The organism is Enterococcus sp. CSURQ0835, assembly GCF_902706605.1.
Taxonomy (GTDB): Bacteria; Bacillota; Bacilli; order Lactobacillales; family Enterococcaceae; genus Enterococcus_A.
Window position 1 is genome coordinate 230,686 of record NZ_CACSLH010000001.1, and the last position, 40,725, is coordinate 271,410.

The following is a 40,725-nucleotide window of genomic DNA, read 5'->3' on the forward strand; positions in this document are numbered from 1 at the left end:
TCTCGCCAACCAACTTTGACCAACCCATTTTGTTCGGTCAGACTAGCGGTAAAATTATGCGCACCGGTTTTGGCATTTGGATTATACGCGCGATAAATCGGTACTCGCGGTTCGGTCGTAGCAGAATAAAAACTAGCGCCTTCACCTTTCCAACCAAGTGCAACCAAATTATCGTATTCGCCTTTATTTTCAGTGTAATGATGGTCACCTGCGTTTGGATTATATAAACGATACACTTGATCCCCTTGAGTGGGCGTGTACCAGCCGATCCCTTCTGCCGTCCATCCAGCTGTGACCAAATTATTTTTTTCAGTGACAGCTAACGTGTAAAAATGTTCGCCACTATTCGGATTGTACAGCCGATATAATTCTTTCGTAGCAGCCGCAGCCGTCTGACTCGTGGCGACGATGATACCTAACCCAACTAACGCACTCACACTCAATACAATTTTTTTCATCAAACTATCCTCCCAAATTTGAAACCTAGATTAGGAGTATAACATATTTTATATAACCGAAGTGATGTTTTTGAAATAAACTCGCTACTAGAAATTTTAAAAGCTAAACTCACTAGCAAATATAAAAAAAGTAATCGTTACTTTACTTAAGCACGATTACTTTTTACTGCTTTACTACTTATCCGAGCTAACTTAATAGTAATTCATTTTTCAATGTATAATTCAATTGTGCTGGGATTCTCCCTGTCAAATTCAGCCGCACCTTATAGTGGGATTCCGCGTTTTTATAAAATTGATACTCAAGTTTAATCGCCACATCTGCATCTAAGATCGTTCGCACAAAAGTAGAATAAAAAGCAGGGATATACCCAATTTTTTTATTTTGTGTTTGATCAAATACAAAAACTGCATCTTGATCATAGAGATTTTTTTCTTCTTTGACTAACATGAGTTGCGCATTTTCCAATGTAGCAGTTTCATTGTTGTAATGTCGCCAGCCACGTAAAAAACAATCAATCTCAAAACGATTTTCTTTTTCATAAATTGGTTCCACAAACTCGTATGCATCTCCGTACAACCGCCCACCAGTAATTGCTAACAAATCAAAATTACCCTGCTTTTTCTCTTGATCAAAGATCTCAAACAAAAAGTGATAATCTTTACGTCTTCGATTTGGTAAACGTCGATTAAAAGCACTAAATAGTTTAGTCGCATGATACGTTTTTGTTAAATCAGGAAAAGCCGGGTGCCCCGCATAACCTGCAGCAATTGCAGCTTGCAAACTTTTTTCTTGTCCATGCTCATAAGCAAAAGAAAAAGTTTGATCTTGATGCTGAAACAACGTTCCTACATGGTACCAACAACGAGTCTTTCGATCTTGCCAAAGTAAATACAATTTTTTTTCCATTCTAATTCACCTCGAAATCGTTGATTAGCTGTTCAATTTTTTGGGTGCGATAAATAATTAGCTTTACGATTAGTTTACTCCTAAGCTCACTAACACCAACTCGCTGCACTAATAATTCGGATATTACTTCAGAATTTTTATGTTGGAATTTTTTAAACGTATGAACAAACAACTGCTGATCATTTGCTAAAAGCGCTTGGAGAATTGATATAAACTTAGGTTTTTTCTTTTCATAAAAAAATAATGATCTAGCTCTATTTGTGTATGCTTGAAATTTATTGTTATCACGTAAAAAATCAAGTAATTGTTCATCTTTATAACCTGAGAAAAGTGAAGAACCGTTATCATAGAGCGGAGAAAAATATTTCTCATTTGTTTTTTGATTTGTTAGGATTCCCCAGTTTTGCACATGACGATCTTGATTGGCAATCAAATAATCAAAAAGACACATTTCAAAAAAGTTTTCTTTTACACCTAATTGCTTAACAATTTCCAGTGATTTCATTAATGTGTATTCAGTTAAATCATATTCATCAAAATCGTCTCCAAAATAATCCACGATTTCTTGGAACTCCAAGTATGTTTGTTCCCCTTCAGGAATAAATGATTTGGAGATCGTTCCTAATACTCCAGCTCGTTCAGCAAAAACAGTCTCTGGGATTTTCAAATTAAATATTTCTGTCCCTAAACAATAAGAAGCGACTTCTCCAATTCTTTCTCCTTCACTCTGTGGCTTTTTAAATAAATATTTCTCTTTATTTGAAGGATTAATCAACCAAATTTTTTCTCTAGCACCGGAAGGATTTTCTGCTGCGACTTCCCAATCAGTTACATCTATCGTTTTCACACAGCACCTACTTATTTTTATTAAGTTTATCACCTTTAACCATTGAAAACTATTGATTTTTACTCAAGATACATAAAGAGTCAAGATCTCTATTAGATCTTGACTCTTGGAATAACCCGTACGGGATTTGAACCCGTGTTTCCGCGCTGAGAACGCGGCGTCTTAACCCCTTGACTAACGGGTTGTTTTGGTGAAACGTTTGAACCAACAAAAGTCATTATACTCTTTTGATTTGATTTGACAAGCAAAAGCACTCAAAAAGATTTTACTTGCAAACCAAATATGCGTTTATTTTATTCATTATGTTGATTATAACTGTTAGCGGTGTATAATGTAACGTAGACCAATAGTAAAATTTCCAGGAGGAATTATGAACTTATCAGAACGGCAAGAAAAGATCATCGCGATCGTAAAAGACGGACAGCCGTTGAGCGGCGAAAAGATTGCCGATCAGTTAGGCATCTCACATGCAACGTTGCGGACTGACTTGTCTTTTTTAACGATGGCAGGGATCTTAGAAGCAAGTCCCAAAGTCGGCTACACCTATACCGGCGTGGGGATCGAGCAATTTTTATTTGATAAAGTGTTTTCCGTCAAAGTAGAAGACATCATGGTGCCGCCTTTGTTGACGCCACAAGATACGTCAATCCACGACGCAATCACCAATATGTTTATGTATGATGTCGGTTCGATCTATGTGACCGACCAAGATCAACAACTAGTCGGTCTGCTTTCGCGAAAAGATTTATTGCGAGCAGCGTTGAACAGTAATTTACAAAACACACCCGTAGCCGTCGTGATGACGCGCGCGCCCCACATTAAGACGTGCACTCAAGAATATACGTTGTTAGAAGCTGGGACCGTGTTACTAGATTTCCAAGTCGATTCGTTGCCGGTAGTCAGTCAAGACAATCCGAAAAAAGTCGTCGGCAAGATCACGAAGTCTCGCATTTTTAATTATATCATGCAGCAAGCAAAACAAACTGAAACTAATCGTTAGGAGTTAGATTTGATGAAAAAAAGTGTTCCGCTTTATATGATCTCTGATGCAGTTGGTGAAACCTCATTGAAGTTAGTCAACGCCGTGACCGCCCAATTTCCGACGGTCTCCTTTGATTCAACGTATCGTTTCCCGTTTACGAAAGACCCCGAGGAATTGAAAGCTATTTTAGCAGATGCGTTAAAAGACAGCGCGATCGTCGTGATAACATTAGTTGACGAAGAATTGACAAAAATCGTCGCTGAGTTTAGCCAACGCACCGGCTTACAATACATCGATCTGATGAGTCCCTTTATGGATCTGATCCACAAAAAAACGGGCGTCGCACCAGTGGAAGAAGCGGGAATCGTCCACAAATTAAACCAAGAATACTTCAATCGAGTAGCGGCGATCGAATTTGCTGTGAAGTATGATGACGGTAAAGATCCAAAAGGCTTTTTAGATGCCGACATCGTGTTACTAGGAATCTCACGGACTTCTAAAACACCGCTTTCGATGTATTTAGCTAACAATCGCTATAAAGTGGCGAACTTGCCGCTGATCCCGGAAGTTCCGTTACCAGAGCAGATCAAAAAAGTACCGCAAGAAAAATTGATCGGTCTGATCTTGGAGCCGGAAGCCCAGCAAAAAATTCGAGCGAATCGTTTGCACTCGTTAGGCTTGAATGAAAACTCACGCTACGCGGATCTGGAACGGATCAAAGAAGAATTGGCGTATTCGTTAGAAACGTTTGACAAACTGGGAGCTAAAACGATCGATGTCACGAACAAATCGGTGGAAGAAGCGGCTTCATTGATCGTTGATTATTTAGACAGTCTCGACCAAGCAGACTAGAAGGGAGTTTTTATGTTATCGACGCGGGATAAGTATTACCAGATGTTGGAAAAAGAATTCACGACCAAAGAAGCAATCATGACGGAGCTGATCAATTTAGAAGCGATCATGCATTTACCGAAAGGAACCGAGTTGTTTATCAGTGATATCCACGGGGAAGATGCCGCGTTTGATCACATTTTACGCACCGGTGCCGGCAATATCAAAGAAAAAATCAATGACCTCTTCCATGATCGATTGACCGAATACGAAAAAAATAAACTGGCAATCTTAGTAGCTTACCCTCAAGAAGCGTTAGCCGACGAAAAATTTTACGCGTACAAAGACTGCTCATGGTACCGGAAAAAAATTCGCCAATTGCTAGAGTTATTGAGCTACTCTTCTACTAAGTATACACGGTCAAAAGTTCGGAAAGCGTTGCCGAAACAATTTGCGTATATCATTGAAGAACTCATGTACACCGATACGAATTACCACGATAAAGCGACTTATTTTGATCAGATCTTACAGCATCTATTAGAACTGGATCAAGGAACGCCGTTTATCATCGCGTTGTGTCAAAGTATCCAGCGCTTAGTCGTGGATCATTTACATGTGGTGGGCGATATTTTTGACCGTGGGACTGGTGCAGAGCGGATCATGGACAAGTTAGCGAAACATCCTTCCCTTGATATCCAATGGGGCAATCATGATATTTTGTGGATGGGCGCTTTTGCTGGCTCGCGGGCGTGTCTTTTGACATTGTTGCGAATCGCAGCACGTTATAATTATTTATATGATATTGAACGCGCTTACGCTTTGAATTTACGACCTTTGTTCATGTATGCGGAAGAACATTACGGGAAAAATCCGATCTTCACACCAAAAGAAAAAAACGCAACGAAAAGCTATTCCAGTGAAAGTCTGTTAGCTTTAGAAAAGGTGCATCAAGCTTTAGCGATTTTACAGTTCAAACTAGAAGGTCAACTGATCAAACGCCATCCTGAATTTGCGATGACAGATCGTTTATTGTTCGACAAATTAGATTTGAAAACCAACACGATCACCTTAAATGGTAAAACTTATCCGTTACAAGGCAGTTGCTTCCAAATGCTGCAAAAAGATCCTTATGAATTGACCGCCCAAGAAGAGTATGTGGTGGAAAGTCTGCTGGCTTCTTTCCAAGGTTCTGTCAACTTGCAGCGTCACATGCAATTGCTGCTGGACAAAGGTTCCATGTACCTCGTCTACAACAATCACCTTTTGTTTCATGGTTGTATCCCGCTGACGGATGACGGAAAATTTTTACCGCTGAAAATCGCTGGTAAAGAACACGCCGGCAAAGATTTACTGAACTTTTTTGAAGAACAGATCCGCATCGGCTGTGAACAACAGACTACGGATAGTCCGGCGGCTGATTTGATCTGGTATTGCTGGACCGGTAAAATCTCACCGCAATTTGGCAAGAGTGCCATGACGACTTTCGAACGGTATTTTATCGCGGATAAAAAGACACATGAAGAAGTAAAAAATAGTTACTATCGGTTTCGTGAGACTAAAGAAACGTGTGACATGATCTTAGCTGAGTTCGCTTTGTATTCCCCTCATTCTCGGATCATCAATGGTCACACACCGGTCAAAGCTAAAAAAGGCGAGTCACCGATCAAAGGCGAAGGTAAATTATTCGTCATTGATGGCGGCTTGTCCAAGGCCTATCACAAAACGACAGGGATCGCCGGCTACTCACTGTTGAACAATTCCTATGGGTTCCAACTGGTGACTCACGATGTCTTCACCTCCGTTCAAGATCTATTGGAAAAGCAGACCGACAAGACGTCGCTGAAAAAAGTGATCGACCAAGAATTGACCCGGACTTTGATCAAAGACACGACGATCGGCGAAAGCTTAGAAGAACAAATCGAAAGTTTGACTGGATTATTACACTATCAAGAAGTACTATAATAAAAAACGCGTAAGCCATGAGTAGCCTGACTACTTTTGCTCACGCGTTTTTGTTTTCCCCGTGTCGAACTTTTCATCTCAACTTTTTTAGCGTATAGTTTTGGTTGAGGTGATCGTGGTGTTAACAGCTTATTTGAATATTTTTCTGATTTTTGCGTTGATGTTCATCGGCTATTTTTTAACTTACAAACAATGGTTCACAGACCAAGTCGGGGATACGTTTTCTAAATTGATTTTGCAGATCGCATTACCGTGCAGTATGTTTTTGAATATCACGGAAAATTTTTCGCGCCAAGAGTTTTTGCAATTATTTACTGGCATGATCATTCCGATCTTATCCATGATGTTGACGTTTAGCTTGAGTCTGATCTACGCGCGGCTGTTCAAGATCACTAAAAGCCGTTACGGGACTTTTTCCACGATGTTCACGTGTTCCAATACGATTTTTATCGGCCTGCCCATCAACTTGGCGATCTTTGGTGGCAAAGCGGTACCGTATGTGTTGCTGTATTATATCGTGAATACGACGATCTTTTGGACGCTCGGTGTCTACATGATCGCAAGCGACCATCCTAAGATCCAACAAGCCAAAGTCAGTTTCCACTTATTACCGATCTTAAAAAAAGTTTTCACGCCGGCTTTATTGGGCTTCATGATCGGCTTAGTTTGGGTCTTACTCCAACTGCCCCATTCAAAATCGTTCGATACTTTTTTAGGTTATCTCGCAAATTTGACCACACCGCTGTCGATGTTTGTCATCGGGATCATCGTCTATGCCACTGGGATCAAAAATTTGAAAATGAACAAAGATATTTTTGGCGTTTTGATCGGTCGTTTCGTTTTATCTCCTGCGATCGTGTGGGGATTGGGTCAAGTCATCCAGGTCCCGCAATTGATGCTTTCAGTCTTCATTATTCAAGCGGCGATGCCCGTCCAAAATTCCGTGCCGATCCTCGCCCGGTCTTATGATGGGGATCAAGAATATGCCGCCTCTAGTTTAGGCTATTCCGTCTTGATCTATTTAGCGTATATCCCACTGTTGTTGAAATTGGTGTTGTAAGACCCAAAATCTTCCCTCACTTAGGCAATAAGATCGGTTCAAGTTATAATGAAGTGCTGCCTGCTTTCCAGTTGAATTTTTCAGCTAGAGAGGAAGTGTCAGATGTGAATTACTTATTTAATTTCCTGCTTGGAATCACGGTTAGTGTGATTGACCATCTCATTAACAAGTGGCTAGACTCCGAAAACGATTAAGGCAGCTAGCCCAATTTAAAAAGCCAGTGGTGGCCGCCACTGGCTTTTTTTGTGTAGATATGGATTACTTATTTATAGTTTTATCTTACTAACTTCCTAATAAGATGTCAAATTCGCGAATCCAAACCATTTTAGCATAGTCTTTACTTCGTCATCAATTTTTCGATGCTGGCTAATGCTTGGGCCATATCGGCGATTTTTGCTAGTTGGCGTAAGCGGTTGTTGCGGACTTTTTCATCGTCGACCATGACCATCGTTTGATCGAAGTAGCGTTCGATCACTGGTTGTAAGTCAGTCAATGTTTGATAGTTTTCCGCCATCGACTGATCACCAAATTTATCTTCTGCTGATTTGACTGCTTCATACAAGTCGTTTTCCGCAGTGTTTTCAAATAATTTCGGATCGATCGCACCGTCCAAGCTTTCAGGCTCTGCTTTTTTAGTTAAATTGATCACTCGAGTCAACGCTTCCATCGCGAGTTTGAAGTTTTCATCTTTTGTATGCTGATCAAAAATTTGGGCCGTTTTGAAAATCCGAGTCAAATCATCTTGCGTTGAATCCACCACTGCATCGATGATATCATGGCGAATATTTTTCAATGACAACCGTTGACGCAAACGACCTTTGAAAAAGTCGAACACTTCTTTTTGCTCTGGATCAAAGTGAAGGCCAAAGTTCAATTCGTCTTCGTTGATCGCATCAACGATCGCATGCTGCATGTCAGTGAATGGGAACGTCCAGTCTTTATCTTCAATGATGCGGACGATCCCGTAGGCTTGGCGGCGCAACGCATATGGATCGTTGGAACCACTTGGGATCATCCCGACTGCAAAAAAGCCTAGCATGCTGTCGAGCTTATCGGCGATGGCTAGAACCGCCCCGATAGCCGATTGCGGTAACGCACCTTCTGAAGCGATCGGTAAATAATGTTCGCGGATCGCTTGGGCTACTGCCGGTGTCTCCCCTTTTAACAGTGCGTATTTTTCGCCCATGATCCCTTGTAATTCTGGAAACTCCCCTACCATGTTCGTTACTAAGTCAAATTTATAGATCTCAGCAGCGCGTTTCAAATCAGTCAGTTCCGTTTCGCTCAAACCGACCCGTGTTCCGATGATTTGGCTGATCACTGCCACCCGTTGCATTTTTTCATACATACTACCGATTTTTTCATGGAAGGTCACATTTTTTAATTTTTCCACACAGTCTTCAATCGACAGATTTTTATCTTCTTGATAGAAGAAATCGGCATCTTCCAAACGAGCGGTCAAAACTTTTTGATTGCCTTTGACCACGTTGTCTAATTTGACATCATTGCCGTTACGAACGGAAATAAAATGCGGCAAGAGTTCGCCTTTTTGATTGCGGACTTCAAAATAGCGTTGGTGTTCTTTCATGGACGTTACGAGCACTTCTTCTGGGATCGCTAAGAAACGTTCTTCAAAATCCCCCACAAAAACGGTTGGATACTCCACTAAATTGACGACTTCTTCTAATAAGCTCGGATCAAGTTCAATCTGCCAATCGTGTTTTGCTGCGATTTTTTCAACTTGTGCCACGATCAACGCTTGACGTTTGTTGGCGTCAGCGATCACGAATTGTTCGCTTAATTTTTCTTCGTAGGCTTTCGGTTCAGCTAGTTCGACCGCGTCCCCTAAGAAACGATGGCCTTGCGTCGTGCGACCGGTTTTTACATCGACTACTTCAAAGGGGATCACTTCCTCATCTAGTAGTGCCACGATCCAGTGAATCGGCCGGACATACTCAAAGTTATACGTTCCCCAATGCATCTCGGTTGGAAAGTTCAAACTTTTAACGACTTCAGCTAATCCCGTTAACACTTCAGCACTCGTTTTTCCGTGGATATATTTGGTCACATACACGTATTCGGTGCCATTTAATTCACGGAATGTGATCGCGTCTGTCGTCAAACCTTGACCGCGAACGAATCCTTCAGCAGCTTTTGACCAATTACCGGCTGCATCTTGCGCGATTTTTTTAGCAGGACCTTTGACTTCTTCTTGCACATCGTCTTGTTTGTCTGGGATATTGGTGACCCGAATCGCTAAACGGCGCGGAGTGGAAAAAGTTTCGATCGAATCATAGCTTAATTTTTGGTCTTCTAAAAATTTTGCGGTCTTGTCTTCTAATTGTTTGATGCTAGGCCACACGACATGTGCAGGCATTTCTTCTAAGCCGATTTCTAGTAATAAATTTTTCGCCATCTTATTTTTCCTCCCCGATCAATTTTTCAGCTGTCGCGCGATCCAACAATGGATAACCGGCTTTTTTCCGTTCCGCGACAAAGATCTTCGCAACACTGCGAGCCATATTCCGAATCCGAGCTAAGTAACCGGCCCGTTCTGTTACCGAAACCGCCCCCCGCGCATCAAGTAAGTTAAAGGTGTGGCTGCATTTTAAAATATAATCATACGCTGGATGCACGAGATTCAAATCCAGACAGCGACGTGCTTCTTGTTCAAATTTGTCAAAATTATCTAAGAGCATTTGCTGATTGCTGACTTCAAAGGAATATTTAGAATGTTCATATTCTGGCTGTTGGAAGATCTCGCCATATTTGACCCCGTTTGTCCAAGCTAAGTCATACACACTTTCCACTTCTTGAATATAAGAAGCTAACCGCTCGATCCCATATGTGATCTCTGACGTCACGGGATGACAAGGCAGACCGCCGACTTGTTGGAAATACGTGAACTGAGTGATCTCCATCCCGTCTAACCAAACTTCCCAACCAACACCAGCACAACCCATCGAAGGATTTTCCCAGTTGTCTTCTACAAAACGGATATCGTGTTCTAGCGGATCGATTCCTAATAAACGTAAACTGTCTAAATACAATTCTTGGATATTTTTCGGCGATGGCTTCATCACGACTTGGAATTGATGGTGTTGATACAAGCGATTCGGATTTTCGCCGTAACGTCCATCTGCAGGCCGCCGAGAAGGCTCCACATACGCTGCATTCCACGGTTCTGGTCCGATCGCGCGTAAAAATGTGTAGGGACTCATCGTGCCGGCACCTTTTTCAGTATCATAAGCTTGCATCAACATGCAGCCTTGCTCTGACCAAAACTTTTGCAAAGTTAAGATCATGTCTTGTAACGTTAATGGTTGACTCATCGTATTTCCTCCTCTAGTTCATCATGCAAAATGCGTGGCGATTAAACGGCGATCCGTTTTTGAACAAATAAAAAAGCCCTATGTCACAATCGACATAGGGACGTATAAACGCGGTTCCACCCTACTTCCAAGCAAAAACTTGGCAGCTCTTTTAGCTGATGCTCCCAAACGCCTTCGAAGCGACGGTTCTTGTTCCGGCTCCCACTATCCCGGATTCGCTAGGCAAAAAGCTCGTCGTCTTTTTTTGTTCAACGCACCTATTCACTTGTGTTCTATGATAGTCGTAAGTCTAGATGTTTGTCAATCATTTTCTTTTGGTTCCGGCTTTTTCAAAACAGCTTGCCAGCTGCTCATCTGATCAATGAACTTTTTACTTTTCAAATGCAGCCCGATGTATTCCTCATACAATTGATCCAGCGTTTGCCGGATAGCGGTCTTCGTTTCTGGTTTTAAATTGATCGAACTGATTTTTTCATAACTGATCGCCGCAAACAACCGTAAAAAATAAATCGCCCGCACATCCGCATGATAGCGATGAGGATCTAAGTGCCAATGGGTTTCGCACAAAATACCATTGTACTTCGAAGAAAAATCAAACCGTCCTTGCGTCTTTCCACAAACACCGCAACGCTGCCAATTCAAACTAACCCCAAAACGCTGCATGACTTGCAATTCAAAAATATTCAAGATCGTCTCGCCATCTTCGCCGTCATTCATTTTATGCAGTGCTTCACTTGTAAACTGATATAGCTGCGGATCATACGTGTGGTCGTCAATCGCTGCATCCACTAGCCCTAAAATATAAGTCCCATAGGCGTTCAAAAAAATATCCGCTTGCAAGCGACGCAGCGGCGTGACTTCTTTAGCGCTATTTAAAAAAGACAGGCCTTCACTTTTGAAATTCCCCAAGTAGACTGCTTCAGTCAACGGCTGGATCGCCGAACGCAACGGATTATTGGGCCGTTGGATATTTTTGGCAAAAAACATTTGCTTTCCGGCAGATTCCGTAAAAATTTTGACCAGTTTATCTTTTTCTTTGTAATCCCGAGTAAATAAGATCAAGCCTTTTGATTCAACTAGATTCGCCATCTGCACCCCTCCATTAGCAAATTTCGTTCAAAAAAACTGGAAACGCATGGCGATCCCAGTTGTTCGTTTCAAGTTGTGACCACGTTGCTAATCGGTAAGACAAATGTGGTCACAGCTATTTTTTAGTAATCATCTTTGCGATAACCGTAGTCTTTAAGGTAGACTTGTTTGTCACGCCAATCTTTTTGGACTTTGACCCACAATTCGAGATAGACTTTGTCCCCTAGTAACCGTTCGATATCCTTTCGAGCTTGCGTGCCAATATTTTTCAACATCTTGCCGCCTTTACCGATGATGATCCCTTTTTGGCTCGTCCGTTCCACGATGATCGTTGCTTGGATATGGACTTTGTCATTTTCATCTCGCTTCATGGAATCAGTCACTACCGCCACTGAATGAGGGACTTCATCTCGCGTCAAAAACAGAACTTTTTCCCGCACCAATTCAGATACGATGAAAAATTCGGGGTGATCGGTCACTTGATCATCAGGAAAATATTGGGGACCAGCAGGCATTTGATTGACCAACGTCGTCAACAAGTTATCGACATTGTTGCCTTCAGTCGCTGAGATCGGGATCACTTCTTTGAAATCCATCACTTGCCGATAATCGTCAATGATCCCAAGCAAATCATCGGGATGGATTTTATCGATCTTATTGATGATCAAATAGACGGGGACGTTTTGCTTTTTCAACCGTTCTAAAATAAAATCATCGCCGCGACCGCGTTTTTGATCTGCGCTGATCATAAACAAGATCGCGTCGACTTCTCGCAATGCGCTATAGGCGGCTTCCACCATGTAATCGCCCAGCCGGTGTTTTGGTTTATGGATCCCTGGCGTATCGATAAAGACTACTTGCGCGTCATCTGTCGTATACACACCTTGGATCTTATTGCGCGTCGTTTGCGCTTTGTCACTCATGATCGCGATCTTTTGACCTACGATGCGGTTTAAAAGCGTCGATTTGCCGACATTTGGTCGACCAACGATCGCTACAAAACCTGATTTATGTTCTGTCATAATTTATTCCTTCCTTAGTAGCGTAGTATTAATAGCCAACTACGCTCTTAAAACAATTCTTTCACTAGCTCGATCAGTTTAGGGATAAATAAAATCAAGCCCACGACCACAGAAAACAGCGACGTCAATAACACCGCTCCGGCTGCCATGTCTTTGATTTTTTTACCGATCGGATGGAAATGATAATCCGTCACCATGTCCACGACATTTTCAAAGACCGTATTGATGATCTCGACGATCCAAACGAGAAAGATCGCTAACAGCAACCACAGCCATTCGATTCGATTCAATTGAAAGATCAGGCCTGCAATGATCGCAAGTCCGCCGAACACCACATGTTTGCGCATATTCCGCTCCTCTTTGAAGACCGTTTTGACGCCTTGGATCGCAAATTCCAGTGAATTGATAAAGTGCTTATTTTTTTTCGTTCTATCTTTTAAGTCCATAGGCATCCAAGATCTCTTTCTGCAGACCGAACATCTCTTTTTCATCTTCCGGGTTCATATGATCATACCCATTGATGTGTAAAAATCCGTGGACCGCTAAAAAACCTAACTCGCGATCATAGCTGTGACCATAATCTTGCGCTTGCTCTTTTGCCCGTTCGATCGAGATCATGATATCGCCTAAGTTACGGGGCAATGGATCGTCGCCATCTTCAAAAACGACGGGGACCTCATCATCACTTTCTTCTTCTAAAGCAAAACTGATCACATCAGTCGGGGCATCTTTGCCACGGTAGTCACGGTTGATCACTTGGATCGCAGCGTTGTCCATAAAAGTAACGGACATCTCTGTGTCTTCCGGTAACTTCAAATAATCAGCTGCAAATTGTAGCAGATCATCGATTTCTTTGATTTTTTCTTCTGAGACTTGGTTAGTCTCATCAATGAATGTGACGTCCATTTAGTTGGCTCCTTTATCTTGTTCTTCTTTCATCTTTTCGGCTTCTGATTTCATTTTCGGATATTTGATCCGTGAATGGAAAGTCGAACTCAAACTGCTGATCAATGATTTTTCTACGACGCGGATCTCTCCCATCGTCAGTCCTGATTCATCCAACTGACTATCAGAGATCCGTTCTTCGATCAAGCTGTGAACAAATTCGGTGATCTTATCAATAGAAGGATGATCCATCGCTCGCACCGCCGCTTCACAACTATCTGCGATACTGACCACACCAGCTTCGCGTGTTTGCGGTTTTGGTCCTGGATAACGAAATTCGGCTTCAGTGATATCGGGATTGCGTTCTTTAGCTTTCACATAAAAATATTTCATCAAAGTCGTGCCGTGATGCTGGTAACAAATATCAATCACCATCTTTGGCATCTTGTATTCTTTTAAGATCTTCGCCCCTTCGATCACGTGCCCGAAAATGATTTGTTTACTATCTTCTGGCAATAAGAAATTGTGGGGATTTTCCGCACCCGGCGGTAGATTTTCTACAAAGAAATTCGCGTGACGGATCTTGCCGATATCGTGGTAATAACAAGCCACCCGCGTCAAGAGCGAGCGCCCGCCGATCTCAGCGACGGCATTTGCTGAAAGGTTGGCTACCATCATGGAATGATGATACGTTCCCGGTGCTTCTTCTAACAATTGTTTCAACAACGGATGATTCGGGTTACTCAATTCATTCAACGTGATCACCCCGTTATCAGTGACCAATAATTCAATATACGGTTGCAAGCCCATCCCGAGTAAAAAGGACAATAAGGAGCCCGCTAAGGCACAAAAAATCGTCTCCCACGTTTTGCCATCACCAAACGATAAGCCTTGATAGATCACTAGGACTAATGCCCATAGCAGTGGAAACAACACGATCCACAAAAAGGCCTGTTTTGTTTGATTGGAGATTTTTTGCTGTTTGACCATGATCGCTAAAATCCCAGCAAATAAATAGGTCATCAGCATAACCGTCAAGGTATTCGTCCCGATCGCATTATAATACACGAATAAGGCAAAGATCGTTTGAAAAACCGCCGCTAAGCTACCGGCACGGCGATTAGCAAAAACCGTCAGCACAAGTGGCGTAAAAGCCGCCGGGAAAAATAAACCAAGATTGCTGGAGCCATCACTTTGGAAAACTTGCAAAAATTTCATCAAAACTAAACTAAAGGTCATGGTCGCCGCATAAAATAAAATGAAGCGGACCCGTTGAAATTCAACTTCGTACTGCCGACTGTAATACAGTAAGACAATGGCTTGTAACCCCACGGCTAAAATCATGGCGACTAATGGAAAGATCGACGTGCCGGAGCTCGTCATGCCCAATAATTTCAATTTATTGATGGCATTGGCATCGATCTGGCTGCCCTCTCTGACGATGATCTCTCCTTGATAGATCATGACCGGTGATACGGAAGCTTTCGCTTGTGCTTTTAATTCATCCGTTCGCTTTTCATTTAACGAATCATTGACAACGATCCCGCTTTCGATCAAATAGCGGAGCGCTTCACTGCTGTCATCAGACAAGTTCAACTCCAAAATTTTATCGACAGCTTCTTGCTTATAACTCGCTAAATTATCCGTCCGAATCCGCTTAGCCATCTGTTCATCGATCAGTTTCAAACTGTCGCTTTCCACTTGATTCAATGAATCACTGTCCAGCTGAACGATCGCTTGATAAAAACCGTCTGGCAGCTTTTGATAAAAACTGACATCATCTTGATTGAGGTTTTCAAAATTCTTTTTCACAGCCGCTACTCGTTCATCCACTGTTGGCTGGGCCACGCCTTCGCCATTTTTAGCTTGCGCGATTTTATTTTGATAACTCTTATCTAGTTCACTGTTCGTCTTTTGGATCAAGTCGATCAATTGGCTGATCCGGTCGTGTTGTTCTTTGGCCAAGTCCGGCTGATACGTATACTCCGGAGTCACAGCTTCTGCTGCTAATTGGCGTTTTTGTTGGGTCTCAGCTTTATTTTCGATCGTTTTATTGGCTCGAATACTCTCAGAAGCTACTTGACCTTCTTTATAATCGACACTTTTTTGCCGCACGCTCGTAACCATGAGGGCGATCAAAAGTAAGGAAAAAATCCCTAAGATAAGGGGAATAAAGTTTGCGCCGAATTTTTTGCGCAATGCGTCGATGGGTTGATTTAGCATAACATCCTCCGATCTAGGCTTCGCGGTGACGCAGATTTTCTTTCTCGTAAGCCTGGATGATTTCCGCAACGACAGGGTGTCTGACTACATCGCCGGCTTCAAATGTGATAAATTTGATTTTTTTGATTCCTTTCAACGTTCGCTCAGCGTGAACTAAGCCACTCAACTGACCTTTTGGCAAATCGATCTGGCTGACATCGCCATTAACTACCATCTTCGAATTAAAACCTAGACGCGTCAAAAACATTTTCATCTGCATGATCGTCGTATTTTGCGCCTCATCTAAAATGACAAATGCATCATCTAACGTCCGACCCCGCATGTAAGCTAGCGGTGCGATCTCGATCACGCCCCGTTCTAACAAACGATTCGTGTGTTCGACACCAAAAATCTGGTGCAACGCGTCATACATTGGCCGCAAATAAGGATCGACTTTTTCTTTCAGATCTCCTGGCAAAAAACCTAAACTCTCGCCAGCTTCTACCGCTGGCCGCGTCAAAATGATCCGTTGAACTTGGCCTTTTTTCAAAGCGGCGATCGCCATGACGATCGCTAAGTAAGTCTTCCCAGTTCCGGCCGGGCCGATTCCGAACACGACATCTGATTTTTCAATCGCATGGACGTATTGACTTTGCCCTAATGTCTTCGGTCGGATCGGTTTTCCGTTGCGATCTTTCAAGATCTCTTCTTCATACATCATGACAAATTCATCTAAATGATTTTCTTGCGCTAAACGCAATGCCGTCATCACATCAGGCGTCGTTACTTTTACGCCGCGGCTGATCAAAAGTTGCAACGACCGAATAATATCGGCTACCATTTTGATCTCTGCTTTTGGACCGATCACTTGGATCATCTCACCGCGCGTGTTGATGGTCACATTCGTGTTGTCTTCTAAAAATTTTACATGCTTGTCGTGCGTTCCCAACAGCATGCTGATGTCATCTTTTTCATTCAATTTTATTTCCAACGACTCGAAATCGTTATTTTCCAAAAAAAGTTCATCTCCTCTAACCATATTCTTTCCTATCATACCACAATGTCCATGAAAGAAAAATCTTCCTAAAACGGAACTTAAGAAATTAAAAGATGTCGCTAGTCTAAACGTTTGAGCCCGGATTTGTCTACTTGGGGAGCTTACGAGAGGCAACCACCTGTACTAGAGTTTCAGTTTACTATATGTTATAATGACGTTGCGATAAAAAAGAAGCCTGACTGCCATCAGACTTCTCGTGTGGAGCTAGTTTTTTGCTAGACTTCGCTCAGGTTTTCATTACTTATCTTAAACCGTACGCTGGCCTAGCGAATACGGTTTTTTTTATGCCTTTTTTGCTTGTTGCTCCGACTGGATTTTTCCGAGTCGGATTTATATTTAAGCTTTGCTATTCGCTCATCGCGAATGCACTTCCTAAATGAAACAAGCAGATAGACTAAAGCAGCTGATTCGAAGATCATCACGCCGCCAGGAATTTTGGCTACTAACGCACTCATCATACAAATCGCTCTGATGATGCTGACAAATTCCACTTTGTTCTCCTTTGCAGTGAGAGAAAAAGCACCGTATTTTTTCATGGCATTCCTCCTCATGGTTGAGCGAAGTCCGCCAAAAACTAATTTATTCCACTGTTATACTATAAACGCCTCACAACAAAAAGGCAATTACCACTTTATGTTCGATCAACATGCGTGACTTCCTATCTGAAACCACAAAAAAACCACCAAGCCGAAGCTCAGTGGTTTAACCATTACTGATTTAAAAGTTCTTTGACGACCGCGTTGACTTGGTTACCGTCTGCTTTGCCTTTGACTTGCGGCATCACAGCACCCATGACTTTGCCGAATTCCTTTGGTGAAGTCGCGCCAGTCTTTTCAATCGCAGCTTTTACGATATCACGAATTTCTGATTCAGAAAGTTGTGCCGGCAAATATTTCTCTACGATCGCGATCTCCTTTTTAACATCTGCAATGAGATCGTCGCGGCCAGCTTTTTCAAATTCCGCTAAAGAATCGCGCCGTTGTTTCATCTCACGTGATAAAACGGTCAATTCTTCTTCGTCATTCAAATCCCGTCCAGCATCGATCTGCTCTTTTTGAAGTGCGGCTTTTAACATCCGGATGACTTGCAAAGTCTCTTTGTCTTTAGCTTTCATCGCTTGTTTCATATCCGCGTTCAAAGTTGCAAGTAGTGACACCTAATCACTCCCATCAACGACTAGAATTTTTTACGTTTTCTAGCTGCTTCTGATTTTTTCTTACGTTTCACACTTGGTTTTTCATAAAATTCACGTTTACGAGATTCTTGCAGAGTTCCCGCTTTAGAAACGGAACGTTTGAAGCGACGAAGAGCATCGTCAAGAGATTCATTTTTACGAACCACTGTTTTTGACATGTAAATTCCCTCCCTCCGAGCTTAAAAAGTAACCGTTTGTGTTATTGAATTTACGTTCAAAAAAACAAGACCGTCCATAAGTCATTATAGCTAATCCCAACTTTTCAGTCAAGGCAGTCTGACGATTTTTAGCGTGCTAGCTTAAATTAATTTTCACAAGGTCAGTCTGCATTCGTTATGGTTTGGCTGTTCTTACTACTGTAGCGCCATTTGATTGCCTTTTTACATTTTTTAAGGAAGTGGTAGCCGCTTACTTCTAGTCTAAAAATTTTATTTATTTCGGCATGCCGGACATTTCCCATAGAGTTCAAAGCGATGGCCGTCGATCTCGTAATCATCCAGCTGCTCTTGGAAAAAATCCATTGGGCATAATTCCAACTCTTTCGTTTTGCCGCACACCGTACAAATAAAATGATGGTGATGACTAAAATTTCCGCTGCAACTGAAACGGAACTTCATCTCCCCTTGAAACTCGGTGTCTTCTACGATCCCGATATCACAAAATTCCCGCAAGTTGCGGTACACGGTATCATAACTCAGCCCGGGAAAACATTCGTTAAGAAAATCATAAATTTCTCTTGCTGCTACATAGCGATTGTTTTTGATCAAAAACTGTAATAAAGCTTCGCGTTTTTTCGTATACTTCAAGCCGTTTTCTTTGACTTTTACTAGTGCTTTTTCTAATAGTGTCGTCTCCATCATGGGTCGCCCTCCAAACCGTAATGATTCTGAATAAAATTATGGTATAATAAGCTATCGACAAATGCAAGGAGGATTTTTCATGAACAATGAAAAACAAACTGACCTCGTCACGATGTTCGTCATTTCTGATTCAGCCGGTGAAACGGCAACTAAATTAGCGCAAGCTTGTATGGCGCAATATCCGACAGTGGAGTTTTGTCTTTTCCGCCGTACCTTCATTCATTCAAAAGACTTATTGCTAAAAGCATTGCAAGACGCAAAACAAGAAAACGGTATGGTCATCCATACGTTGATCGACCCGGAGCTTTCCAGCATCGCGGAAGAATTTTGTATCAAAGAAGATCTTTTCCATATGGATTTATTGAACCCAGTCGTCACTGAGATCGCCCACCGGGCTAAGATCGCGCCAGCTAATGAAGCCGGCGCACTCCACCATTTGAATGACAATTATTTCAAGCGGATCAAAGCGATGGAATTTGCAGTCAAATATGATGACGGAAAAGATCCCCGCGGTTTTTTAGAAGCCGATGTGATCTTACTGGGTGTTTCTCGGACTTCCAAGACGCCGCTGAGTTTGTATTTAGCAAACAAAAATTTAAAAGTCGCCAACTTGCCGCTGATTCCGCAAGCCCATATTCCCAAACAACTCTTTGAAGTCGATCCTAAAAAAATCGTCGGCTTGACCAACGATCCTGAAGTCTTGATCGATATTCGCAAAGAACGGATGCGGGCATACGGTTTAAATCCAGAAACTGCTTATTCCGATCGCAACAAGATCCAAGCCGAACTCGATTTTGCTAATGACTTGTACGAAAAATTAGGTTGTGTCGTGATCAATGTCGCGTCCCTTTCAATTGAAGAGACCGCCGCGATGATCATGAGCGCCTTAGATCTCGAAGACCACAGCTATTACTTTATGCAAGACGACGATGAGGAGTAACACTAAAAAACCGTGAACGATCATGTTCGCGGTTTTTTGCTTGAACAAATCATTTCGTACTAAAAGTAAGAATAGTTGCAAATCGCTTCGTTCGGTGCTATTTTCCAGTCAAGGGGAACTCTCCATATTTAGGAGCTGATTCAAATGGAAACAACACGCAATCGCAATGCGATCATTTTGATCTTAGGTGTTTTTTCGCTGCTGACGGGTTTATCTGGTGCCAGCACTAATTTGGCTTTGCCAGAGATCAGTCGCCAGTTAGCGATCTCAAACAACGCTTCAACTTGGATCGTTCAAACAGGACTCATGACAACAACGATCTTATTAGTTTTATTTGGCTATTTAGGCGATCAGCTGTCAAAAGAGCGCGTCTTTTTTTGGGGCGGGATCTTTTTTACGGCCGGTTCATTGATCGATGGTCTGAGTTTGAATTTTTTGATGTTGCTTTTCGGCCGAATCGTTCAAGCCGTGGGCGGCGGGATGATCTTAGCGACTTCGATGGGATTGACCTCAGACAATGCGTTGCCAGGTAAACGCGGCGAGGCGATCGCTACTGTCTCGTTGTTCATGAATCTCGGAAATATCGCGGGACCGTCTTTAGGCGGTTTGATCTTAGGGGCAGCAAGTTGGCGGTGGATTTTTTTGATCAATGTTCCAGCTGGTCTGATCTTGATGGTCTTGACCCGTAAAATTTTTGCCTTTTCGCCCCTTGCTGCCGGTCAAACGAAACGAGTCTTGCAAGAAGCCAATTGGACCGGGCAATTTTTATTTATGGGTGGGATCGTCCTCTTTTTTGTCAGCACTTTGTTTTTACACCAAACAGGTCAAATGTGGCTCGGACTGGCGATGCTCGTCATTGGACTGGTCGTGACCATCTACTCTTTCTTTCAAGACGACCACGCACCTCACCCTTGGATCGAACCTTCCGTCTTACATAATCGCGGCTTCATGGCAACGGTCACGATTTTACTTTTTGCGATGCTGATCAATATGATCTCCAATATTTTATTACCTTTTTATTTGCAAAGTTTTCTCGGCTTACCAGCTGCTAAAACTGGTTTGATCATCGGCGTTCAGTCAGTCGTGATGGCGTTTATCACCCCCGTCGCTGGTTTTTTAGCCGATCGGATCAACAGTCACTGGCTGACGTTGACAGGGCTTTCCATCTTAGCCATCTCCCAAGCGGCGTATGTTTTTTATGGCGGCCGTTTCAATTGGTGGGTGATTTTAACGCCGATCGTATTGAATGGTGTCGGTCTGGGATTATTTTTATCTCCGAACAATTCGCTAGGGATGTCGTTTATTTCTAAAGCCCATTCCGGTGTGGCGGGCTCGTTGAATTCCTTTTTCCGCACTCTCGGGATGACGATCGGTAACAGTTTTGGTGCGACCTTACTCTTTAGCCAACTCGGCCACGTCAAAGTGATCACGCCGACTTTAGGCCTGACTTTTTTAACTGCCTTTCGCAATGTCTTCATCTTAGCTACGATCTTGTCTTTGATCGCCTTATTACTCGGGATCTTGTCATTGAAGACGACTAAGCAACCAACGACTTGAGCTAACAACAGTTGAAGTTGTGAACTGAATTTTTCGGCAAAGGTCTGCAAGCGCACTAAGATTTTTTGCCATTCGTCAGCAGAAAAATAATCGACAAAGTAAAAAAGATTGCGTTTTAGCTGGCGGCGCAACCGTTGCGTTTGGAAAATCTCGCGGGCTAAAGCTAGACACGGTCGATCGATCACTTCGTTACAAAGATTATTTCGAACGTGTAAAATCGTGATCAACTTGATCACCAACACGCCATCAGTCTCAGTCTCATATAATTTAGTAAAACGCTGCTCTAACGTTTTGACTTTTAGCGTAAATAATTGTTTGACCGTCCACGGTGAAACATATTTTTTCATCTTCAACAGCTCCTCTCATCTTTATAAACGAATCTTTTAGCTAAAATCCAACCGTTGAAGTGAAAATAATGGAACCAAAAAACGATCTGCGAAAAAATTCGCAGATCGTTTTTTTAATGATGTGAGACGTGTTCAAAGGTTTGCTCTAAGATATCCAACACGTGGTGGTCATCTAAACTGTACAACATCGCTTTGCCGTCACGGCGAGCTTTTACCAATCGATTGTCCCGCAACAATTTTAACTGATGGGAAACGGCCGACTGTTCCATCGTCAAAGCTTCACTGATGGCCGAGACATTACGCTCCCCTTTTTCTAAAAATAATAAAATTCGCAAACGCGTCGGATCGCCTAAAATTTTAAATAGCTGACTGACAGTTTGGATCTCTGCGGCGTGATCTGACATCCGCTCCCTCTTTTCTGTTATTCAGTGATTTTGCGTAACTCCGCTTCATAATCGGCTAATTTTTGTTTGGCTTCTTCAGGGGAATGACCTTTGACCCCGATATATAATTTGATCTTCGGTTCCGTTCCAGACGGACGAACCGCGATCCAAGTTTCATCTAGTGTGATGTATTTCAACACATCTGCAGCTGGCGTCAATAATTTTTGCGTTACACCATTTGCATCCACCGATTCTTGTTTCAAATAATCTTCGGTCAATAATACTTCACTACCGGCAAATTCTTTTGGTGCTTCTTCGCGTAATTTTTCGATGATTGCTTGGATCTTTTCAGCGCCTTCTGTTCCACTGAAAGTGACCGAAATCGTTTTTTCAGCGTAATAGCCGTACTCTTTGAAAATTTCTTCTAAGCCGTCGTGCAAGTTTTGACCTTGTTTTTTGTAATAAGCAGCAACTTCAGCTAGTAAAACTAACGCTTGGATCGCATCTTTGTCGCGTACGAATGGTTTGATCAAATAGCCGTAACTTTCTTCAAACCCAAACATGAAGGTGTGGCTGTGATCTTGTTCGTATTGTTTGATCTTTTCAGCGATAAATTTGAATCCAGTCAAGACGTTCACCATGCCCACGCGATAATTTTTCGCGATCGCAGTTGGCAATTCACTTGAGACGATCGATTTCAACACGACTGCATTTTCCGGTAAAGTACCCGCTTGTTTATGCGCTTCTAAAATGTAGCGCACCATTAGCGCCCCGATTTGGTTACCGGTCAAGACTTGATAAGAACCATCTGGCAAACGCACCGCAGCTCCCAAACGATCGGCATCAGGGTCAGTTGCGATCAACAAATCGGCGTCTTCTTGTTCGCCTAATTTAATCGCGTATTCAAAGGCTGCTGGATCTTCCGGGTTTGGTGATTTGACCGTTGAAAATTCAGGATCAGCTACCGCTTGTTCTGGAACGAGTTTGAACTGTTCAAAGCCTGCTTGTTTCAATGCCCGTTCGCCTAACATTTTCCCAGTCCCGTGTAATGGTGTGTAGATCAATTTCAGATCTTTGCCCATTTCATTGACTAAAGCTTGGTTGATGGTCACAGTTTTGACTTCTTTCAAATACGCTTCATCGACTTCTTCTCCAATAATGTTGACTAGTCCGCTATGTCTTACTTCTTCATCACTTAAAACTTGGATCTCTAATGGATCATCGATCTCCCGGACAAATTTGGTCAATGCGTCCGCGTCTTCTGGCGGCATCTGGCCACCGTCTTCACCATATACTTTATAACCGTTGTATTCAGCTGGATTATGCGAAGCCGTGATCATGATTCCCGTAAATGCCTGTAAATGACGAACCGCAAATGAAAGTTCAGGCGTTGGGCGCAAACTTTCAAAAACAAAGGCTGGAATATCGTGTTTCGCTAATGTCTTTGCTGCTTCCATCGCAAACTCTGGTGACATATGACGTGAATCATACGCGATCGCAACGCCCCGCCGACGCGTTTCCGGATCTTGTGTGTCCATAAAACGTGCCAGACCTTCTGTCGCTTGTCGCACTGTGAAAATATTCATCCGATTGACACCTGGTCCTAAGATTCCGCGCATCCCCGCCGTTCCGAATTCTAACGGTTTATAAAAAGCATCTTTTTTTAATTCTGGATCTTTTCCTAAATCCTTTAACTCCGCTTTCATTTTGTCATCTAATTTGTCTGAATTAACCCACTGTTCATAAACTTGTTCCCAAGACATGAAGAACACCTCTTTCAATTTTTCTTACCTATAAAGTATACCATTCCTCAGATATTCAGCAAAGAAAAGCTTAATAAAAAAACAGCGGCTGCTTCTAGTCTACTTGAGCAAAACCAATCAAAAAAGAAGTGGCACGATCTCGTCCCACTCCTTTACTCAGCGCAGCTTGAACTTACTGTTTATTCAAAGCGTGCTTGCTTAATGATTTTCTTCGATATATTTATAAACTTGTTGACCGGCGATCCCGCCTTCGCCAACTGCGGTCGTGATCTGACGTAGATCTTTTTCCCGCGCGTCCCCAACTGCAAAGACACCTGGGATCTTCGTGTTCATGTGATCATCGGTTTCGATCCAACCGGCTGCATTTAAAATTCCTAACTCTTTGAACGGTTCCGTCAACGGTTCCAACCCAACATAGATAAAGACGCCGTCAGCTGGCTCTTCGTGAACATCACCTGTTTTGACGTTTCTGACTTTGGCACCAGTCACGACCATGTCATTTCCAGTGATCTCTTCAACGACACTGTCCCAAAGAAAAGAAATTTTGTCATTGGCAAAGGCACGATCTTGGATGATCTTTTGTGCCCGTAACTCATCCCGACGATGCACGATCACAACTTCAGAAGCAAAGCGTGTCAAATAGATCGCTTCTTCAACGGCTGAATCACCGCCGCCGACAACGAGCAATCGTTTGTTACGGAAAAAGGCGCCATCACAGACCGCACAATACGAAACGCCGCGACCAGCAAAATTTTCTTCACCATTAACGCCCAGTTTACGATGGACACATCCAGTTGCGACGATCACGGTTTTCCCTTGATACGTCTCCTCTTCACAGATCACTTCTTTATAATCGCCATGATCTTTGATATCTTGGACGATCCCGTACGCATTTTTCGTGCCGAATTTCGTCACGCCATCATACATTTTTTGAGCGAGTTCCGGCCCCATGATAGATTCAAAGCCTGGATAATTTTCTACTTCAGCGGTGTTATTCATTTGTCCACCGGGCGCGCCACGTTCGATCAATAAAACAGATAGATTCGAGCGTGAAGCATATAACGCCGCGGTCATCCCTGCTGGGCCCGCGCCGATAACGATTACGTCATACATTGTGATTCCCCCATTCGGCTTTACTTTACCGCCCCGCAGGCATTCTGTCGAATTTTCTGCTTAAGCTGTCAAGTGTCGATCAATCGAAAGAAAACGACGCGAAAACATTTCACGTCGTTTGCGTAACTTAGTTTTGATTTTTCATTTGCTGCATCATTTGACGAATTTTTTTCTCGGAAGGTTTTTGACCCATCGACATCATCATTTGACGTAACATGTCCTCATTGATCGGAGGATTCTTTTTGAAGTAATCTTGCATATATTTACGGGCTAAGAAAAAGCCGCCGACTGCTCCTAACAACAAAGCAATCACTGCAATCAACACAACTAAACCAGTTGACATTTTTTCACCGCTCCCTTCTATGGAATTGCTACCTCATTTTACTAAAACTTCTGCCAAAAGAAAAGGTGTTTTCGCGAACTTCAAAGATTCCTTAAAGTTGCTGCGTTATTTATCTGTCGCGCCGCAGTTTAAAATTCAGTTTAGTTCTCAGCTGAATCCAACTTCAACTTTCCCTCAAAAACACTTCCAGCACAGCTCTAGGATTCTAACAATTCTGGAAAGGCATTGGGATCAAAAGTTTCCGTTTTAAACATCGCGATCTCTTTTTTGTAAGGGGGATACGCCGTCTTTTTATCCGCTCCCACATAAGGTGTTTCTAAAATTTTGGAAACATGAGAAAACCGTTCATCGTGGACGATTTGATTCAACGCGTCAAAACCGATCGTGCCAAAGCCAATGTTGGCATGGCGATCTTTATGGGAACCCATAGGATTTTTCGAGTCATTGATGTGCAAGACTTGCAGGCGCTCTAAGCCGATCACGCGATCAAATTCTACCATCACCCCAGCAAAATCAGTTTTAACATTATAGCCGGCATCGTTAGTGTGACAAGTGTCAAAGGTCACGGAAAGTTTTTCGTTTAGCGTTACGCCATTGATGATATACGCGAGTTCTTCAAAGGTTTTCCCAAGCTCCGTGCCTTTTCCTGCCATCGTCTCCAGAGCGATCTTTGGTTTTTGCGTTTCCGTCAAGACTTCATTCAACCCTTTGATGATCTGATCTAAGCCCGCTTCAACACCTGCACCGACGTGAGCTCCAGGGTGCAACGTGATTTGCGTTGCGCCTAATGCTTCAGCGCGCATGATCTCATCTTTTAAAAATTGGACTGCAAACGGGAACATCTCGGGTTTTTTTGTATTGCCGAGATTGATAATATAAGGCGCGTGCATCACGATATTAGACAAGCCATGCTCGGCCATAAAAGCTTCCCCGGCTGGAATATTCATCTCTTCAATTGGTTTGCGCCGCGTATTTTGGGGCGCACCGCTGTAGATCATAAACGTCGTCGCCTCATAACTCGCTGCTTCTTTAGCCGCGCCGAGTAACATTTCTTTTCCTTTCAGACTTACATGTGATCCGATCAACATATTTTCTTCCTCCTATTATAGTGTCACTAGCAGCATCGCCGTCATCAGTGGCAAACTGATCAAAAAACTCAGTGATGAAGTAAAGCCTACCACTTCCGCACGCATTCCCGCATTGACACTGCTGATCACGCCAAATGTCGGAACCGGACCGATCGCAAGTAAACACAAGACGAGCTTGATGATCGCCGGCAATGGCAACAGCGCGAACAAAACGGCAATGGCTAAACCAAACCCATACTTGATCGCTAACAGGCGACCGACTAAATTCAATTCTTTTCGCGGTAAGCGTAATTCTAAAAACAAACCGATCATAAACATCGACAAAAAAGTATTCGCGCTTGCGATCGGCTGGATTACTTGCGTCACCTCTTTTGGCAACTCGATGGCAAAACTGCGCAATATAAGCATCACCAGATAGACTAAAAATGGGACCGAGCGTGCGAGACGTTTAGCGATCAAAGCCGGACTGGGACGCTTTTCCGCATCGCCCGTGAGTGCTTCGACGACTACATTTGAACCACCTGCTAACATCACACTGTTGCCGATATCAAACAACGACAACAGCGGGATCGCTTGGGGCAAAAAACTTTGCACAAACGGCAAAGCAAAATTCCCTACATTATAACCGGAACCGCAGTGCATGATAAACGCACGTTCAACGGGTTTTTGTTTGCGAGAAAACGCACCGCCTAACAACACGAACAACAAATTCAGCCCGATTCCTAAAACAATCAACAATAATAAATTCAGTTTGACTTCTAAACGCGTCAAATTGACGATGATGGCAGCCGGCAAAGTCACATTGATCACGATCAGCGAAAGCGTATTGCCATCTGCTTTACTCAACAAATTGGCGCGCTTAGTAAGATAAGCGAGCACGATGATCAAAAATAATCCGGCAGAATTTAATAAAATAGTGGTCATGCGTTTTTAAGTCAGCTCCTTTTTTGATCAGTTAATTTTTTAGCATTTACTTATTTCAGTCGCAACTTTGGTGAGTCGTTTTTCAAATCAACCAAGTGTTCAGCTGAGTTGATTTTCCCCACCGTTACTACGGCTTTCAATTTTTTTATCATTTGCTTAAAAAATCCAGCCGCACACAGATTATGAAACAAGGAACGAGCGACAGCCTAGTTGCTATCCTCGTTCCTTGTTAGAGTGATTAAAATTCTAAAACAAAATATTTTTTCTTGCCGCGGCGTAAGACGATGTAACGCTCGGCTAATTTATCTGTGTCACTTAAGACATACGCGGCATCTTGCACGCGGTCACCATTGACATAGATCGCGCCGTTTGTGATGTCTTCGCGCGCTTGCCGTTTGGATTTTTCGATGCCAGCAGTCAGCAAGATCTCCACTAAATTCAACTCATCACTCGCACTCACTTGATAACTGGGCACATTTTTGAAACCTTGTTGGATCTCTGCGGCGTTCAAGTTTTTCACTTCGCCAGAAAATAGTGCTTCTGAGATGTGCAAGGCTTGTTCATAGGCTGTTTTTCCATGAACAAGAGTGGTCATTTCTTTAGCCAACGTTTTTTGTGCCAAGCGTTTTTCCGGTGCTTGTTCAAATTCTTGTTCAATCGCGTCGATCTCAGCTAATGGCAAGAACGTAAAGTATTTCATGAATTTGATCACGTCACGGTCATCGGTGTTGATCCAAAATTGGTAAAACTCATACGGCGAAGTTTTATCCGCATCAAGCCAGACCGCATTGCCTTCTGTTTTCCCAAATTTTGTTCCATCGGCTTTGGTGATAAGTGGCATCGTCAAACCGTAAACTTGTTTGCTTTTTTCACGGCGTACGAGTTCGATCCCCGATGTGATATTGCCCCATTGGTCACTGCCGCCCAATTGCAATTTACAATCGTAGCGTTCATTTAATTGAAGAAAATCGTAAGCTTGCAATAATTGGTAAGCAAATTCGGTGTATGAGATCCCCGTTTCGATCCGGCGTTTGACACTTTCTTTACTCATCATGTAATTGATGGTGAAATTTTTCCCGACATCCCGCAAGAAATCAATCATCTTCAACTCGCCAAGCCAGTTGTAATTATTTTCGATGATCGCTGGGTTTTCACGATTATCAAAATCGATAAACCGTGACAATTGATCTTTGATACGTTGTGACCAAGTTTGCACTGTATCTAACGTATTCAGTTGACGTTCGGCATCCTTAAATGAAGGGTCTCCGATCATCCCAGTTCCGCCACCCACTAACGCGATGGGGACATGGCCATTTTGTTGGAAGCGTCGTAAGGTCAAAATCGGTAGCAAGTGTCCGATATGTAAACTATCTGCAGTCGGATCAAAGCCGATATACAATTTGATAGACTCTTCATTCAATAGTTTTTCTAATGCCTTTTCATCCGTGGTTTGGAAGACTAAGCCCCGTGCTTCCAACTCTTGAAAAAAGTCCAAGCTCATAGTATTGCCTCCTTATTTTATATATACTGTTTCATAGTAACTGAAAAAGTCGCCGAATAAAAGGCATTCCCCGTAAAACTTTCGCTTTTTATTTGAAGTTTTCATTACAAATGATTGAGGCGCTTGTAGATAGAAGATAGTTTTTGTTATAATTCAACAGATAATGAATTAGAAGTATGAGGTGAACCTTTTGAGTCACGAAAAAAAATCGAATAAAAAGAAACGGACTACCCCGACACCGGCTACGCGTTTGGGTCCAGTTTTTCATATCAACGTCGCGTTAAAAGTCATCAAGTCACTGCTGTTGGTTTTTATCGTCACTTTATTTTTAGGTGGTATGTTAGTTGCTGGGATCGGTACGGGTTATTTTGCTTGTTTAGTGGAAGGAACGCCGACACCGACGAAAAAAGAAATCAAACAAAAAGTCGGCGACGTCGCAGAATCATCTAAGTTGTTGTACGCTGACAATCGCACGATCGCTTCGATCACATCTGATCCGGTCCGTGACAAAGTCAAATCTGACGAGATCTCGCCTTGGGTCAAAAAAGCAATCGTCTCGACTGAAGATGAATACTTTTATAAGCACCACGGTGTCGTACCAAAAGCGGTCGTCCGCGCGTTGTTAGGCGAACTAGTTGGTTTTGGCGCAGGCTCTGGGGGTTCAACCTTGACCCAGCAGTTAGTCAAACAGCAAGTGTTGACCAGTGAGACTTCTTTTAAACGAAAAGCCAATGAGATCTTACTAGCGTTAGACGTGGAAAAATATTTATCTAAAGATGAGATCTTGACCGCGTATTTAAACATCTCACCATTTGGTCGCAACAACAAAGGCCAAAACATTGCGGGGGTAGAAGAAGCGGCAGTCGGATTGTTCGGCATCCACGCAGCTGATTTGAATTTACCGCAAGCTGCTTTTATCGCCGGTCTCCCTCAAAGCCCGATCGTCTACACGCCTTACACAAGCACGGGGGATTTGAAAGATGATTATTCGATCGGGATGGATCGGAAAGATAATGTATTGTTCAACATGTATCGTCAAAAGCGGATCACTAAAAAACAATACGATGAAGCTAAGCAATACGATCTATCAAAAGATTTTCAATCACGGGAAGAACGTCAAAGTGAAAAACACGGTTTCTTGTATTACACCGTCTTCAATCAAGCGGTCGACATCATTGCCAAACAATTGGCCGATGAAGATAAAGTCAGCGCAAAAGATTTCAACACGACGCCTGTTTACAACCGGTATGTCGAACTAGCAAAAACAAAAATGCAAAACCAAGGGCTGCAAGTCCACTCAACGATCAACAAGGATGTTCATGACGCGATGCAGCTGGCTGTCTCTGAAGCTGGCGATTACCTCGATGACAGTTCCAGTGAGACGACGGAAACCGGGAATGTCTTAATGGACAATCAGACCGGAAAAATTTTAGGTTTCATCGGCAGTCGAAATTATAATAAAAACCAAAACAATCACGCCTTTGACACGAAACGTCAAGCTGGCTCTTCCATCAAACCGATCTTAGTTTATGGTCCAGCGATCGACCAAGGCTTGATCGGTTCTGAAACCCGAGTCGCGGATTATCCGATGCGTTACAAACGGGGCGAAAATGCTGGTAAGCAATTGGAAAATGCAGAAAACAAAGGTTCTAAAACTTTCCAAACTGTTCGCGAAGCCCTAGAAGAATCAACCAACATCCCTGCCTATCATGTCTACCAAGATCTATTGGAGAAAAAAGGCGGCGGCTCTGATCAGTTCGTCTACAATAATTATTTGAAGAAAATGAATTATCCCGCTTCCCATGACTGGGGCGTTGAAGCCGCACCGCTAGGAACGACCGACATGACGACGGCGACCCAAGTCAACGGGTTCCAAGCCTTGGCAAACGGCGGTGTGTATCAAGAAGGTTATGTGATCGACTCCATCACTGACAGTACCGGAAAAGAAATTTACAAACACAAAGCTAATCCGGTCCAAGTTTACTCACCGGCCACAGCTTCGATTATGAACAATTTGATGCGCAGTGTGATTGACGAAGAAAAAACGACGCCTTTCAAAAGTTTGTTGAGCGGTGTCAGTTATCCGCTAAGCACTGCAGATTGGGTCGGAAAAACTGGGACGACAGATAACTACGTCGATAACTGGTTAGTCGTCTCAACTCCAGGAATTACATTAGGCGGTTGGACTGGGCGCGATGATAACAAACCGATGGATGATAATGCCGGCACGCGAACTGCGAATTTTATGGCGTACTTAGCCGGTCGCATCTATAGCGTTGATCCGGATATTTTCAAGACCGATGAGAAATTCAAACTCACCGACGATGTCCAAAAATCAAAAGTCTCTTCCTTTACCGGTTTGCAACTGCAACCAAAAACCGTCACGACGGATACTGGCTCTAGCTACTCTGATCCAGGTAAAGAAAAAACGTCTTACTGGGCGAAAGATGGTCCAGGAGCAAATGCCTATGAATTTGGGATCGGAGGCACCTCCGATGATTATCGCGATTATTGGGCGAAACGCAATCAAAGCAGCAGTAGCCGCAAAACGAGCAATCGGACTTCCAGCAATGATGAGGAAGACGATGACGATACGGAGACGAACACGAACCAAAATCAAAACACGAATCAGTACAACAATAATCAATCCAACAATAATCAGTACAACAACCAATACAACCAATACAATCAATACAACTATGGTCAATAAGCAAAAAATAGAGCCCACTCGCGGCTCTATTTTTTGTAAACTCGTGACGAAACCTCAGTACGATCGCTGATTTTACAAGTGTCAAAATGTTTTGACACCGCCAAACCAGTAATGTCCAAGACTTTAGCTAGTCACGGCTGACTAATTCACTTAAATTAAAGTTAAAGGAGCGTTGACGATGCAACTACCACAACAAATCAAAAAACTTCGGGAACAGGCAGGATTTTCCCAAACGGAATTAGCCGAAAAAATTTATGTCTCGCGCCAGACGATCTCCAACTGGGAAAATGAACGCAGCTATCCCGATGTGGCGAATTTATTGTTGCTGAGTGTCTTATTCAACGTTTCGTTAGATGAATTAGTCAAAGGAGACGTGGACAGCATGAAGAAAAAAATTAAAAGTAAGCAGGAAATGAACATCTGGACGTGGGTGATGATCATAGCGATCGTAGCAGAAAGTTTAGCGGGTGTGCCGGCGGTTTTAACTTTTGGCTTAGGTGGCGGCTTAGCCCTCGTCTTTCCGATCTTTCTCGTTTCCATGTTCGCAGCGTTCAAATTGGAGCAGTTCAAAAAAAATAATGACTTAAAAACGTACGCTGAGATCGTGGCTTTTTATGAAGGGCGAACACTTCCCGCTAGAAAATCACCGACTGGAATCGATTGGAAAAAAATCGGGGCTGCCTGCCTCATCATGCTGATCGTCGCTGCGTTAAGTCTATTTAGTTTCTGGATCTTTTGGGTTGCCACCTAGATCAGTCGCCACTAAAAAATGTGCCGCCGTTTCAAAACGGGGCACATTTTTTTAGTCATATTTTTATTTGGTCGTTCCTTTTTCGTCGATGCCATGAGGAAGTAAGATCGTTTTTTCTTCGACTTCTTCTTTGTTCATCATCTTCGTTAACAGACGCATCGCAACCGCACCGATGTCATATAACGGTTGTGTGATCGAGGTCAACCGAGGACGCGCCACTTCAGTTAACAATGAATCATTGCTGGTGATGATCTCGAAATCTTCAGGAACTTTGATCCCTTTGTCTAATAAACCATCTAAGATCCCGATCGCTAATTCATCGTCCGTCACGTAAGCCGCTGTCGCACCACTGTTCAATAAACGATCGACTAAATTCAAACCGTCTTTGAAATTGTAGCTTGCTTCAAACACTAAGCCTTCATTATACGTCAAATCATTTTCAGTCAAGGCTGCTTTATAACCGCCCATCCGTTCTTGCCCATTGATTTCATCGATCAACGCGCCGCTGACAAACGCAACTTTTTGATTGCCATGTTTAGCTAACAAATCCACCGCTTCTTTGGCCGCTGCCGCGTAATCAATGTTGACACTACCGACTTGCGCATCTGGATCGATCGAACCAGCTAAGACGATCGGCGTTTTTGAACGTGAAAATTCAGCCCGCACTTCATCGGTAATGCGATGACCCATGAAGATCACGCCATCGACTTGTTTCGCTAACAAATTATTCAAGACGTTGACTTCTTTTTGCGTCTCACCATCTGAATTAGCTAAGATAATATTATACTTATACATCGTCGCAATGTCATCGATCCCGCGGGCCAATGAAGCAAAAAACATATTGCTGACATCCGGGATGATCACCCCGACCGTCGTCGTTTTTTTGCTAGCTAGTCCTCGCGCTACCGCATTTGGTCGATAATCTAAGCGATCGATCACTTCCAGCACTTTTTTACGCGTCGTTGGTTTGACATTTGGATTGCCATTGACCACTCGCGAAACAGTTGCCATTGAAACATTTGCTTCACGGGCAACATCATAAATTGTAATTGTTTGTTTTTCCATTATCTTTCCCCCGTCTTTTTTCTTGTTTTCAGAAAAAGTCATTTACATTTCCTAAAGATAATAGCATTTCCTTTCTTGCATTGCAACCGTTTTTATCTAACTTAAGAGTTTTTTTTGGAAGCGTTTCAGATATTAGTTTGAAGAAATAAACACTAGTGTTACAATAAATCTAGATCAAATGGAAAGAAGGGTTCTCATGAATCAAGAAAAAGTCAAAGAATTACGCAATTGGATGGAAAAAAACGGAGTCGAGCTCGCTTACATCTCAGACCCAAGCCATATCGGTTATTTTTCCGGCTTTGAGTCAAATCCAATGGAACGCATCTTAGCTTTATTCATTCCACTAGAAAAAGAGCCATTCCTATTCGCACCGGGCCTTGAAGTTGAAGATGCCAAAGCCAGCTCATGGGAATATGACGTCATCGGCTACTTAGATAGTGAAGATCCTTGGAAGATCATCGTCGAAGAGATCAAAAAACGCTACGGTGCACCGAAAAAAATGGCATTAGAAAAGGGCCAGCTCGTCTTAGATCGCTACCAAAAATTAGTCGATGCGTTTACGGGAACTGATTTTTCTGCAGATATGACGCCACTGATCCAACAACTTCAACTATATAAGACTGAAGAAGAATGTCAAAAATTGATCCAAGCCGGCTCCACTGCTGACTTAGCCTTTGAGATCGGTTTTAAATTAGTCAAACCCGGCGTGACAGAAGAAACGATCGTCGCAGAAATCGAATATGAATTGAAAAAACAAGGGATCAAACAAATGTCCTTCCCAACTGAAGTTTTAGCCGGACCAAATGCTGCTAGCCCCCACGGTTCTCCAGGTAAAAACACAGTCAAAGAAAATGAATTAGTTTTATTTGACCTTGGGACGATCGTCAACGGCTACTGTTCTGACGCTACTCGGACGGTAGCATGCGGCAAACCATCAGACCACCGGAAAAAAATCTTTGAGATCGTCTATGAAGCGCAAATGAAAGCCCAAGCTGCGATCAAACCGGGCATCACTGCCGCGCAATTAGACAAGATCGCTCGCGATGTTATCGAAGGCTACGGCTACGGTGAATACTTCAATCACCGTTTAGGCCACGGAATCGGGACGACGATCCACGAATTTCCTTCGATCGTTGCCGGCAATGACATGGAGATCAAAGAAGGTATGTGCTTCTCGATCGAACCAGGGATCTATTTGCCAAACGATGTGGGTGTCCGGATTGAAGACTGTGTCTATGTAACAAAAGACGGCTGCATTCCATTCACTAAAACACCAAAAGAATTAATCGTTTTATAAAATGAGTAAGCGAGCAACGCTTAAAACTCAAACGGCTTGTTCTTAGCAATCGACTAAGCGCAAGCCGTTTCTTTTTTTGTTATACTTGTTTTTGAAAGGATGATCCGATGAAACAACCACTTGCTCCACTCCTCACCCCACCAATTCAAACAGATTTTTATTTGGAAGACGAAGCGTTGTTCGAACAACTAGCAGCCGAAAATTTTGATTACAGTTACTTGACGTGTCGAAATTTAGTTTTGCACGATGCCCTCTTAAAACGTGTGACTTTGCAAAAGTCGCGCTTAGAACGCTTTGAAGCCAGTAACGTGATTTTTCGCCAATGTGATTTTTCGAATTTAGAACTACTGGGTGCTAGTCTCCACCAAGTGTGGTTCGATCAATGCAAATTGACCGGCGCTAACTTCGCGGAAAGTTATTTACGTGACTGTCGTTTTACAGATTGTGTCGCAGATTTTACTTCTTTTAGCCAGACGAATCTAAACGTTACCGCCTTTGAAACTTGTCGGCTGACAGAAGCAGAATTTTATCACAGCCGCTGGAAAGATCTCACGCTACAACATTGTGAATTGACCCGCAGTAATTGGTCAGCTACTAAACTGGCGCAATTAGATTTTTCCAGTAATCAGTTTGACGCGATCGCAGTCAGCCAAGAACAATTAAAAGGCGCCATCGTTACACCGGAACAAGCGCTCGTCTTCGCTCGCGGACTAGGATTAGTGATCAAATTGTAAACTACATTTTCAAACGTAAAACATCAGCCCCTCACAGCAAACACTTCGGCTGTGAGGGGCTGATGTTGTTCATAACTTTATTTTTCCATTGAATCAGGATTGTTTTGTTCAACATTTTCTTTTAGTTCTTCGATTTTCGCTTCGACTTTTTCAGCTTTGGCGTCCGCTTTATCGGCAGCCTTGTCGTTAGGATCAACTTTGTCTTTGACCTCAGCTTTACCCGCGTTGACTTCGTGTTGCATGTCTTCTTTTGCTTCTTTAGCATCGATTACGATATCATCTGACTCATCGATCACTTCATCTTTGACATCGTCAGCAGCTTTGCGGAAACGATCTGATAATTCACTCGTTTGATCTTTCAAATCATCTTTGGCATCGTCTTTGATCCCTTTGACGTTTCCGGCTGTGTTGCTCGCTTTTTCTTTGACAGAAGAAGCTAAGTCACTCGCTTGACTTTGGATATTGCTGGCGCGATCTTTCACCACTGAACCGACTTCGCTACCTTTTGATTTTAGATCTTCTGTATAACTTGAAGCTTGATCTTTCAAATCATCGGTCTTGCTAGCTAGATCATCTCGTAGTTCTTTCCCTGATTTTGGTGCAAACAATAATGCTGCGGCTGCGGCTGCAACCCCACCGATCATTGCTCCTGCTAAAAATCCACCTGTTTTTTTACCCATCTTACTGATCCCTCCTATAAGTTTGTTTGATTAGCGGTCTGCTTCCGGCCTTTAAAATATTTGATCGTAGACTGGCCGACTTTTCCTGCGACTTTGACTTTTGATTTGCCTTTGCCGACTGAGCCAACTTTGCCAATGAGCCCTCGACTAGCTGAATTCAGATCGGTCACGCTCTCACTTAAGTCAGCGACCGCTTGGAACAACGGGTCGATCGTCTCGACTTTCCCATTGACATCATTTAATAAATGATTGCTTTTAACGAGCAGACCTTCCACTTGGTGCATCAAAACATCGACATCTTTCGTCAAAACATCGATCGTGTTGTTCGCTTCTTTGACCGTCGTATCGACTTTTGACATCGTCTTTGAGACTTGCATCAGCAAACGCACGATAAAAATAACTAACACTACAAAGGCGATTGCCGCAATCAACGCAGCGATTTCCCCTCCACTCATCTGATCACTCCTTCAGGATTTATATGATTTCAAAAAATAATCCTCTTATTCTGACTATTATTATATCATTTCTAATGAAAATCACAAAAGTAAACCCTTGCGGAAGCTGAAAAAACAACTCGTAAAACCTTGCTGGTCATTTATTTTTTGAAACACCACTAACAAAGCAAAAGTTATATAACAAAAACTCACTATTTTGATCAAAATAGTGAGTTTTTGTGCTACACAGCCTTCGAGCAAGTCTAGAGCTGTGCTTATTTATTTTTTTTCGGTTTAGCTTCTGGAGCTTCCGCCGCTAATTTTTTTCCAGTCTCAATGATGTAGTTTCGCAATTGGTCTTTGATCTCAGGATGATGCAAGCCATATTCGATACTGGTAGTCATGAAACCAAATTTGTCCCCAACATCGAAACGTTTGCCGGTAAATTCATGGGCGAAGACCCGTTGCGTTTTGTTCAAACGATCAATCGCATCAGTCAATTGAATCTCATTGCCGGCTCCTGGTTGTTGCGTAGCTAAGATCTCAAAAATTTCTGGGGTCAACAAGTAGCGGCCGATGATCGCCAAATTACTTGGAGCTTTTTCTGGTGCTGGTTTTTCCACGAAGTTTTTGACATTGAATACGCCTTTTTCCACTTCTTCACCAGGATTAATGATCCCATATTTTGACGTTTCTTCGTGGGGTACGCGCATCACCGCGATCGTCGCCGCATGCGTCTTATCATAATCATTCATCAATTGTTTGGTCAGCGGCACGTTGTCTTCCATCAAATCATCGCCCAGCATGACAACAAACGGTTCATTTCCAACAAACGCACGGGCTTGTAAGACTGCATCGCCTAAGCCACGGGGGTGTGATTGCCGAATGAAATGTAGATTGACATCGGTCGTCTCTTCGACTAATTTCAACAAATCAGTCTTACCCTTTTCTTTTAAATTCATTTCCAATTCGATATTCGCATCGAAATGGTCTTCGATCGGCCGTTTCGCTTTACCCGTCACGATCAAAATATCTTCGATCCCTGATTTAAGTGCTTCTTCTACGATAAATTGAATCGTTGGTTTATCGACAATCGGCAGCATTTCTTTGGCCATCGCTTTGGTCGCTGGTAAAAATCGCGTACCTAGGCCGGCTGCCGGGATCACCGCTTTTCTAACTTTTTCACAACACATCGTCATCCCTGCCCTTCCGCTATTTTAAAGTGAATTCATTTTCATTGGTGCCTTCTCTAGTCATCAGATCCGTGCACGCTTGTTTGACTTCTTTGCCATTGTATAACACATCATAGATCGTTTCGGTGATCGGCATCGAAACATTCATCTGTTCCGAAAGTTCTTTAGCTGCTTTAGTCGTTGCCACACCTTCCACGATCATGCCCATATTGTCTAAGACTTCCGGCAATTTGTGACCTTTTCCTAATAAATTTCCCGCGCGCCAGTTCCGCGAATGGACTGATGTACACGTGACGATCAAATCACCAACGCCCGACAGCCCAATAAAGGTCAATGGGTTAGCTCCCATCGCCACCCCTAGCCGACTGATCTCAGCTAAACCGCGCGTCATGATCGCCGCTTTGGCATCGTCGCCATAACCTAAACCGTGAAGTGCACCGGCACCGATTGCGATGATATTTTTTAACGCAGCACCGGTTTCCACACCAATCACATCGTCATTCGTATAGATTCGCAAATAATCATTCATGAATAATTTTTGCACGTATAGCGCTAACTTTTCATCGCGACTGGCTGCCGTGATCGTTGTGATGTCATGCACGGCGACTTCTTCGGCGTGGCTTGGTCCAGAAAGCACCACAATTCCTTGGCGTTTTGCTTCGGGGATCTCTTCTTTCAACACTTCTGAGATCCGTTTATGGGTTTCTTGTTCCAAGCCTTTGCTGGCATGGATCACCACCGGTTTATTTTCGACGATTGCGCTGAATTGTTGCGCTACTGCACGGATCGCTTTAGTCGGTACTACAAATAAAACAGCGTCGACATCTTTGATCGCAGCTTTTAATTCTTTCGTCGCTACGATACTTTCGGGGATCTTTAAGTCCGGTAAATAATGGCGATTCGTATGATACGTGTTGATCTCATCGATCTGGGCGGGGTTATTCCCCCAGATCCTTACTTCATGGCCATTTTCGGCTAAGACTTGTGCCAGTGCCGTCCCCCACGAACCCGGTCCTAAGACTGCAACTTTTTGTTTCACGCGTAGCTCCTCCTTTGATGTGGTTCCTGTTACGTGAGCATTTAAACTGAGGCTCACTTCTTTAATTAAATGCCGTAACAAAAGCTGTTTCTGTTACGCTCTCTCGCTTTTTCATCATAACACACTTGATTTTTTTTAGGCAATGATTACAAAAGCGCTTCATTCTTTCCTAAACTTCTCCGATAATTCTTCACATTTTTACGCCGCCGAAGCCAGATCAAAACTAGTCCGCCGAAAAACAAACCAAATGACAACAGTTGCGACACCCGCAAGTTTGCAAACAAATACAAACTGTCCGTCCGCATCCCTTCAATGAAAAAGCGACCAAAGCTATACCAAACGACATAACTCAAAAAGAGCTCGCCTTCTTTGAACAGCTGGGTATACTTTCGCAAAAAAATCAGCAATAAAAAGCCGACGAAGTTCCAACTAGATTCATATAGAAAAGTCGGCTGCCGATAGAAACCTTCGATCCGCATATTTTGAATGATGAACTGAGGTAAGTGCAACCGATTTAAAAAAGCTTCGGTGGTCTTACCGCCGAACGCTTCATGATTCATGAAATTGCCCCAGCGACCGATCGCTTGCGCTAAGATCACACTGGGCGCACAGACATCTAAAAACAACCATGGATCGATAAAATTACGCCGCGTATACACGATCAAGACGATCAACGCCGCGATCAAGCCGCCATAGATCGCTAACCCGCCACTGCGAGTATTAAAAATCTGGATCGGATCGGCTAAATACGGCTTGAGATCGAACAACACATAATAAAGTCGGGCTCCCACGATCGCAAGTGGCAGCGCCCACAACATATAATTTGAAATGTCATCTTCTTTTAACCCGACTCGCAAGCTTTCGCGATTGGCTAACCATAAGCCAATCGCGATGCCAGAGACGATGATGATGGCATACCAATAGATCGGTAAGCCGAAAAATTCAAAGGCGACCCGATTAATCATTGCCAACATCTACTCACCCTTTTTCTGAATTTTCCTCGATCAAGTTCGTCAAACGACTCTCAAAAGTTTTCGTCGCGTCATACCCCATTGATTTCGCGCGGAAATTCATCGCAGCAACTTCAATGATGATGGCGACATTTCGCCCGGTCTTCACTGGGATCTTAACTTGCGGGATCTTAACTTCCGCGATTTCGACAAAAGTATTGGCACTGCCTAGACGGTCGTATTTTTTGCCTTTTTCCCAGTTTTCTAAATACACGACGAGTTGAACCGGCATCGAGCCGCGAACCGCACTCGCCCCAAACAGATCCATTACATCGATGATCCCGACTCCGCGGATCTCGATCAAATGCTGCAAAATTTTCGGTGGTTCCCCAACCAATGTCAATTCATCTTGTTGGTAGACATCCACTCGATCATCGGCGATCAAGCGGTGGCCACGCTTCACTAATTCTAACGCCGTCTCACTTTTCCCGATCCCACTATCACCTTGGATCAAGACACCTAGACCATACACATCGACTAACACGCCATGCACACTCGTCCGCGGTGCTAAACTGCCATTCAAAAAGCTCGACAACTCGCCTAACAAGCGCGACGTCGCAATCGGTGAACCTAGCACAGGAATATTGTATTCACTGGCAGCTTGAATCATTTCTTTTGGCGGCACGAGCCCCCGCGAGACGATAAACGCTGGCGTATCTTCACTGCACATCCGCCGCATCACCATCAAACGTTCTTCTGGGATCATCCGTTCCGCAAACGTGATCTCTTTATTTCCAAAAAGTTGTAAACGATCATGGGAATAATAATTGAAATAACCGGTCAATTCTAAACCTGGTCGCGAAATATCGCCCGTTTTGATCAAACGCTCCAAGCTTTTACTATCACCGGTCAAAACATCTAATGAAAGTTTATCAACGAGTTCTTTGACTTTGACCGTTTCTGACATCAAAAATTCCTCTTTTCTCCTCGATTTGTCTCTTATTTTATCATTTTCACTTGCAAGTTACTAGGACAGCTGTCAGTCTCCTTGCGATCTAGCTAAAAAAATAGTTTGTAAGTCTCAACCGCTTTACTCCAATCAAAACCACCCGTGTGAACGGGTGGTTTGCTCTTCGGCTGAAAGCCTCTATTACCGGCCACGGCCTAAAAGGCCCTCTGAAAGGTCTCCCTTCCGCACCACTTCTACTCGCTGATTCTAAAAGA

At 43.1% G+C, this 40,725-nt stretch carries 39 protein-coding genes and 1 tRNA gene (1 of these 40 only partly in view); 10 read left to right on the forward strand and 30 right to left on the reverse strand.

The genetic code is table 11. From position 1 onward, the window contains the following. The 4 genes from GVJ38_RS01170 to GVJ38_RS01185 all read right to left on the reverse strand — a co-directional run. On the reverse strand, positions 1 to 458 hold the start of the coding sequence (locus tag GVJ38_RS01170) for an FIVAR domain-containing protein (RefSeq protein WP_159721332.1). It extends 721 nt beyond the left edge of the window; the window shows 458 of its 1,179 coding nt (coding positions 1-458); the start codon lies at positions 456 to 458; the stop codon falls past the left edge of the window. Positions 459 to 645: 187 nt separating this feature from the next. Then, the gene (locus GVJ38_RS01175) at positions 646 to 1,365 is read right to left on the reverse strand and encodes an HIRAN domain-containing protein (RefSeq protein WP_159721333.1); all 720 of its coding nucleotides are present in this window, start codon (positions 1,363 to 1,365) and stop codon (positions 646 to 648) included. A gap of 1 nt (position 1,366) precedes the next feature. Continuing rightward, a complete protein-coding gene (locus GVJ38_RS01180) occupies positions 1,367 to 2,212 on the reverse strand; it encodes a HipA domain-containing protein (RefSeq protein WP_159721334.1) in 846 nt (281 codons plus the stop codon). A 112-nt stretch (positions 2,213 to 2,324) separates the two neighbouring features. Continuing rightward, positions 2,325 to 2,396: transfer RNA gene (locus GVJ38_RS01185), tRNA-Glu, on the reverse strand. A gap of 186 nt (positions 2,397 to 2,582) precedes the next feature. Between GVJ38_RS01185 and GVJ38_RS01190 the strand changes: the two genes are divergently transcribed. The 4 genes from GVJ38_RS01190 to GVJ38_RS01205 all read left to right on the forward strand — a co-directional run bounded on the left by GVJ38_RS01190 (position 2,583) and on the right by GVJ38_RS01205 (position 7,047). After that, on the forward strand, positions 2,583 to 3,212 hold the full coding sequence (locus GVJ38_RS01190; protein ID WP_159721335.1) for a helix-turn-helix transcriptional regulator: 630 nt from the start codon (positions 2,583 to 2,585) through the stop codon (positions 3,210 to 3,212). A 12-nt stretch (positions 3,213 to 3,224) separates the two neighbouring features. Next, the gene (locus tag GVJ38_RS01195; RefSeq protein WP_159721336.1) at positions 3,225 to 4,046 is read left to right on the forward strand and encodes a pyruvate, water dikinase regulatory protein; all 822 of its coding nucleotides are present in this window, start codon (positions 3,225 to 3,227) and stop codon (positions 4,044 to 4,046) included. 12 nt (positions 4,047 to 4,058) lie between these two features. Next, complete coding sequence (locus GVJ38_RS01200) at positions 4,059 to 5,987, forward strand: fructose-1,6-bisphosphatase (RefSeq protein WP_159721337.1); 1,929 nt, start codon at positions 4,059 to 4,061, stop codon at positions 5,985 to 5,987. 118 nt (positions 5,988 to 6,105) lie between these two features. Then, entirely contained in the window at positions 6,106 to 7,047 is a 942-nt protein-coding gene (locus tag GVJ38_RS01205) for an AEC family transporter (RefSeq protein ID WP_159721338.1), read from the forward strand. Between the two features lie 337 nt (positions 7,048 to 7,384). On the opposite strand, the gene glyS is transcribed toward GVJ38_RS01205, so the two are convergent. The 12 genes from glyS to GVJ38_RS01265 all read right to left on the reverse strand — a co-directional run bounded on the left by glyS (position 7,385) and on the right by GVJ38_RS01265 (position 18,689). Continuing rightward, positions 7,385 to 9,463, reverse strand: coding sequence for a glycine--tRNA ligase subunit beta (gene glyS, locus GVJ38_RS01210; RefSeq protein ID WP_159721339.1), 2,079 nt, complete (start codon positions 9,461 to 9,463; stop codon positions 7,385 to 7,387). A gap of 1 nt (position 9,464) precedes the next feature. Further along, complete coding sequence (gene glyQ / locus GVJ38_RS01215; RefSeq protein WP_159721340.1) at positions 9,465 to 10,379, reverse strand: glycine--tRNA ligase subunit alpha; 915 nt, start codon at positions 10,377 to 10,379, stop codon at positions 9,465 to 9,467. A gap of 300 nt (positions 10,380 to 10,679) precedes the next feature. Next, positions 10,680 to 11,468, reverse strand: a complete 789-nt coding sequence (gene recO, locus GVJ38_RS01220) for a DNA repair protein RecO (protein ID WP_159721341.1) — start codon at positions 11,466 to 11,468, stop codon at positions 10,680 to 10,682. 122 nt (positions 11,469 to 11,590) lie between these two features. After that, positions 11,591 to 12,490: a GTPase Era gene (gene era, locus GVJ38_RS01225; RefSeq protein ID WP_159721342.1), complete on the reverse strand. Its 900-nt coding sequence runs from the start codon at positions 12,488 to 12,490 to the stop codon at positions 11,591 to 11,593. A 47-nt stretch (positions 12,491 to 12,537) separates the two neighbouring features. Next, a complete protein-coding gene (locus GVJ38_RS01230) occupies positions 12,538 to 12,936 on the reverse strand; it encodes a diacylglycerol kinase family protein (protein ID WP_200849432.1) in 399 nt (132 codons plus the stop codon). Further along, entirely contained in the window at positions 12,920 to 13,396 is a 477-nt protein-coding gene (gene ybeY, locus GVJ38_RS01235; protein WP_159721344.1) for an rRNA maturation RNase YbeY, read from the reverse strand. Before ybeY ends, GVJ38_RS01230 begins: the two co-directional genes overlap by 17 nt. Then, entirely contained in the window at positions 13,397 to 15,598 is a 2,202-nt protein-coding gene (locus GVJ38_RS01240; protein ID WP_159721345.1) for an HD family phosphohydrolase, read from the reverse strand. 13 nt (positions 15,599 to 15,611) lie between these two features. Next, positions 15,612 to 16,532, reverse strand: a complete 921-nt coding sequence (locus GVJ38_RS01245; protein WP_235032775.1) for a PhoH family protein — start codon at positions 16,530 to 16,532, stop codon at positions 15,612 to 15,614. Between the two features lie 365 nt (positions 16,533 to 16,897). Then, a complete protein-coding gene (locus GVJ38_RS01250; protein ID WP_159721347.1) occupies positions 16,898 to 17,170 on the reverse strand; it encodes a hypothetical protein in 273 nt (90 codons plus the stop codon). 173 nt (positions 17,171 to 17,343) lie between these two features. Next, complete coding sequence (locus tag GVJ38_RS01255; RefSeq protein ID WP_159721348.1) at positions 17,344 to 17,790, reverse strand: GatB/YqeY domain-containing protein; 447 nt, start codon at positions 17,788 to 17,790, stop codon at positions 17,344 to 17,346. 20 nt (positions 17,791 to 17,810) lie between these two features. Continuing rightward, on the reverse strand, positions 17,811 to 17,987 hold the full coding sequence (gene rpsU / locus GVJ38_RS01260; protein WP_002356740.1) for a 30S ribosomal protein S21: 177 nt from the start codon (positions 17,985 to 17,987) through the stop codon (positions 17,811 to 17,813). Between the two features lie 270 nt (positions 17,988 to 18,257). Further along, on the reverse strand, positions 18,258 to 18,689 hold the full coding sequence (locus tag GVJ38_RS01265; RefSeq protein WP_159721349.1) for a Fur family transcriptional regulator: 432 nt from the start codon (positions 18,687 to 18,689) through the stop codon (positions 18,258 to 18,260). A 79-nt stretch (positions 18,690 to 18,768) separates the two neighbouring features. On the opposite strand from GVJ38_RS01265, the gene GVJ38_RS01270 reads away from it, so the two are divergent. Then, positions 18,769 to 19,629, forward strand: a complete 861-nt coding sequence (locus tag GVJ38_RS01270) for a pyruvate, water dikinase regulatory protein (RefSeq protein WP_159721350.1) — start codon at positions 18,769 to 18,771, stop codon at positions 19,627 to 19,629. 144 nt (positions 19,630 to 19,773) lie between these two features. Further along, positions 19,774 to 21,186 (forward strand): MFS transporter, encoded by a 1,413-nt coding sequence (locus GVJ38_RS01275; RefSeq protein ID WP_159721351.1) that lies wholly within the window; start codon positions 19,774 to 19,776, stop codon positions 21,184 to 21,186. A 460-nt stretch (positions 21,187 to 21,646) separates the two neighbouring features. Here the strand turns inward: GVJ38_RS01275 and GVJ38_RS01280 are convergent, their stop codons facing one another. The 7 genes from GVJ38_RS01280 to tyrS all read right to left on the reverse strand — a co-directional run bounded on the left by GVJ38_RS01280 (position 21,647) and on the right by tyrS (position 28,648). Next, on the reverse strand, positions 21,647 to 21,937 hold the full coding sequence (locus tag GVJ38_RS01280) for an ArsR/SmtB family transcription factor (RefSeq protein ID WP_159721352.1): 291 nt from the start codon (positions 21,935 to 21,937) through the stop codon (positions 21,647 to 21,649). A gap of 17 nt (positions 21,938 to 21,954) precedes the next feature. Beyond that, complete coding sequence (locus GVJ38_RS01285) at positions 21,955 to 23,679, reverse strand: phospho-sugar mutase (protein WP_159721353.1); 1,725 nt, start codon at positions 23,677 to 23,679, stop codon at positions 21,955 to 21,957. 198 nt (positions 23,680 to 23,877) lie between these two features. After that, on the reverse strand, positions 23,878 to 24,792 hold the full coding sequence (gene trxB, locus GVJ38_RS01290; protein ID WP_159721354.1) for a thioredoxin-disulfide reductase: 915 nt from the start codon (positions 24,790 to 24,792) through the stop codon (positions 23,878 to 23,880). Positions 24,793 to 24,919: 127 nt separating this feature from the next. Further along, complete coding sequence (locus GVJ38_RS01295; RefSeq protein WP_159721355.1) at positions 24,920 to 25,135, reverse strand: YneF family protein; 216 nt, start codon at positions 25,133 to 25,135, stop codon at positions 24,920 to 24,922. A 197-nt stretch (positions 25,136 to 25,332) separates the two neighbouring features. After that, positions 25,333 to 26,223 carry a deoxyribonuclease IV gene (locus GVJ38_RS01300; protein ID WP_159721356.1) on the reverse strand — a complete coding sequence of 297 codons (891 nt, stop codon included), beginning with the start codon at positions 26,221 to 26,223 and terminating at the stop codon, positions 25,333 to 25,335. Between the two features lie 15 nt (positions 26,224 to 26,238). Continuing rightward, positions 26,239 to 27,147, reverse strand: a complete 909-nt coding sequence (locus GVJ38_RS01305) for an AEC family transporter (protein WP_159721357.1) — start codon at positions 27,145 to 27,147, stop codon at positions 26,239 to 26,241. A gap of 238 nt (positions 27,148 to 27,385) precedes the next feature. Beyond that, positions 27,386 to 28,648 (reverse strand): tyrosine--tRNA ligase, encoded by a 1,263-nt coding sequence (gene tyrS / locus GVJ38_RS01310; RefSeq protein WP_159721358.1) that lies wholly within the window; start codon positions 28,646 to 28,648, stop codon positions 27,386 to 27,388. A 190-nt stretch (positions 28,649 to 28,838) separates the two neighbouring features. Here tyrS and GVJ38_RS01315 point away from each other — a divergent pair, with 190 nt between their 5' ends. Together GVJ38_RS01315 and GVJ38_RS01320 are read left to right on the forward strand one after the other, a co-directional pair. Beyond that, a complete protein-coding gene (locus GVJ38_RS01315; RefSeq protein ID WP_159721359.1) occupies positions 28,839 to 31,358 on the forward strand; it encodes a transglycosylase domain-containing protein in 2,520 nt (839 codons plus the stop codon). A 178-nt stretch (positions 31,359 to 31,536) separates the two neighbouring features. Further along, entirely contained in the window at positions 31,537 to 32,109 is a 573-nt protein-coding gene (locus tag GVJ38_RS01320) for a helix-turn-helix domain-containing protein (RefSeq protein ID WP_159721360.1), read from the forward strand. 63 nt (positions 32,110 to 32,172) lie between these two features. On the opposite strand, the gene ccpA is transcribed toward GVJ38_RS01320, so the two are convergent. Beyond that, positions 32,173 to 33,174: a catabolite control protein A gene (gene ccpA / locus GVJ38_RS01325; RefSeq protein WP_159721361.1), complete on the reverse strand. Its 1,002-nt coding sequence runs from the start codon at positions 33,172 to 33,174 to the stop codon at positions 32,173 to 32,175. 196 nt (positions 33,175 to 33,370) lie between these two features. Between ccpA and GVJ38_RS01330 the strand changes: the two genes are divergently transcribed. Then, entirely contained in the window at positions 33,371 to 34,471 is a 1,101-nt protein-coding gene (locus GVJ38_RS01330) for a M24 family metallopeptidase (protein ID WP_159721362.1), read from the forward strand. Between the two features lie 107 nt (positions 34,472 to 34,578). Then, positions 34,579 to 35,205: a pentapeptide repeat-containing protein gene (locus GVJ38_RS01335; protein WP_159721363.1), complete on the forward strand. Its 627-nt coding sequence runs from the start codon at positions 34,579 to 34,581 to the stop codon at positions 35,203 to 35,205. A 77-nt stretch (positions 35,206 to 35,282) separates the two neighbouring features. Here GVJ38_RS01335 and GVJ38_RS01340 read toward each other — a convergent pair whose 3' ends face one another. The 6 genes from GVJ38_RS01340 to hprK all read right to left on the reverse strand — a co-directional run bounded on the left by GVJ38_RS01340 (position 35,283) and on the right by hprK (position 40,468). Continuing rightward, positions 35,283 to 35,885 carry a YtxH domain-containing protein gene (locus GVJ38_RS01340; protein ID WP_159721364.1) on the reverse strand — a complete coding sequence of 201 codons (603 nt, stop codon included), beginning with the start codon at positions 35,883 to 35,885 and terminating at the stop codon, positions 35,283 to 35,285. Positions 35,886 to 35,899: 14 nt separating this feature from the next. Further along, complete coding sequence (locus GVJ38_RS01345; protein ID WP_159721365.1) at positions 35,900 to 36,340, reverse strand: DUF948 domain-containing protein; 441 nt, start codon at positions 36,338 to 36,340, stop codon at positions 35,900 to 35,902. 254 nt (positions 36,341 to 36,594) lie between these two features. Further along, positions 36,595 to 37,512 (reverse strand): UTP--glucose-1-phosphate uridylyltransferase GalU, encoded by a 918-nt coding sequence (galU, locus tag GVJ38_RS01350; protein ID WP_159721374.1) that lies wholly within the window; start codon positions 37,510 to 37,512, stop codon positions 36,595 to 36,597. Positions 37,513 to 37,531: 19 nt separating this feature from the next. Then, positions 37,532 to 38,551: an NAD(P)H-dependent glycerol-3-phosphate dehydrogenase gene (locus tag GVJ38_RS01355; RefSeq protein ID WP_159721366.1), complete on the reverse strand. Its 1,020-nt coding sequence runs from the start codon at positions 38,549 to 38,551 to the stop codon at positions 37,532 to 37,534. Positions 38,552 to 38,697: 146 nt separating this feature from the next. Further along, positions 38,698 to 39,525: a prolipoprotein diacylglyceryl transferase gene (gene lgt / locus GVJ38_RS01360; protein WP_159721367.1), complete on the reverse strand. Its 828-nt coding sequence runs from the start codon at positions 39,523 to 39,525 to the stop codon at positions 38,698 to 38,700. Positions 39,526 to 39,529: 4 nt separating this feature from the next. Next, entirely contained in the window at positions 39,530 to 40,468 is a 939-nt protein-coding gene (gene hprK / locus GVJ38_RS01365; protein WP_159721368.1) for an HPr(Ser) kinase/phosphatase, read from the reverse strand. Positions 40,469 to 40,725 lie beyond the last annotated feature (257 nt).

Bases quoted from the DNA above. Each gene is read 5' to 3' on its own strand.
- GVJ38_RS01175 (WP_159721333.1), bottom strand. From the start codon at position 1,365: ATGGAAAAAAAATTGTATTTACTTTGGCAAGATCGAAAGACTCGTTGT.
- GVJ38_RS01190 (WP_159721335.1), top strand. From the start codon at position 2,583: ATGAACTTATCAGAACGGCAAGAAAAGATCATCGCGATCGTAAAAGAC.
- GVJ38_RS01195 (WP_159721336.1), top strand. From the start codon at position 3,225: ATGAAAAAAAGTGTTCCGCTTTATATGATCTCTGATGCAGTTGGTGAA.
- GVJ38_RS01200 (WP_159721337.1), top strand. From the start codon at position 4,059: ATGTTATCGACGCGGGATAAGTATTACCAGATGTTGGAAAAAGAATTC.
- glyS (WP_159721339.1), bottom strand. From the start codon at position 9,463: ATGGCGAAAAATTTATTACTAGAAATCGGCTTAGAAGAAATGCCTGCA.
- glyQ (WP_159721340.1), bottom strand. From the start codon at position 10,379: ATGAGTCAACCATTAACGTTACAAGACATGATCTTAACTTTGCAAAAG.
- recO (WP_159721341.1), bottom strand. From the start codon at position 11,468: ATGGCGAATCTAGTTGAATCAAAAGGCTTGATCTTATTTACTCGGGAT.
- era (WP_159721342.1), bottom strand. From the start codon at position 12,490: ATGACAGAACATAAATCAGGTTTTGTAGCGATCGTTGGTCGACCAAAT.
- GVJ38_RS01230 (WP_200849432.1), bottom strand. From the start codon at position 12,936: ATGGACTTAAAAGATAGAACGAAAAAAAATAAGCACTTTATCAATTCA.
- ybeY (WP_159721344.1), bottom strand. From the start codon at position 13,396: ATGGACGTCACATTCATTGATGAGACTAACCAAGTCTCAGAAGAAAAA.
- GVJ38_RS01240 (WP_159721345.1), bottom strand. From the start codon at position 15,598: ATGCTAAATCAACCCATCGACGCATTGCGCAAAAAATTCGGCGCAAAC.
- GVJ38_RS01245 (WP_235032775.1), bottom strand. From the start codon at position 16,532: ATGCTGTTGGGAACGCACGACAAGCATGTAAAATTTTTAGAAGACAAC.
- GVJ38_RS01250 (WP_159721347.1), bottom strand. From the start codon at position 17,170: ATGAAAAAATACGGTGCTTTTTCTCTCACTGCAAAGGAGAACAAAGTG.
- rpsU (WP_002356740.1), bottom strand. From the start codon at position 17,987: ATGTCAAAAACAGTGGTTCGTAAAAATGAATCTCTTGACGATGCTCTT.
- GVJ38_RS01265 (WP_159721349.1), bottom strand. From the start codon at position 18,689: ATGATGGAGACGACACTATTAGAAAAAGCACTAGTAAAAGTCAAAGAA.
- GVJ38_RS01270 (WP_159721350.1), top strand. From the start codon at position 18,769: ATGAACAATGAAAAACAAACTGACCTCGTCACGATGTTCGTCATTTCT.
- GVJ38_RS01275 (WP_159721351.1), top strand. From the start codon at position 19,774: ATGGAAACAACACGCAATCGCAATGCGATCATTTTGATCTTAGGTGTT.
- GVJ38_RS01280 (WP_159721352.1), bottom strand. From the start codon at position 21,937: ATGTCAGATCACGCCGCAGAGATCCAAACTGTCAGTCAGCTATTTAAA.
- GVJ38_RS01285 (WP_159721353.1), bottom strand. From the start codon at position 23,679: ATGTCTTGGGAACAAGTTTATGAACAGTGGGTTAATTCAGACAAATTA.
- trxB (WP_159721354.1), bottom strand. From the start codon at position 24,792: ATGTATGACGTAATCGTTATCGGCGCGGGCCCAGCAGGGATGACCGCG.
- GVJ38_RS01295 (WP_159721355.1), bottom strand. From the start codon at position 25,135: ATGTCAACTGGTTTAGTTGTGTTGATTGCAGTGATTGCTTTGTTGTTA.
- GVJ38_RS01300 (WP_159721356.1), bottom strand. From the start codon at position 26,223: ATGTTGATCGGATCACATGTAAGTCTGAAAGGAAAAGAAATGTTACTC.
- GVJ38_RS01305 (WP_159721357.1), bottom strand. From the start codon at position 27,147: ATGACCACTATTTTATTAAATTCTGCCGGATTATTTTTGATCATCGTG.
- tyrS (WP_159721358.1), bottom strand. From the start codon at position 28,648: ATGAGCTTGGACTTTTTTCAAGAGTTGGAAGCACGGGGCTTAGTCTTC.
- GVJ38_RS01320 (WP_159721360.1), top strand. From the start codon at position 31,537: ATGCAACTACCACAACAAATCAAAAAACTTCGGGAACAGGCAGGATTT.
- ccpA (WP_159721361.1), bottom strand. From the start codon at position 33,174: ATGGAAAAACAAACAATTACAATTTATGATGTTGCCCGTGAAGCAAAT.
- GVJ38_RS01330 (WP_159721362.1), top strand. From the start codon at position 33,371: ATGAATCAAGAAAAAGTCAAAGAATTACGCAATTGGATGGAAAAAAAC.
- GVJ38_RS01335 (WP_159721363.1), top strand. From the start codon at position 34,579: ATGAAACAACCACTTGCTCCACTCCTCACCCCACCAATTCAAACAGAT.
- GVJ38_RS01340 (WP_159721364.1), bottom strand. From the start codon at position 35,885: ATGGGTAAAAAAACAGGTGGATTTTTAGCAGGAGCAATGATCGGTGGG.
- GVJ38_RS01345 (WP_159721365.1), bottom strand. From the start codon at position 36,340: ATGAGTGGAGGGGAAATCGCTGCGTTGATTGCGGCAATCGCCTTTGTA.
- galU (WP_159721374.1), bottom strand. From the start codon at position 37,512: ATGTGTTGTGAAAAAGTTAGAAAAGCGGTGATCCCGGCAGCCGGCCTA.
- lgt (WP_159721367.1), bottom strand. From the start codon at position 39,525: ATGTTGGCAATGATTAATCGGGTCGCCTTTGAATTTTTCGGCTTACCG.
- hprK (WP_159721368.1), bottom strand. From the start codon at position 40,468: ATGTCAGAAACGGTCAAAGTCAAAGAACTCGTTGATAAACTTTCATTA.